This window comes from Neobacillus sp. BF23-41 (genome assembly GCF_041106275.1).
This window is the reverse complement of sequence record NZ_JBGBPR010000010.1, coordinates 115,343-173,013: the sequence shown is the minus strand read 5'-3', so window position 1 is coordinate 173,013 and position 57,671 is coordinate 115,343. Positions and strand designations below refer to the sequence as shown.

46 protein-coding genes and 2 pseudogenes (2 of these 48 running past the window's edge) are annotated in these 57,671 nt (G+C 37.9%); 28 read left to right on the top strand and 20 right to left on the bottom strand.

Translation table 11 applies throughout. The features are described 5' to 3' along the window. Both AB7942_RS16705 and AB7942_RS16700 read left to right on the top strand, forming a co-directional pair. Window positions 1-461, top strand: partial view of an SDR family NAD(P)-dependent oxidoreductase gene (locus AB7942_RS16705; protein WP_369447734.1) — the 3' portion only. It extends 304 nt beyond the left edge of the window; the window shows 461 of its 765 coding nt (coding positions 305-765); its start codon lies beyond the left edge, outside the window; it ends in the stop codon at window positions 459-461. Between the two features lie 42 nt (window positions 462-503). After that, window positions 504-809 carry an ArsR/SmtB family transcription factor gene (locus AB7942_RS16700; RefSeq protein ID WP_369447733.1) on the top strand — a complete coding sequence of 102 codons (306 nt, stop codon included), beginning with the start codon at window positions 504-506 and terminating at the stop codon, window positions 807-809. A gap of 412 nt (window positions 810-1,221) precedes the next feature. On the opposite strand, the gene AB7942_RS16695 is transcribed toward AB7942_RS16700, so the two are convergent. Together AB7942_RS16695 and AB7942_RS16690 are read right to left on the bottom strand one after the other, a co-directional pair. Further along, window positions 1,222-2,373 carry a hypothetical protein gene (locus AB7942_RS16695; protein ID WP_369447732.1) on the bottom strand — a complete coding sequence of 384 codons (1,152 nt, stop codon included), beginning with the start codon at window positions 2,371-2,373 and terminating at the stop codon, window positions 1,222-1,224. A 301-nt stretch (window positions 2,374-2,674) separates the two neighbouring features. Continuing rightward, window positions 2,675-3,021: pseudogene (locus tag AB7942_RS16690) on the bottom strand (IS110 family transposase); the annotation flags it as partial. A gap of 389 nt (window positions 3,022-3,410) precedes the next feature. On the opposite strand from AB7942_RS16690, the gene AB7942_RS16685 reads away from it, so the two are divergent. Next, on the top strand, window positions 3,411-4,307 hold the full coding sequence (locus tag AB7942_RS16685) for an RCC1 domain-containing protein (RefSeq protein WP_369447731.1): 897 nt from the start codon (window positions 3,411-3,413) through the stop codon (window positions 4,305-4,307). Window positions 4,308-4,830: 523 nt separating this feature from the next. Here the strand turns inward: AB7942_RS16685 and AB7942_RS16680 are convergent. Next, window positions 4,831-6,099 (bottom strand): ATP-binding protein, encoded by a 1,269-nt coding sequence (locus AB7942_RS16680; protein WP_369447730.1) that lies wholly within the window; start codon window positions 6,097-6,099, stop codon window positions 4,831-4,833. Window positions 6,100-6,303: 204 nt separating this feature from the next. On the opposite strand from AB7942_RS16680, the gene AB7942_RS16675 reads away from it, so the two are divergent. Further along, complete coding sequence (locus AB7942_RS16675) at window positions 6,304-7,698, top strand: recombinase family protein (protein WP_369447729.1); 1,395 nt, start codon at window positions 6,304-6,306, stop codon at window positions 7,696-7,698. 287 nt (window positions 7,699-7,985) lie between these two features. On the opposite strand, the gene AB7942_RS16670 is transcribed toward AB7942_RS16675, so the two are convergent. After that, on the bottom strand, window positions 7,986-8,645 hold the full coding sequence (locus AB7942_RS16670; RefSeq protein ID WP_369447728.1) for an NAD-dependent epimerase/dehydratase family protein: 660 nt from the start codon (window positions 8,643-8,645) through the stop codon (window positions 7,986-7,988). A 283-nt stretch (window positions 8,646-8,928) separates the two neighbouring features. On the opposite strand from AB7942_RS16670, the gene AB7942_RS16665 reads away from it, so the two are divergent. After that, entirely contained in the window at window positions 8,929-9,639 is a 711-nt protein-coding gene (locus tag AB7942_RS16665; RefSeq protein WP_369447727.1) for a DUF421 domain-containing protein, read from the top strand. Window positions 9,640-9,864: 225 nt separating this feature from the next. On the opposite strand, the gene AB7942_RS16660 is transcribed toward AB7942_RS16665, so the two are convergent. Both AB7942_RS16660 and AB7942_RS16655 read right to left on the bottom strand, forming a co-directional pair. Beyond that, window positions 9,865-11,898, bottom strand: coding sequence for a Na+/H+ antiporter (locus AB7942_RS16660; protein WP_369447726.1), 2,034 nt, complete (start codon window positions 11,896-11,898; stop codon window positions 9,865-9,867). A 120-nt stretch (window positions 11,899-12,018) separates the two neighbouring features. Beyond that, on the bottom strand, window positions 12,019-13,101 hold the full coding sequence (locus tag AB7942_RS16655) for a branched-chain amino acid aminotransferase (RefSeq protein ID WP_369447725.1): 1,083 nt from the start codon (window positions 13,099-13,101) through the stop codon (window positions 12,019-12,021). Between the two features lie 364 nt (window positions 13,102-13,465). Here AB7942_RS16655 and AB7942_RS16650 point away from each other — a divergent pair, with 364 nt between their 5' ends. The 4 genes from AB7942_RS16650 (at window position 13,466) to AB7942_RS16635 (ending at window position 16,385) form a co-directional block, all read left to right on the top strand. Next, the gene (locus AB7942_RS16650) at window positions 13,466-13,945 is read left to right on the top strand and encodes an SRPBCC family protein (RefSeq protein WP_369447724.1); all 480 of its coding nucleotides are present in this window, start codon (window positions 13,466-13,468) and stop codon (window positions 13,943-13,945) included. Window positions 13,946-14,115: 170 nt separating this feature from the next. After that, window positions 14,116-14,502, top strand: coding sequence for a hypothetical protein (locus tag AB7942_RS16645; protein WP_369447723.1), 387 nt, complete (start codon window positions 14,116-14,118; stop codon window positions 14,500-14,502). A gap of 208 nt (window positions 14,503-14,710) precedes the next feature. Then, window positions 14,711-15,070 carry a P-II family nitrogen regulator gene (locus tag AB7942_RS16640; RefSeq protein ID WP_335399683.1) on the top strand — a complete coding sequence of 120 codons (360 nt, stop codon included), beginning with the start codon at window positions 14,711-14,713 and terminating at the stop codon, window positions 15,068-15,070. A 4-nt stretch (window positions 15,071-15,074) separates the two neighbouring features. Next, window positions 15,075-16,385 carry an ammonium transporter gene (locus tag AB7942_RS16635; protein ID WP_369447722.1) on the top strand — a complete coding sequence of 437 codons (1,311 nt, stop codon included), beginning with the start codon at window positions 15,075-15,077 and terminating at the stop codon, window positions 16,383-16,385. A 163-nt stretch (window positions 16,386-16,548) separates the two neighbouring features. Here AB7942_RS16635 and AB7942_RS16630 read toward each other — a convergent pair whose 3' ends face one another. The 4 genes from AB7942_RS16630 to AB7942_RS16615 all read right to left on the bottom strand — a co-directional run bounded on the left by AB7942_RS16630 (window position 16,549) and on the right by AB7942_RS16615 (window position 21,808). Next, window positions 16,549-17,541: a metal-dependent hydrolase gene (locus tag AB7942_RS16630; protein WP_369447721.1), complete on the bottom strand. Its 993-nt coding sequence runs from the start codon at window positions 17,539-17,541 to the stop codon at window positions 16,549-16,551. A 51-nt stretch (window positions 17,542-17,592) separates the two neighbouring features. Further along, window positions 17,593-18,735 (bottom strand): glycosyltransferase family 4 protein, encoded by a 1,143-nt coding sequence (locus tag AB7942_RS16625; RefSeq protein WP_369447720.1) that lies wholly within the window; start codon window positions 18,733-18,735, stop codon window positions 17,593-17,595. 297 nt (window positions 18,736-19,032) lie between these two features. Further along, window positions 19,033-20,643, bottom strand: coding sequence for an ATP-binding protein (locus AB7942_RS16620; protein WP_369447719.1), 1,611 nt, complete (start codon window positions 20,641-20,643; stop codon window positions 19,033-19,035). A 382-nt stretch (window positions 20,644-21,025) separates the two neighbouring features. Continuing rightward, window positions 21,026-21,808: a GNAT family N-acetyltransferase gene (locus tag AB7942_RS16615; protein ID WP_369447718.1), complete on the bottom strand. Its 783-nt coding sequence runs from the start codon at window positions 21,806-21,808 to the stop codon at window positions 21,026-21,028. Window positions 21,809-22,515: 707 nt separating this feature from the next. On the opposite strand from AB7942_RS16615, the gene AB7942_RS16610 reads away from it, so the two are divergent. Beyond that, window positions 22,516-23,388 carry an alpha/beta hydrolase gene (locus AB7942_RS16610; protein ID WP_369447717.1) on the top strand — a complete coding sequence of 291 codons (873 nt, stop codon included), beginning with the start codon at window positions 22,516-22,518 and terminating at the stop codon, window positions 23,386-23,388. A 71-nt stretch (window positions 23,389-23,459) separates the two neighbouring features. On the opposite strand, the gene AB7942_RS16605 is transcribed toward AB7942_RS16610, so the two are convergent. Then, window positions 23,460-25,169 carry a PucR family transcriptional regulator gene (locus tag AB7942_RS16605; RefSeq protein ID WP_098933464.1) on the bottom strand — a complete coding sequence of 570 codons (1,710 nt, stop codon included), beginning with the start codon at window positions 25,167-25,169 and terminating at the stop codon, window positions 23,460-23,462. Window positions 25,170-25,448: 279 nt separating this feature from the next. Between AB7942_RS16605 and AB7942_RS16600 the strand changes: the two genes are divergently transcribed. The 11 genes from AB7942_RS16600 to AB7942_RS16550 all read left to right on the top strand — a co-directional run bounded on the left by AB7942_RS16600 (window position 25,449) and on the right by AB7942_RS16550 (window position 40,436). Then, window positions 25,449-26,333: an oxamate carbamoyltransferase subunit AllH family protein gene (locus tag AB7942_RS16600; protein WP_369447716.1), complete on the top strand. Its 885-nt coding sequence runs from the start codon at window positions 25,449-25,451 to the stop codon at window positions 26,331-26,333. After that, complete coding sequence (gene fdrA, locus AB7942_RS16595) at window positions 26,330-27,874, top strand: acyl-CoA synthetase FdrA (protein WP_369447715.1); 1,545 nt, start codon at window positions 26,330-26,332, stop codon at window positions 27,872-27,874. The genes AB7942_RS16600 and fdrA overlap by 4 nt, the downstream gene beginning before the upstream one ends. A 3-nt stretch (window positions 27,875-27,877) precedes the next feature. Beyond that, window positions 27,878-29,305, top strand: coding sequence for a YlbE family protein (locus tag AB7942_RS16590; protein WP_369447714.1), 1,428 nt, complete (start codon window positions 27,878-27,880; stop codon window positions 29,303-29,305). A 92-nt stretch (window positions 29,306-29,397) separates the two neighbouring features. Then, complete coding sequence (locus AB7942_RS16585) at window positions 29,398-30,561, top strand: ankyrin repeat domain-containing protein (RefSeq protein ID WP_369447713.1); 1,164 nt, start codon at window positions 29,398-29,400, stop codon at window positions 30,559-30,561. 25 nt (window positions 30,562-30,586) lie between these two features. Beyond that, window positions 30,587-31,537 (top strand): carbamate kinase, encoded by a 951-nt coding sequence (arcC, locus tag AB7942_RS16580; protein ID WP_369447766.1) that lies wholly within the window; start codon window positions 30,587-30,589, stop codon window positions 31,535-31,537. 36 nt (window positions 31,538-31,573) lie between these two features. After that, the gene (locus tag AB7942_RS16575) at window positions 31,574-33,025 is read left to right on the top strand and encodes a cytosine permease (RefSeq protein ID WP_369447712.1); all 1,452 of its coding nucleotides are present in this window, start codon (window positions 31,574-31,576) and stop codon (window positions 33,023-33,025) included. An 80-nt stretch (window positions 33,026-33,105) separates the two neighbouring features. Next, window positions 33,106-33,558: a nucleoside deaminase gene (locus AB7942_RS16570; RefSeq protein WP_098933470.1), complete on the top strand. Its 453-nt coding sequence runs from the start codon at window positions 33,106-33,108 to the stop codon at window positions 33,556-33,558. 573 nt (window positions 33,559-34,131) lie between these two features. Further along, window positions 34,132-35,688 (top strand): SulP family inorganic anion transporter, encoded by a 1,557-nt coding sequence (locus AB7942_RS16565; protein ID WP_369447711.1) that lies wholly within the window; start codon window positions 34,132-34,134, stop codon window positions 35,686-35,688. 285 nt (window positions 35,689-35,973) lie between these two features. After that, window positions 35,974-37,443, top strand: coding sequence for an amidohydrolase family protein (locus AB7942_RS16560; protein WP_369447710.1), 1,470 nt, complete (start codon window positions 35,974-35,976; stop codon window positions 37,441-37,443). A 125-nt stretch (window positions 37,444-37,568) separates the two neighbouring features. Next, window positions 37,569-39,134, top strand: a complete 1,566-nt coding sequence (locus AB7942_RS16555; protein WP_369447709.1) for a glutathione ABC transporter substrate-binding protein — start codon at window positions 37,569-37,571, stop codon at window positions 39,132-39,134. Between the two features lie 78 nt (window positions 39,135-39,212). After that, a complete protein-coding gene (locus AB7942_RS16550) occupies window positions 39,213-40,436 on the top strand; it encodes an amidohydrolase (RefSeq protein WP_369447708.1) in 1,224 nt (407 codons plus the stop codon). Between the two features lie 28 nt (window positions 40,437-40,464). Here AB7942_RS16550 and ncs1 read toward each other — a convergent pair whose 3' ends face one another. The 8 genes from ncs1 to AB7942_RS16510 all read right to left on the bottom strand — a co-directional run bounded on the left by ncs1 (window position 40,465) and on the right by AB7942_RS16510 (window position 48,681). Beyond that, a complete protein-coding gene (ncs1, locus tag AB7942_RS16545) occupies window positions 40,465-41,937 on the bottom strand; it encodes an NCS1 family nucleobase:cation symporter (RefSeq protein WP_369447707.1) in 1,473 nt (490 codons plus the stop codon). A 23-nt stretch (window positions 41,938-41,960) separates the two neighbouring features. After that, window positions 41,961-43,268: an SLC5/6 family protein gene (locus tag AB7942_RS16540; protein ID WP_369447706.1), complete on the bottom strand. Its 1,308-nt coding sequence runs from the start codon at window positions 43,266-43,268 to the stop codon at window positions 41,961-41,963. Continuing rightward, window positions 43,265-43,957 (bottom strand): response regulator transcription factor, encoded by a 693-nt coding sequence (locus AB7942_RS16535; protein ID WP_088085325.1) that lies wholly within the window; start codon window positions 43,955-43,957, stop codon window positions 43,265-43,267. The genes AB7942_RS16540 and AB7942_RS16535 overlap by 4 nt, the downstream gene beginning before the upstream one ends. Before the next feature lie 12 nt (window positions 43,958-43,969). Beyond that, the gene (locus AB7942_RS16530; protein WP_369447705.1) at window positions 43,970-44,710 is read right to left on the bottom strand and encodes a sensor histidine kinase; all 741 of its coding nucleotides are present in this window, start codon (window positions 44,708-44,710) and stop codon (window positions 43,970-43,972) included. 97 nt (window positions 44,711-44,807) lie between these two features. Further along, on the bottom strand, window positions 44,808-45,803 hold the full coding sequence (locus AB7942_RS16525) for an ABC transporter ATP-binding protein (protein ID WP_369447704.1): 996 nt from the start codon (window positions 45,801-45,803) through the stop codon (window positions 44,808-44,810). Continuing rightward, window positions 45,803-46,825 carry an ABC transporter ATP-binding protein gene (locus AB7942_RS16520; protein WP_369447703.1) on the bottom strand — a complete coding sequence of 341 codons (1,023 nt, stop codon included), beginning with the start codon at window positions 46,823-46,825 and terminating at the stop codon, window positions 45,803-45,805. The genes AB7942_RS16525 and AB7942_RS16520 overlap by 1 nt, the downstream gene beginning before the upstream one ends. A 13-nt stretch (window positions 46,826-46,838) precedes the next feature. Further along, entirely contained in the window at window positions 46,839-47,759 is a 921-nt protein-coding gene (gene nikB, locus AB7942_RS16515; protein WP_168241831.1) for a nickel ABC transporter permease, read from the bottom strand. A 19-nt stretch (window positions 47,760-47,778) separates the two neighbouring features. Continuing rightward, complete coding sequence (locus AB7942_RS16510; protein ID WP_369447702.1) at window positions 47,779-48,681, bottom strand: ABC transporter permease; 903 nt, start codon at window positions 48,679-48,681, stop codon at window positions 47,779-47,781. Window positions 48,682-48,975: 294 nt separating this feature from the next. Here AB7942_RS16510 and AB7942_RS16505 point away from each other — a divergent pair, with 294 nt between their 5' ends. The 3 genes from AB7942_RS16505 to AB7942_RS16495 all read left to right on the top strand — a co-directional run bounded on the left by AB7942_RS16505 (window position 48,976) and on the right by AB7942_RS16495 (window position 53,129). Further along, window positions 48,976-50,553, top strand: coding sequence for a glutathione ABC transporter substrate-binding protein (locus tag AB7942_RS16505; protein ID WP_369447701.1), 1,578 nt, complete (start codon window positions 48,976-48,978; stop codon window positions 50,551-50,553). A 95-nt stretch (window positions 50,554-50,648) separates the two neighbouring features. After that, a complete protein-coding gene (locus tag AB7942_RS16500) occupies window positions 50,649-51,887 on the top strand; it encodes an amidohydrolase family protein (RefSeq protein ID WP_369447700.1) in 1,239 nt (412 codons plus the stop codon). Window positions 51,888-51,908: 21 nt separating this feature from the next. Next, complete coding sequence (locus tag AB7942_RS16495) at window positions 51,909-53,129, top strand: amidohydrolase (RefSeq protein WP_369447699.1); 1,221 nt, start codon at window positions 51,909-51,911, stop codon at window positions 53,127-53,129. A gap of 185 nt (window positions 53,130-53,314) precedes the next feature. On the opposite strand, the pseudogene AB7942_RS30555 reads toward AB7942_RS16495, so the two are convergent. Next, window positions 53,315-53,413 (bottom strand): annotated as a pseudogene (locus tag AB7942_RS30555) (DUF2935 domain-containing protein); the annotation flags it as partial. 205 nt (window positions 53,414-53,618) lie between these two features. Here AB7942_RS30555 and AB7942_RS16485 point away from each other — a divergent pair. The 4 genes from AB7942_RS16485 to galE all read left to right on the top strand — a co-directional run. Beyond that, a complete protein-coding gene (locus AB7942_RS16485) occupies window positions 53,619-54,812 on the top strand; it encodes a nucleoside transporter C-terminal domain-containing protein (protein ID WP_335399639.1) in 1,194 nt (397 codons plus the stop codon). A 379-nt stretch (window positions 54,813-55,191) separates the two neighbouring features. Next, window positions 55,192-56,004 carry a UTP--glucose-1-phosphate uridylyltransferase gene (locus AB7942_RS16480; protein WP_369447698.1) on the top strand — a complete coding sequence of 271 codons (813 nt, stop codon included), beginning with the start codon at window positions 55,192-55,194 and terminating at the stop codon, window positions 56,002-56,004. Window positions 56,005-56,010: 6 nt separating this feature from the next. Then, window positions 56,011-57,288 (top strand): UDP-glucose dehydrogenase family protein, encoded by a 1,278-nt coding sequence (locus AB7942_RS16475; protein ID WP_369447697.1) that lies wholly within the window; start codon window positions 56,011-56,013, stop codon window positions 57,286-57,288. A 58-nt stretch (window positions 57,289-57,346) separates the two neighbouring features. Beyond that, on the top strand, window positions 57,347-57,671 hold the 5' end (the start) of the coding sequence (gene galE, locus AB7942_RS16470) for a UDP-glucose 4-epimerase GalE (protein WP_369447696.1). Its footprint extends 665 nt past the window's final position; 325 of the gene's 990 nt are visible here — the first part of the coding sequence; its start codon is at window positions 57,347-57,349; its stop codon lies beyond the right edge, outside the window.

The window sequence follows — 57,671 nt, the reverse complement described above, 5'->3', positions numbered from 1 at the left end:
TAAATATGATTCAATTAAACATATCCGCACTGACTGAATTAACTTATTACTGTTTACAAAAAATGAAACAAAGAAATAGCGGTAGAATTTTAAATGTTGCAAGTACTGCTGCATTCCAACCTGGTCCACTAATGGCTGTGTATTATGCAACGAAAGCTTTTGTTCTTTCGTTTTCAGAAGCACTTGTTGAGGAGCTATCTGGCAGCTCCATTACTGTTACAACTCTTTGTCCAGGTGCAACGAAAACTAATTTCGGTTCTGTTGCAAGTGTTGAAGGCACGAAAATGTTCAGCCGTGCGATGGCTTCTGATTTAGTAGCACAAAGCGGTTACAAAGCATTGATGAGTGGGAAGCGCGTAATTATTACTGGAGGATTAAATAAGGCAGGTGCACTTGGAGCTAAATTTATGCCAAGAAGCATTGCCGCTAAAATAGCGAAGTATGTCGCAAGGGACAAGTAATTACTTGTGAGCGTATGAATTGAAAAGGGGGGGATTCTTTTTATGGCACAGCAAGCTATTGATGTATTTAGGGCATGTATACCGTTATTTACCGCACTTAGTGATCCGGCAAGACAGGATATTATCCTTTTGCTGGCAGAACATGAGCGGTTAAGTGTTAATGAAATTGCCGAACAGTCTAAACTGTCGCGCCCGGCAATTTCCCATCATTTAAAAATTATGCGCGACAATCATCTTGTGGAAATTGAACAAAAAGGTACACAGCGCTATTATTCACTTTCTTTAGATCAAAGTTTAAAGCAATTGAAACAGCTGATAGATATTGTTGAGAGTGAGTGTATTCTTTAGCTCATTCTTTTCTTTATTTTATCCATGGTGGAGTCCCTACTAAAATTTTCTTTCTATGATAGGGTGAACCGTGCCATAAGTAAATGAGGTTTTTGGGTTGGAATTTTTGGTGATTGCAATTAGAGAATTTGATTCCACACTCAGCACACGTGGAGTGCTGTTCACTACTAATTTTAAAATAATAAAGATGTGGCCGTGTGTACAAGCAATCTCCTTACTGACGTAAGGAGATTTTATTATAAAATAATGGTTTTCTCGTTAGACTGACCTTAACACTGTTTATCATTTGAAGTGCTGTTGTTACTAGCAGGAGGTAACGAGAATCTATGGAATATTTCCAGTGTACCGTCTTCCCTTATATACCAATCATTTTGAATAGCTGGTTTAACGCTCTGTCGATTTTGCCAACAATTCAAAGACCATAATTGGATAATTTTTTATATTGAATAACGGTACTTAAAAGTGCTGATTCCTTATTTGCATAAAAATCAGGAATTTCAATACGATTCCACCAATATAGAGATTGCATTTCTTTTGGTAAAGAATCATCAATAAGTTTTACCATATTAATACACGCTGTAAGATATTTCTTTACAGTGTTTGCATCATAATCCAACAGGTACTGTAGTTTCGATAGGTTTGAATGTTCCTCTTTATATATTGAGGAATGTACATATCGATTTCGATAATTGAGTATTTCTTTATAAGTTTGAAAATCTTTATTTATTTTCGATTTTATATCTGGAAATATCTTGTAAATAATCTTCTTTATAATTTCCTCGTCTGTTATATTCCCCTCATTTGATAACGCCTTATTCTTTACCTGTTCCTCTGGATATAATTCTTTAATATTAATAAACACTTCTATTAAATATGTTTCCACGAAGGTTACCGCTGTAAAAACCATAGTTCTATATAGTCCAGAATAGGCATGTCGTATGTTACGAATTTCGTGGATTTGATCAAACTCATGCTGGCTTATATGCGGAACTAGCTTAGATTGGTACATTATATAATCGGTTGTTAATGTCAAAAAATTATTCCAGTGAATCTTTAAATCACCTAGAAGGATGAAGACGGGTGTCGTATGAGTTAAGCCACTTTCAAAACTAAATTCAAGCCAATGATGTTTATGAATATAGGGTGTCCCCCTTCTTTCCATGAAAGATCCTATATTCAATATCTCAGAAATCTCAACTACTTGAAATAAAGTTTTACCTACTTTAACTTCATTAAGTTTATTTCTAAAAAAACTAATTACTTTCGTGGTAGTATCATAATCTTCTATATCATTAAAAAAGTTCTGCTCCATGGATTTTTTCACTGCCCTAGAAATTTTCGCCAGACCTTCAGTAGTCATTTGGCATCCTCCCTTTGAGGTCGCCAAAATATATTCAGCCTTACTATACAGATCCTTCTGAAAATATTCATGATCTTGACCATTAATAATATTTATGAATATACCAGTGATTATATATTTGTAGGTTTTCTTATTATCACCAGTTAGTTTTTTTAAAGAAGTTTTATTATTTATTAACTCCAGTAAATAATCTACTTTTTTCATAGCAAATTACCTCCATAATAAAAGAATGAAAAAAAGCACCCCTAACAGGATGCTACTCTTGTTTATAAACTTTGGCCTTTAACGACAAGCTAGCTTATAAAAATATTCTAGTCTCTTATTGGTAATACCTTCTTTTCTATAAGGTTATTCCCCTTAAAACGCTTACTAATATGTGTTATTATAATGACAGGAATGCATGTTCGTATAATTACTATGGTGGGGATAATTAATGGATAAATTGAACTTAAAGCAAAAAAGATTTGCCGATTACTAAGTAGAAACAGGGAACGCGGCAGCCAGTTATATAGCTTGCTTTTAGTAACCTATGGCGAAGAAGTGGGCTATCCATTCGGCATCTTTCACATCCGTTTTACGTCCAGGAACAGCTTTCATATGTTGCGCATTGACGACGAGAAACTCAATTTCCTCAGCTTCGATAAGATTTACGATAGGTTTCCAGAAGACACCTGTACTTTCCATTGCAACATGAGTACATCCATGTGACTTGATCCAATCTACTAATTTTACAAGAAATACTGTTTTCGTAGAAAACGTTTGAATCTCTTTTCCTTCTGGAGTCATAACACAGGCAGTAATGTTGTCCTTATGGACATCCATACCACAAACTCGTTCAATGATAACTTCCATTGAAACCATCCTTTCTATGGCTATAAAAATAGGAGGCTGGTGCAAAAACCAGAAAAAAGGATTAATCTACCATAAGTGCTTCCCGTAAGGGAGCGACAGTCTGTGATGCACCGTGGTCGTTGGAGTCAGACTAACGGATGGGCTCTAATGGCACCAGAGTTTATCGACCTTCCTCACCCAGCCATAGAAACAGTATTGACGGTTTTAATCTGTTTTCATCCTCTGTGGTGCAGAGCAAATTTGCGCTGCATGATGACTAACGGGTGCAATAGTTGAAAATTGGGGTTGCTGCGGCAGCTCCTTTTCTTGTTCCACTAACGGAGCAGGTTAGTATAACAAGCAAAAGTGATACAATAATAAAATAGGTCTTGTTTTCAAGGAGGTAAAACATGGATTACATTTCACCGAAAGAAGAGGCGTTAAAGGTGAAACGGTGGCCTAAAGATACCATAGCGGCGGGTCGTCGTCATACCGTTGGTCTTAAATCTGACGGAACGGTGACGGCTGTGGGTGATAATAAATATGGCCAATGTAATGTAAGCGGTTGGCTCGATATTGTGGGGGTCGCGGCTGGTAATGTTCATATCGCGACGAACACGGGTAATGCTCATACAATCGGTCTTAAATCTGACGGTACTGTGGCGGCTATGGGTTGGAATAAGCATGACCAATGCGATGTAAACGACTGGCGCGATATTGTAGCGGTTGCGGCGGGTTGGCGTCGTACCATTGGGCTTAAATCGGATGGTTCGGTGGAAGCTGTGGGACGAAATAATGAAGGTGAATGCAATGTAAGCGGCTGGCATGATATTGTGGCGGTCGCGGCGGGTGACTGGCATACCATCGGTCTTAAATTGGACGGCACGGTGACGGCTGTGGGTAATAATAGGTATCGCCAATGCAATGTAAGCGACTGGCGCGGCATAGTGGCGGTTGCGGCGGGTTATATTCATTCTGTTGGGCTTAAATCGGATGGCACGGCGGTTGCTGTGGGTCAAAATAAGGTAGGCCAATGCGATGTTAGCAGCTGGCGCGGTATTGTGACGATAGCGGTGGGTAGTAGTCATACCATCGGCCTTAAATCGGACGGTACTGTGGCGGCTGTGGGCTGGAATGAGTATGGTCAATGCAATGTAAGTGATTGGTGCGATATTGTAGCGGTTGCGGCGGGTTGCGCTCATATCATCGGCCTTAAATCGGACGGCACGGTGGTTGCTGTGGGTGATAATGAATATGGCCAATGCGATGTAAGCGGCTGGCGCGGCATCCAACTGCCCGGCAATTAGTTTTCGGTTAAAAAGGATACAGAACATGCAACTAGTAAATCAAAAAAAGGATTAAACATAAAAGGTAAAAATTCCTTCTTCAGCTAACGGGTGCTTTAGTGAAAGAAGCGTAAATAAAAAAGCCGATTTCCAATAAGAAATCGACTTTTTTTAGGTTGAAACTTCCTTAGCGTTGTAAATCCGCATTTTCCTGACTCTACCCCAATCTGAAAAACGAGATTGAACGCTTGTTTCATACTTTGAAAGACAAGGGATTGGAATGCCCTCGCATGTTTGGATATGACACGCTAATAGATGGTTAGAATTTGTATTATAGAAATATGTTCTTTAAATCGATGATAAAGTCTCCAAAAATACTTACTTCTATTAGATCTTTCCCTTTACATATAACTCTTGAAGTTGATAATATCCACTTTCCTTAAAGATAAACACTTCAACTGTCACAGTACGGTTATCTATGATCAAATACCCTTTAACTCCTGTCGGTTCATATACTTTTATTTTTAGCTAACGCTCATGTTTGTCAGTTAATGGCGATGATATTTTTACAATTATGGAGAGGGAACCGAATGGTAAACGTGGTTCCTTTTCCTTTTTGGCTTTGGACGGTGATTTTTCCATGAAGCGAGTCGATAATGCGATAGCTCACCATGAGTCCTATGCCGGTTCCTTTTTCTTTCAGGGAATAAAATGGTTGTCCAAGACGTTTCACTTCGTCTTCATTCATCCCCACTCCCTCATCTTGGATTTGGATCATCACATGCTGTGACTCCTGTTTCACGCAAATGGAAACCGCACCACCTTGAGGCATCGCTTCGATGCCATTTTTGATGATATTGAGGAAGGCTTGTTTCATTTTTGGGGGATGACCCAATATCGCACACTCTTGCTCCGGAAGTCGGACGTCTATGCTTACTTTTCGTTCTAAAGCATAGGAGTAGAGAATCTTGACGACTGTTTGTATTTTTTGGCAAACATCGACGGACTCTTTCGTATCCGCTTCTGGCTTGGCAAGCGAAAGATATTCGGTAATGACGTCATTCGTTCGATCCACTTCTTCTATACAAATTTGAACATACCTTTTATACGTTTCTGAAATTGGCGATTGTAGAAGTAACTGGAGAAATCCTCGATTGGTCTGCATGGGATTTCGAACTTCATGAGCAAAGGAACTGGCCAATTCTCCGAGTATCTTATATTTTTCCGCCTGTTGAGCTTCCATGTGTAACTGGGCATTTTCCCTTAAGGTTTCAATCAAAAAGACGGTTACGATGGTGGCAACACATATCGCTAAAATTTCCTGAAGTGTGTGGTTAAAAAAATCCATCTCTTGAAAATCCACGAGGATGAAGATCAAGGACATCCCCGATGTTATCATCCAAGCCAGTTTCATTCGACCTGCTCGATCCTGTTGGATGAAACGTGGATATGCTAAAAAAAACATGGGTAAGAAGAAAAGGACTTCGTATGCCGTTGAATAAAAACCTGCCCCCCCGAAATACCAACGATACAACAATAAGATGATCGTGAGAACAATACCTGTTGCGTATCCACCTCCATAAAATATACCTATCATAAGAGCTACAAACCGTAGGTCATTTCGCTCGTTTACATCCGAATAGATCGGGAAGGACATGCACAATACTAACGTAATCGTTGCCAAGAAACTGAAAATTAATTTTTGACGTTTCGTTTCGATGAATTGATGACGATTGGTTAAATGCATAGAATAAAAAAAGACAGGGATCAAAATAATCATTACTTGTAAGAGCAAGTTTTTAGTATGTTCCATACATTTTACCTCATTGTTAAATTCATTCTAGTATAAAAGATAACCGAATATAAAAACAGGGGAAAAAAATGGGTTCTGATGCAAAAAACTCAAAACAATCACAATTAATCTCTAAAGCTTGGACATACTGATACTATTACTCAAAAAAGGGATATGATCAGTATGGGGTCCTGATACGATTGCTTTATGCTGTTTATTAATTACATGGGTCTACAAGGTTGGGGTTTATTCGATTTCTATATAGATATCGAAAGTGGAACGACAGCTAATCGTGAAAACTTTCAAGGAATGATTGAGGATGCAGAAAAGAAAAAGTTTGACTGTATTTTAGCAAAAGAACTATCTCGACTTGCCCGAAATGGAGAATTGGCTTATAAGGTGCGGAGAATCCTAAGATCCTCTAAAGTCCATCTAATCACTTTAGATGGTGCCATAAATACACTAGAGGATAATACAGATAAATTTGGACTTTACGCCTGGTTGTATGAGGAGGAAAGCCAACGCATATCTAAGAGGATAAAAGTTGCTTTAGCTCAGAAGGCAAAAGCGGGAGAATTTAAAGGATCTAATCCGCCATATGGGTACAAAATCGTTAATAAGCAATTGGTCTTAGGAGATACAAATACATTAGAGGCGGTCAAAATAATTTTCCACCTTTATTTACAAGGTAAAGGAATAGATTCAATAGCCAGAGAAATGGATAAAAGAAAATATCCCACTCCAGCTGCTGTTGCACTAAAAAAGAATGCGGGTCAGTATTGGCATGGAAATACGGTCAAGGTAGTTCTGCAAAACCCTCATTATGTGGGTGACCTTGTTCAAGGAAGAAGTCAAACACGCAGCGCAATTGATAAAACTAGAGATTTAAACCCAGAAAGCGAGTGGATTGTTGTTCATAATACCCATGAGGCCATAATTACTCGTGAAGATTTCGAGGCAGTTCAAATAATGATGAAAAGTCGGTATACTAAGCGACCAAAGGCAAAGAAACACTTATTCACCAATATTGTTTATTGTGCGGATTGTGGGACTTCATTATGGTTTATGCAAAATCGCAAAGGATATGTTTGTGGTCGATATCGGAAACATGGAATTCATGCTTGTTCAAGCCATTTAATAAAGGAAAAGCACCTAAAGAATTTTATTTTAGAAGATTTACGAGAAATGGCATCTGTAGCTGCGAATAAATCGGATTTCGTTCAAAAGGCCAGCGATAAGATAAAAAGTATTAAGAAGGATTTTCAAAATAAACAACAAAGAATAACTAAAGAAATGGAGTCACTAAAAACAGAAAATAGAAACCTTCTAAGGTTACTGGTACAAGGGACCATTACTCAAGAAGATTACCGACCAGTTGCGGATGAGAACCAGCAGAAAGTTCAAAACCTACAGCAACAGTTAGTGGTTCTAAACAAGCAGTTAAAACGAACAAGTGACTATAATGAGGTAACAGCAAAAATTATGAAATATGTAGATTGGATTCTTGAATTTCAAGAATTAAATGAAGAATTACTACATCGGATTATTGAACGAATCGATGTAAAAGAAAACCAGGACCTTGTAATCCAGTATCGTTTTTCAAATCCCTTTGCTGTTTAATGTAGTCACCGGCATTCCACACACCTGGAGTGTGTGTCGCAGCTCATTTTTAAGAAAGGCAATCCCTTCGGGCATTGACTTTTTATGTTTCTTGTAACGGATTATCGAAGATGTATTGAATATGGACCCCTCCATCATGATTACAAGTAATTTTCTCAACCAATGAATAAAGAATCTGCGGCGTTAATTCTATTGGAGTTAATACATCTTTGGCAAGAAGCTGATGAGACTACTAAAAATGCGGCACTCTTTTCTTACCAATGTTAAAACGAAAACAAACTGTTATTTCAAATGTTATTAATATCACTGCTCTCCATTATTGATTTCGGATATCCAAGTCTGGCAACCTTTATCATGGCACGTCCCAGCTGTTCAGACGTTGTTATAGAATTCGGAAAGAGTTTTTTCAAGAGAGGATAAATTGGCCTCGTTACATCATAAACCAACTGATAGATTTTCGTTTTCGATTTAACTCCATGTAATGGAATGATTCCACCTGGGCGGAACATATATGCCGCTTTGAATGGCAATCGAAGCAAATCATTCTCCGTTTTACCTTTGACTCTCGCCCACATGGTGCGCCCCTTTTCCGTACTATCAGTACCTGCTCCGGTAACATAGATGAAGGTCATATTTGGATACAATTTTGATAATGTCTGAGCGACAGATAAGGTGATATAATAGGTAATATTTCGATAACTCTCTTCTGTCATGCCCACGGACGAGACACCTAGACAGAAAAAACAAGCATCATAGCCAGAAAGAGTATTTTCAATTTCTGTTAAATCTAAGAAATTTGTATGTTTAACTTCACGTAACTTTTTTTGGTTTTGTCCAGTATTACTACGGCCTACCGAAAGCACACTTTGAACATTGGAATCTAGCAAACACTCTCGCAGCACGCCTTGCCCAACCATACCTGTAGCCCCGAAAAGAATGACCTTCATATCTCAATGCCTCCAATTTTCCATTATTATCAATTAGCTGGTTTTTACTATGTTCGTAAGGCTTTTTATTATTTTGATTTTATCAACATTATCGATCGATGTTAAACGAGGAGACCTGGTGCACCTGATTTTAAGAGGATGTTACTAGGAGAATCAGTGATAAAAGTAAAAATAACGAATTAATTGCGGTTCTATAAATAATCATTCACTCTAAAAAAGAATTTTCTAAAGCTAACAAGTAAAAGATAAAAATAATAAAAACAGGTTTGAAAGGGGTGTGAATATGCCTGAGCATTATGAAGTAATTCTTAGGTCAATCACTTCCTTCGGTCTTTTACTAATCGGTGCGCGGATATTAGGCAAACAAACTATCTCTAAAATGACCATATTTGATTTTATTGCTTCCATTACAATGGGAGCAATTGCAGCAAACTTAGCCTTTAATACTTCTATAAAATTTCATCTTACTCTACTTTCATTTAGCATATTTGTTGCTGTGGTATTCTTGACTGCGGTTATTTCACTTAAAAGTAAACGAGGTAGAAAATTTTTTGCAGGAGATCCAACCATCGTTTTACAAAATGGAAAAATATTAGAAAATAACATGAGGATGATGCGCTATACTTTAGATTATTTAAACCAACAATTAAGAGAAAAAGATATATTTAATATTGAAGAGGTTCTATATGCAATTATAGAGACAAATGGAACATTAACCGTATTAAAGAAACCACAATATAGGTACGTTACAAGACAAGATTTAATGATTCCGGAATTGCAAGAACAAAGGCTAGCTATTGAACTAATAATGGATGGAGAAGTGATAGAGCAAAATCTAAAACAAAATAATCTTTCACATAAATGGTTGCAATTAGAATTAGATAAACGTAAATTAAGCAAAAAAGAGGTAGTTTATGCTGTTCTGGCTGCTAATGGTAATATTTATGTTGATACATACAAGGACCATATTATTTCACCCATTGATAAAGAATAGGCACCAAGCCAGTTTACTTGTTATTTCACAAAATATACTTATCCACACAAAGAAGTGACAGGCACCACAAAAGGACATTTGTCCATACGTGGTGCCTGTCACTTTTTTACCTTAGGTGTTGTTTTCCTCACGAAGAAGTCATAATTAGAGAGAGATACCAAAAAAAGGAAATGTGATAGATTGGAGAATAGTGACTGAAACTGTTCGCATTCTTCCCGGTATCGACTAATGAGAATGTAAACTACTTTCTTCCATCCAATAAGCTTCCCTTATATTGATCTGCTTACGAATTTTCCGGGTGACATCAATAGTGATTTCACCCTCTTCGTACAAGTTCTGTATTTCATCACGTTCTGCTTGAAAGGCTTTCACTCGTAATTCTCTTTGTAATTGTGTGTATTGAGTAGAATCTGCGCCTTTTTTGGCTAGTTTTAATTTCATGATTAATTCGCTATATTCTCCGATAATGACTAAATAAATATTGGCATTTTCAGATGTCATTTGATTCTTCAAATACTGAATAGCTGTTTTCGCCATGTTTACTTTTAGTCGGATGATCTTTTTTATTTGTGCTTGGCGATGTGTAAGCCGTTCTTTGTTATTTGGCAGAAAAAGATGAACAACCTGGTACAAACTTCTTTTAACCAAGGTCCAAATAAATAATCTACGGTAGTGGATTCGGTTTGTAACCGCGAGCCTCATCCGATGGATATGTTCTTCAGACATATAAGTCATTTCACGGTCAATTTGTCCCTCTTTTTTCAATTTTTCGATGTAGTTGGCTTCGGCATCAAGGGCCTTCATCCGAATTTCATTTTCTATTAATTTCAGTCGCTCGGAGTTTTCATCACTTACATTAGTAAGTCGATTCCGAATTTGAGTGTATGCTGAAATAACGGAGACAGCTGCTCCACGATTTTCATCATTCATCAATTCCCGAATCGAACGAATCGCGGAGTCAATTGTCCGGAGCATAGCAACCTGTTCCATTTCCTCCTTAAGTTTATCCGTATTTCCTTTATCCGGCTTGGCGAGAATCGGCAAGAAAATGCTCGCTGCTACTAGTGTTACAAGTATCACCCCAGCAGCAATAAAGATGAATAACGAGCGCTGAGGAAAGGGACTTCCATCCGCCAGTACATAGGGAATCGTAAATGCACCGGCTAGTGTAACAGCCCCTCGTACACCAGAAATCGTAATGATGCCAATCGCTCTCATCGAAGGCATTTGGATTTGCTTTTTCAGCCAGCCCCAATGCCAGGCAGCCCCGATCCACAAGAAGCGAAGGACGAAAAGTGAAGTAGAAATGATGAAAATATACTTACTCACTTCCCAATTATTAAACAATGGGTCTTGAAAAATTTCACTAATGACACTTGGTATTTGTAAGCCCAGCAGCACAAATACCAATCCGTTTAGAATATAGATAAGTACGGTCCAGGTACTTTGGGAAACCACTTGCAATTGCATTGCAGGGGATTGGTCACGATCGCGATAGATGGTATGAACAATGCCTGCGGCTACGACAGATAAAATGCCAGATAGATGGAAATGCTCAACAAGGTAAAAAATCACAAAAGGGGTGAGGAGTTGGATGAGCATGTGAATCGTTACATCCTCCATCCCCAGCCGTCGAATAAAAATTTTCAATTGGATAATAAGGACGGCAAGAATGGCACCACCTGCTAAACCTCCAATGGAAATAACTAAAAAGCTCCAGCTTGCCTCAGTTAATGAAAAAACGCCCGTCACAGTGGCGGCTACGGCAAATTTAAACGCTACTAAACCGGAGGCATCATTCATGAGTCCTTCTCCTTCAAGGACATGCATAATTGTTTGCGGTATCTTTACCCTGCTTGAAATGGCACTCACGGCAACGACATCAGTAGGAGAAAGGATGGCCGCTAACGCAAAAGCAGCAGGCAATGGAATCGACGGGATGAGCCAATAGATTAAGTATCCAATTGCGAATACGGTGACAAACACAAGCCCAAGAGCTAGCAATAGTATTGGTTTTCGTAATTTCCATAATGCGTGTCGTGAAACATTTTTTCCATCATGAAAAAGTAGGGGAGCGATAAATAAAACGAAGAACAATTCCGGCTCCATTGGGATATGAATTCCTATTGGAAGTGCTGCAAGTAAAACCCCTAGTGCAATTTGAACCAACGGCACTGGTATGTATGGCATAAAATGATGGATGAAACTAGACAAGCCGATAACAGCGAGTAATAAAAGTGTAAGTAGAAAAAATTCCATTTCATGTCTCCTCTCCTAAGTATTTTGTGTAACAAAGATACTTTTCAACACTTTAAAGAGAGTAATTCCACTTTTTCAAAAAAAATAAGCGAACAGTGAATGGCACTGTCCGCCAAATTTTTAAACTTCCACCTGGGCAACTTTCACTGTCCAGTTAAATGGATCTTCTTTTTTTCCTAGTTGGATTCCGGTCATTTCATCATAGAGGCGCTGAGAGAGTTCACCGATTTGATGGTCATTTATTGTAATCGCTCGGTCATTCCAAGTTAATTCGCCAACAGGGGAAATAACAGCAGCTGTTCCTGCACCAAAAACTTCTTCAAGTTCGCCGCGCGCATGTGCTGCAAAAACCTCTTCAATTGAAATTTTCTCTTCGCGTACAGGAATATTCCAATATTTTAGTAATTCAATAACCGAGTCACGGGTAACACCTGGTAAAATGCTTCCGTTTAATCTTGGTGTTACCACTTCGCCATTGATCTTGAAGAAGATATTCATGCTGCCAACTTCTTCGACATATTTCTTCTCTTTTGCATCAAGCCAGAGGATTTGAGCAAATCCATTTTCATCGGCTTTTTCCTGTGCTTTCAGACTAGCCGCATAATTTCCAGCAGTCTTCACATGGCCCACTCCGCCAATAACCGCCCGAACATACTGTTCTTCCACATAAATCTTCACAGGACTTAATTGGTCACCATAATATGCACCCGATGGAGAGAGAATGACTAGCAATTTATATTGTTTCGCGGGACGAACACCAAGATAAGGTTCGGTTGAGAAAATAAACGGACGAATGTATAGAGAAGTCCCTTCTCCATCAGGAATCCAATCCTTTTCTGTTAAAATCAATTGTTTAATGGCATTTAATAGGAAATCCTCATCAATTTGGGGAATGCACAGTCTTTCGCATGAATCATTCAATCGCCTCATGTTTTTTTCAGGGCGGAAGAGCTGGATCGTTCCATCTGCTGCCTTATAGGCTTTCATCCCCTCAAAGATTGCTTGTCCATAGTGAAAAACCATCGCAGAAGGATCGAGTGTTAATGGCTCGTATGGAGTTATTCTCGGGTCATACCATCCGATTTCATGTTGATAATCCATAACAAACATATAATCGCTAAAAAACTTACCAAAACCAAGTGAAGCAAAATCAGGCTTTTCTTTTAAAACGTCTCTTTGAACAAATCCAATTTCTTGTTTCATGGTTACACCTCTAGTCGATTCTCTACTTTACATTGTTGAAAAGTAGGCTATTTTGAACTTTTGAAAGCAAAGTTTTCCAAATGGGGAAGCCGAATTGAAATTAACTGTATTATCTAACTATACCACTTAAGTAGTACAAACTTCCATCCTCTAAGATTAAGATGAACAAAATCTTGGGTAATGGAACCTATTTTAAATGGGCACGACTAAAGGAAAAATGATTGTGGTAATATTTAACTAAATGTAAACTGGAGGAGAATTAACTACCCCCTACCGAGAGATGGAATTACTTGCTTGGTACGTTGCTCAAAAAAAAGAAGAAAAAAATAGATCCTAAAAGTTGAAGGTTACGGAGGTCAAACATGTGGTTGATGTTTTTACAGAAATAATTATCGAACGCCCAGTTGTGCAGGTCTCAAAATATGCAGCCAATCCTGACAACGCCCCAGAATGGTATGTAAATATTCAATCAGCCGAATGGCAAACCGAAAAACCATTAACCTTGGGTTCAAGAGTGGCCTTTAAAGCACAATTCCTCGGGAGAGAACTTGCCTATATCTATGAAATTACAGAGTTTATTCCAGAAAAAAAGCTGGTTATGAAGACCGCACAGGGACCTTTTCCAATGGAAACGACCTATACTTGGGAAGCGTTAGAAGGCAATCAAACACGAATGACCTTAAGGAACAAAGGAAATCCAAGCGGTTTTTCAAAAGTATTTGCACCGTTTATGGCTCCAATGATGAAGCGAGCAAACATGAAAGATTTAAAAAATATTAAGGATATTCTTGAGTCTTATAATAGTGTGTTAACAGAAGCTAAAAAAGAAAAACGCAAACAATAATTTAATATATAAAAGAGGAGTGAAGCGATCAAGCATCACTCCCTTTATCGTTTTCGCTGGTTTCTTAAGTAGTTTTGGTCTAGACTATTCTTGCTTGCTCCAATATTTATTGAAACTTAATCGGCCTTTTTTTCGTATACATAGAACAAAGCTTAAAAGGAGATGTTGTAATGTTTCTAGCTGAACTTCAGCCAGAGGAGAGGAAGGCGTTTCTTGAACTTGCTGCTCTGATTGCCAAAATTGATGGAAAAGTATCTATATTCGAGAATTCCGTACTTATCAGGTACCAAAAGGAAATGGGACTTGAGGATTATAAAATAAAGGGTCTCGAAATTGGGGGAATCCTTAAAGTATTTAAGAATGAACGCTCAAAAAACATCGTCTTAACCGAACTCCTTCAACTCATCTATTCAGATGGAGTTTTTCATGATCAAGAAAGCGAAACCATCCAATTCATAAAGTCGTACTTCGGCTTTGATTCAAGTGAATATGGAAGTTTCAAGGATTGGATTGTTAAGATAAAGGAATTAACGGTGACTAAGGGGACGTTGAAATAAAAAAACGTACTATTCCTCAGACAAATTAAAAATTATTAGTATAGAAAAAGAAGGATGCCGGTAGTGTAACCGCATCCTTCTTTTTTTTATAAATCTGAATCTTTTTAGAATTTTCCGATTTCCATAAATTAATATTGACGGGGATTACCATGATGTTATATATTTTAACATATTAATGTTAGGAAATATGACACGAGGGGCTGTTTCTTTGAAAAAGATTGAGGCAATCATTCGACCGGAGAGGCTCACAGATACGATTAAGGGTTTGAAAAAAGTTGGAATTACGGGTTTTACTGTTTCACAGGTGGTTGGAAGAGGGAAACAAAAAGATACGCAAGGTGTGTATCGCGGAAAAAATTATCAAGTGACACTCCATCCAAAAGTGAAAATGGAAATTGTTCTTTCGGACTATTTGGTAGAGTCTACGATCCAGACCATCGTTCATGCTGCTCAGACCGGTGAAGATGGGGACGGTAAAATATATATTTATCCAATTCTAGAAGCTTATAATATTCGGACCGGGACAATTGACTATGATATTGATGATCTAGCGAATGGTAAGGGGTGATCTTATGGAGCTAATGTACATAAATACCGTATGGGTTGTCCTTGCTGCAGCTATGGTTTTGTTTATGGAAGGCGGATTTAGTTTACTGGAAGCTGGATTTGTCCGAACGAAAAATGCGGTTAATGTTACAATGAAAATTTTTGTTGACTTAACAATTGGGGCTCTGGCATTTTGGATCATCGGATTTGGGGTAATGTTTGGAAAAGATGCATTTGGGTTCATTGGGACCAGCCTTTTTGGAAGTCCTGATAAAATTGTACTTTCTATTGAATTGCCAAGTGTTGCTTTTGTTCTTTTTCAAATGGGGTTTGCTGTGGCGTGTGTCTCAATTATTTCGGGTGCAGTAGCAGAACGGATGAATTTTAAAGCCTATGTAGTCACTGCTGCGCTCATTTGTATGATTATCTATCCTCTTTCTGGACATTGGATTTGGAACAGCGAGGGATGGCTGGCGAAGTTAGGAATGGAGGATTTTTCGGGTTCAGCGGCTATTCATGCACTCGGTGGGTTTACTGCTTTGGCTATGGCAAAGCTACTGGGACCGAGAAAAGGAAGGTTTAATTCGGATGGCAGCGTTAATGTGTTTGCCCCAAGTAACATTCCGCTAGCTTCAGCAGGAGCATTTATTTTGTGGTTCGGATGGTTTGCATTTAATGCAGGAAGTACATTAGATGCCTCTAGCTCAGCCTTAGCGCCAATTGCTATTAATACAATGTTAGCTGGAGCAAGCGGTGGGTCGGCAGCTCTCTTTTTGACGATGCGAAAGTTCGGAAAAGCCGATCCAAGTATGACAATAAATGGTGTTTTAGCTGGTTTGGTAGCAATAACGGCAGGATGTGCTTATGTTTCTGAATGGAGCGCAATCCTGATTGGAGCTTTAAGTGGCTTGCTCGTTATTTATGCTACTCTGTTAGTCGATTATTTAAAGGTGGATGATCCTGTAGGCGCTGTGGCTGTTCATGGATTCGGCGGAGTGTTTGGTACGATTGCTGTTGGATTGTTTGATCGGTCCCAAGGCTTTTTAACGACTGGTGATTTCTCGCTTCTAAAGGTGCAACTACTGGGTGCGGTGGTGGTCATTGTCTGGGGGTTAATTGCTGGAACTTTTATTGCGAAGGTATGCACAAAGACAGTGGGTTTCCGAGCAACAGAACGGGAAGAGGACGAGGGCTTAGATATGTCTTATCACGGTATTCCTGCTTACAATGAATTAGAGCGTTTTACCGATATCCCAACTAGCCTATTTAATTTTGAAGAGACAACAGGGATCACCGTTGCTTCTCCTACCATTAGGAAAGAGAAGGAAGTAATGTAGTTAGCTTGGAATCCCTTCACGGAGGGATTCCTTATTTTATGCAAACGTTATTGATTCGTTGACCTCCGAATCGTTCAGGTAAGATGCAGCTAAGAAATAAATGCGTCCCCCTATATTAAAAGATGACCGCGGTATTTGAACCGTGGTCATTTTTTAAAAACTTTTATTTGATTGATGACGAGGAATTCGTTAAGCTACGAAGCACTTTTTTGTATTGTTTTAAAGAGCTTACCTTGCCTATATAGCTATTCTTTCTTTTGAAATCAGAGGAAATAAACAGGATGGCAAGGGATGGGAAGAATTTTTTGGTACGAAAACGAAGGTCCTTCCAATAAACAAAGTAGCCGTTTTTTCTAACAGCAACAAAAGGATAAGCGAACGATGTACTGGCAAGAAAGTCTGACACGGACTCGTCATTTGTACTCTCAGAAACCAATACTGGAAAGTCAATATTTTTGGCAAGAGTATGTTCTATGTCGAGTGTATTATCTGAATAAACTCCAAATAAAAAGTCCTCCCTCGTCTCGATAAAAATATCCCATTTAAATAGGGTGATGCGCGGGATTAGTTTTATACGGTCAGCTCTAATAAAATGTTGCTGTAGGTGCCTTTTGGTTAATAATGCTGACAGAGTTCGAACAGCAAGGTATAAAAATATGAATACATAAATGATTAAAAAGATAATCCCTGCCTGGTAGAAAAAGAGTAATCCAAACCCTAGAAAATGGAGGGTTAAAATGTAAGGGTCCAATAATGGGATAGCGTCAAAGGCAATCCATTTTTGGGAAAAAGGCAGCAGGATTTGCGTTCCATGGACATTGAATAAATCAAAAAAGACATGAAGAATTACTGCTAAGAACGTCCATAAAAAGAGAGGAAGAAATTCTGAAACGGGGAAGAGTGGGTAAAGTAAGCCTGAAACCAGTAATCCCCATAAAGGAAGAGCTGGAAGGGAATGTGACAGGCCTCTGTGATTCCTGAAATAGCTACCTTTTCCTTTTAATCTGTAAATGATATCAAAATCAGGAGCATTTGAACCTATTACCACCCCTAACATGACCGCCTGTGATAGGGTCTGATTAGATGATACGACAGGGTCGATTTGAGCAAGAGCACCAATGCCAAACCCTATAACAATATGCGAAAAAGTATCCACTCTATCACTCCTCTACTTTATTAATATATTGGAGAAAAATCGTACAACAAATCAGGCATATTTTTGTATCTTTGGTTCATCGATAACGGCTCGATAATGCCAAAGTAAATTGGAAAAGATTTTATCCCAGCTTTGTGTTAGCGCATAATTTCTCCCTTCTATCCCCAATTGCTTTCTCAGGCCATCATTTTCTAATAACTTCAAGATGGCGTTCGTAAACTCAATTACATTGCCGGCTTCACACAAATAACCTGTTACTCCTGCCTTAATAATATTTTTTACGCCTCCGGAATTGGCGGTAATTGCGGGTGTACCACTTGCAAGTGCTTCAATCACAACATTTCCAAACGTTTCAGTAGGAGAGGGAAAAACGAATAAGTCTGATGCAGAGTAGATTTCCGCTAATTGTTCTCCAGTTAAGTATCCTGTTAATGTCATGTTCGCAGGCGCTTCTATTTGAAGTTCTTCCCTTTCGGGACCGTCTCCGATAACAAACCATTGAACTTCCTCATTGATCTCAGCCGGCAGTGCTTTTGCTACAGCTAAGAGTGTCTTTACATCTTTTTCTGGGGCTAACCTGCCTACATAGGTTAAGAGGTACTTTTTTGAAATCCCCCATTGCTCACGAATAGCTTGTTTTTCGTAATGAGGGTGAAAAAGCTGACAGTCAACTCCACCGGGCCAAACTTCTAAATTAACAAATCCCTGGCATTTGAGTTGAGTTAACGTTTCATTAGAAGGGACAAATAATTTTTTAAAGGGTTTATGAAACCAAGTCATATATTTCCAAAGGATTTTTGAAAAAAATCTAAGATCATAAAATTTCAAATAATGGTCAAAATCAGTGTGATAGGAGCCGACAAGTGGAATAGTTAGTTTTTTTGCAAGATAGACACCACAAAGTCCCATGTTAAATGGTGTAGCGACATGAATGATATCCGGGGAGAATTCTTCTAATTCTGATTTAATACGAGAAAGATTGGGAAAAGCCAAGCGACACTCAGGATATAAGAAAAAAGAGAGACTTTTAATGCGGCGAACGTTTGAAGAAACATATTCGTTTGAAAGAGAATCAGGTGCAAAGACTTTGTAAGAGATGTTTTTATTATCCAAGTAGTGAATGAAATATTTAAGCGTCCGAGCAACTCCATTGATATCCGGGTCATAGGTATCAGTGAAAATGGCGATCCTCATAACCTTTCCTCTCTGACCAATATTGAACTACCGTTTTGGGGATACTTTAGATACTTAAACGTCATTCTCATCTACTCCCTCCAAATTATTAGCTCCCCTTTATTGTATTAAATAAAGGAAACCAATCTTCTTAAGATTCTGTTAATAAAATGTAAAGATTCTGTATAGTAAAAAAAAGCAAGTGATCATTAAGAATTTTTAGAGTTTTTGTAAAACTATTGTATAACCTGATTAGTTCTCCCTTTTATATATCCAAAAAGTTAAGGCCCCCTATTTTAGGGGGCCGCATCTATTTTCTTAGTTGTAAACGGGAATTTCTATAATAAATTCTGTGCCATTTTCATTACTGCTGGCATGCATCGTCCCTCTATGATTTTCCACAATCTTTCGAGATACCGATAATCCTAAACCAGTTCCAGTATCTTTGGTAGAAAAGAATGGGTCAAAAATATGTGTTAGGATAGAAGCGTCGATTCCTTTTCCATTATCACTAAAAATAAATTGAACATGCGTGTTAATTAACCTTGTGAAAATGGTGATTTTTAAAGGAGAATCCTTTTTAGCTTGAAGCGAATTTTGAAATAGATTGATAAAAACCTGCAATAACTCCCCGCGATTACATAGGATCGACAGATATTTAGTGGTTGGAAGAATCTCTACATTTAAATCGACATTGTAAAGTAATGATTCACTTTTTAGAAATTCCCACAGGTAATCAATTAAAAACTTGTGGACTTGGATAACTTCTAACTCTTTATCTGAAGGTTTAGTGATCCTTAAAAAATCAGAAATAATTTTATTTGCACGATCAATTTCTGGTATTAACAAACCAGAAAAGATGTGGGCTATATTATCATCAATATCACTGCCAAGAAATTGTAAATAACCCCTTACGGTTGTTAATGGATTTCTAATTTCATGGGCGATTCCGGCTGCTATTTGACCGGCAAGTGCTTGTTTTTCAGCCTCTTTAATTTTTTCATCAAGTAGATACCTGTCGGTTATATCCCTGAATTGACCAAATGCGCCAACCACCTTTTCCCCTTCATAGATTGGCTGTGCATCAAATAGACAGACAACTAAGTCGCCGTTTTTAATTTTTATTTTGAGTTCCACATTTTCCTTTTTTTCTTCATACTGGATAACCCGTTTGAAATAATCCCCAGTCAAAATAGAATTATAGATGGACTTCCCAATAACAGAACCTCTACTTTTATTGAATATTTGCTGAGCAAAATCATTAAACTCCACTGTAATTCCTTTTTCATCCGTAATGATAATTCCATTTTTTGTTCTGCTTAACATGATTTGATTCAAAATATTAAGTTTCCTATTTTGTTTTCTTAGTAGCAGCTCTCTTTCAATAGAATCTACCAACTGGGATAACATTGTTAATAATAAAGGATTGTGAAACTGGATTGGCATCATGATCGAAACACTGCCAAGTAAATTATCTTCATCCGTGTAATGGAACGGTGCCCCATAACAAGCAATTTCATAAAGGAACTTATGATAATGGTCCTTGCCTATTAATTGTACAGGGCGTCCTTCTTGTAATGCTAAGCTAATAACATTTGTCCCCGTATCTTCTTGTGTAAAAAGACTACCTAATTTAATACCCAATTTTTCAATCGTAGATTTGATTGTTTCGTCACCAGCCATATCTAACAAGTATCCTTTAGAGTCAGAGACACTGATCAATATAGGCGTTTCTATTAAGGAATCCAAGAGTTTATTTGAGAAATAACTGACAACAGACAAAATCTCGCTGTATGCGTTTCTTTTCAAATCTAGTTCTTGTTTTGTCATAAACCTCTTTGGACTAGCTATCTCATTTGGATCCATGCCACTTTCTTTACACACTTTCTTTGATTGAGTTATATAAAATGGTTCTCTTTCACTCATCATTTTGCCACCTCAAGGTTTGTGGAAATAATACATTAGTATGTTAATAATAATTTAGATAATGTTCTTTAGGCTAGAACAATAATCCTATAATAAGTAATAATTAAGAAATTTGACGAGAATGTGACTAGCGAACAAAGAATAAAGCATAAAGCATCACTTTTGGGATATTGTATGATCGTTTCAATAAAAAGGAGGAAAGTACAAAAGTAGACAAAGATTAAAGGGAGGAAATAAGACTTAATGAAGTAATCGAAGTTGTTATCCTAATTTATTCTACCTTAGATACTTATAACGCTTGTCTTCAATGCGAAAAGTGACTAGCACTGTTCGCATTGGTGTCAGGCACTTTCTGCATTCTTTTGAAGAAAATTGAAGTGGACCATCAGCGATGCATGGTCCACATTCCTATATTTTTAAAGCCAAGGCGCTTATAAATTCGTCCAGCTTCAGGGTTATCATAAAAAAGACAGAGAGTTTTCCCTTCGTTTAGGACATCCTGAAAAAGATTTTGCATGATGGAAGTTGCCAGGCCTTTACTGCGATATTCCTTCCTTGTGCAAACCCCAACAATCATCGCTGATATAGAATTTTCCGCTGCGGTTGAAACGCAAGAAGTAATGATACCATTTTCCTCAGTAAAATAGGTTCTAGATGTATTGGATTCCATTGACTGTATTAATACGTCCCTGGCATCACCACTGACATGAAATTCCTCAATGGTTTGGCGGAGTTGTAAAATTTGATCTACATCTTCCAGACTAGCCTTTTTATATACGACATCATCTGGAGACAGGAATTCATCCGTGTTACATTCAGCAAAGTAAGTAACTTGCTTTTTACCAAGATGCAGGTCATCATAAGCTTCGAATTTTGCTACAATATCGGATTTACCGGATAGAAGAATGGGCTGTCTGTAGTGTTTCATAACCGATACAAAACCGCTTGTATCGAATTCTCCCTTTGCATAAGGAATAAAGGATTGATGAAACCTTAGGAGAACGGCTTTAATCGTGTTGTGTTCATCAAATTCTGCCCAAATTTCCTGAGACTCCGAAGTGTATCCAAAGGCCTCTATATCCCCTATGATAAATAGATTAATAGAAGGTTCCTCACTTAAAAAAGCGAATACCTGATCATGATCTTGGTCTGTAAGCTTTCTAATCATATTGAATTCCCCCTTACTCTTCAAAAGGGTAAACAAATAGTTGGAAAATTTCAAGTGTTTATCCAAAATTATACTAAGGGTAGCATCGAGAGTAATTAGAAAAAGGTTCCAATGGAAAACAAAAGGGAAGATATCGATGTTATATAACAAAGGGTACTGTCGAAATAACAGTATCCCTTGTTTATATCTCTCGTTAACTGGAGTAAATCTTTTTAGAGGTTGCATACTTGCCTTAACTAGAGTGCTTCGCTACAAGTTTCTTCTTTTTCCAAGGCTTAAATACTGAGATGCAGAAAATGAAAATCGTTATGGCTACTTGAATAATAATTGCATATTGCCGTATGCTTTGGTTTTGGATAAATTCTGGATTAACTAATGCCCTAGCTTTTTCGGTCTCCAAGATTGCCAGATGTAATTTACTCTAAGTCTTAGGTTCTATTTCTCATTATGGTGCACCTTTATAATTTCCATATTATTACTTTGTAGGAAACTCTAATAACTTTATTGTTTACCAATACCAAAAATATAGGGTGTTAATTAGGCATGTTGTACAATTCAAAATGCGCAAAATATGTCGTAAATTAGAGTAGGGAATATCTCGTTCAAGTTAATAGTTTACCCTTTGGGTTTTGTTAGACTGAAAACAATAACTTTATCTACGAACTAACAATTCCAATTTAATTTCATGAAGGACGTGCAGAGTACAAATGAAGAAAACAGTTATTTATAAGAATAATGATTGTTTTTCCATAAAGGCTGATTTTTATGGAAATAGCAATCATAATGCACCTGTTATAGTTTATATTCATGGTGGTGGGCTTGTTTGGGGAACAAGAGAAGAAATAAGTGAAGAGATGATAAAACTCTATAATGATAATGGATTTGCAGTGTTTTCAATTGACTATAGGCTAGCACCCGAGACAAAATTGCCAGAGATCCTAGAGGATGTTCAAGACGCACTTCAGTGGTTAAAATCAGAAGGGCCACAGGAATTTTCCATTGATCCAAAAAGAATAGCTGTTGTAGGTAGTTCTGCAGGTGGTTTTTTGGCGCTTTGTACGGGTTCATTTACTCATAAGCCACGTGCAATTATCTCTTTTTATGGATATGGAGATATCATTGGTAAATGGGCAACAAATCCAAGCAGTTTCTATTTACAAAAGGACAATGTCCCTAAAGAACTTGCTAGAAGGCTTATCTCCAACCAAGTGATTACAGAGGCATCGATTGATCAGCGGTTTCTCTATTATGTTTATGCTAGACAGCAAGGGGTATGGATCCAAGAGATTACGGGGATAAATCCAATAATGCATAAGGATGCACTCTTAAAGTTTTGCCCAAAGCAAAATATCACTAGCGATTATCCACCAACCTTACTGTTACACGGGACAAAGGATGAGGATGTTCCCTATGAACAATCAGTATTTATGAGAGGTGCATTGATAAAAGAAAAGGTTGAAACCAGGTTAATCACAATTCCAAATGGAGAGCATGTGTTTGATAAGGATTTTGATAATCCAGTTATCCAAAGTGCATTTAAACAAGTGATTGAATTCCTTCAATATCATTTAACGGAATAAGGGCATATCGATTTCTGTTCACATAAAATAGACGGGTCCCGAGGTTTCATAGAGAACGGGACCCATCTGATTTAAGAATTGATTGGAAGTTTTTTATTTAAGAGTCTAAATATCTTTAAAGCTAATTGGATTTGCAGCAATTCCTCCGAGTTTTTTAAATCAGTATTTAAGATTTCCTTGATTTTATCGATACGATAAATAAGCGTATTTCTGTGTAAAAACATCGCTTTTGCTGTTTCACTAATATTAAGGTTATTAATAAAATAGTTCTCTAACGTAATGATATAACTCGTCCCATGCAAATGGTCATGCTCATAGATTTTCCCAAGGCTTTTCATGAAAAATTCTTCTAATTCTATGTCTTTGATATTACTGTCTAAAAAGTGATAGATGGAGTGATCTTCATAGTGAGATACTCCCCCTCGGATATTAAATTTCTCCATGAGTCGAATAGATTCATTTGCTTCAGAAAAGCTTTTATGAAGGGAATGAATGGTTTCGTACTGACGGCCAATTCCAATTAAGAAGGTTGTGTTATTTATTTCCTTTTCAAATGCATTGTAAATTGTATTTCCGTATTGTTTTACCTCATTTACCGATAGAGAAGGTTTATTGTCATTTTGACCAATCATTATAATTATACGATTGTTTCTATGAAAGCATGTGACCTCAGCGTTTGAATAGTTCGAAAGATTATAGACTAAGTCCACACATTTTCTGGTTTTGTTCTCCAGTCGAACCCTCCTTGCAACCATATCATCATAACCGTCATCTTCCTCCGATTCTAAATTAATGACTATACAGTAGTAACTGTAACTTGGATTTAATCCATGCAATTCACTAAAGGTGTGAATTGTATCGACGGATGTTATTTTTCCAGTCAGCAAATCATCAAAGAAATCCTGTTTGATTTTTAATTTTACCTCCTCGATGTCCTTTGCTTTTATACGTTCCAGTGCCATATTAGTTGACGCCTGCTCTAAAATAAGTAAGTCAAACTCCGTTAAATCTTGGACAGTCTGCCATACAACAATATATCCATAAATATTATTTGCAACTGCGACAGGAAGGATGCGGCATTTTATTTCCATTCCTTCTAAGTAATAAATGCGTTGAATACTCTTTTTCATTTCATTTATTTCTTTAGGGACAGAATTAATAAACTCTTTATTGAAAATAGGTCGATTTTTAACCAGAGTAAAGCAGTATGAAAGTGGTACCTTATTATTTAGGTGTTCTGTAAAGTGAAGCAGCTTCCAATCCTGGTCAACGAAAATAATTGGATTATTAATAGATCCCGATAACATGGAAGAAATCCTTTCAATCCCGCCGCCTTCAAGTGTAATTCGAAAAAATAAATTATGCATGTCTAAGGTCTTTCTATTTAATAAATCATAACGGCCAGATGCTTTCTCATTAATAATAGAAATGACCTTTGATAGGGTATATTCAAAGGGTAACTCAATCAGTGGGAAACCCAATTCATTTGCATGATCAATCATTTTCTGTGGGAGTTTTTCAAAGTATCGTTTCATTTTGACAACTAGTCCTGCACAATTAATAGCTGAAAGTTCGTTAAGTATTCTAATTTGCAAATCCTCGTTATCTTTAAAAATATAACCCGTTGATAATAGGAGTTCATTAGGTGAAAGCCAGTCAAATGCCTCGGGATTTTCGATGATATTGACTATTGAGATTTCATTATCAATTCCTTTTTCCCCAGCAACAATCTTTAAGCCATCAATCGCTTGTATTTCAAATAAATCCTTAACGGTCAGCAAGATTATCACTCCTTTGTCAAAAAATCTACACATTTAATTGTATAACATGCACAAATGATATCTATTTTTTTTGGTTTGCTTAAACGATGATGCTTTTATGCAATTTATCTAAAATAAACATGTAAGGTCATATCTTGTCAAACTAAAATAAGAGTTAAACGAATTTTTCCTTTCACAGAAATGAAAAGAAGTTGGTGCTTTATTTATACTGTACCTTACAAATTTATCCTTTGGAAGGGGCTGCATGTACAGACGTTCCAGATCAATGATGTATCACAATTGAGGAATGCAATTTCTGGTGATCTTGAGTTTATTGAAAGAATTAATAATTCTGTCCTAACTGGTTTTGTTCATAGCACATTTAAAAATACAATTAATATTCATTGTAATGAAAATGGCGAATTATTTACGATTGCCAGCAGCCAAATTGATAATGGACCTAATACGCTAGTGATTAATTCTGCCAGCCTTGAGGAATTAAATATCGATGTCAATGATGTGGTGTATGTAAAAAGTAAAATGCTGCACATTTCAAATAAACTTGCCATATCTACGAATCAAGCTGAGAAATGGGCAGGTATTTTACCGGAGTACCCTGCAAACACCGAAAACATCTCTCGAAATTTAAAAAGAATGATAGAATACATCGATATCCACGGAAAAGCTGGGGGAATGAAAAAGAAAGTAGCTGCCCCAAGTCTTTTTGACATAGAAATGTCTAGAATGCTCGAAGAACGAACCAAGTTATTATTAAACGAATTATTAAGTAATCGAATGACCAGTGCCTTGCATCATGCTGTTTCGTTAATAGGTCTTGGTCCAGGACTAACTCCCTCTGGAGATGACTACCTAGTTGGATTATTTACGATCATTAATTTGAGGAATAGCCCTTTCTATTCACATCAATCATTTTGTGGAGAAGTGCTGCAGAAAGCAAAAACCTTAACGAATGAAATAAGCTATATGGCATTAAAAAAGGCATCCATTGGTCAAGTAAGAGAGTCAATCATTCACTTAGTTCATTCCATACTTAATGGAGAAGAAGACGACTTATATCTCTCTTTAAATAAAGTACTAAATATCGGCTCTTCATCAGGAACAGATATAGCCTTAGGTCTTGTCTCTGGGTTGAAAGCCAATCTTAAAGTAGGAGGTCAATTATGACTGTAAAAGCTATTGTAAAAGAGAACACCTATTTCGATTCTGTATCTTTGATGTCACTATCAACAAAAGCGAACCAAATAGAGGGCGTTGAACAGGCCATTATCGCAATGGGTACAGAAATGAATAAAGAGGTAATGAAAAATGTTGGATTAATAACACCAGAAGTGGAAGAGGCAAACTCAAGTGATTTAATCATTGTTGTTAATGCTGCTAATCTTGAGATGTGTGAAAGCGCGTTCATTAGTATTGATGAATTATTGACAAAAAAGGATACCTCCACTGAGAAAGGTGAAGTCAAGTATTCAACGATTGCTTCAGCTGCCCAAGGTATTCCTGAAGCTAACCTAGCGGTGATTGCCGTAAACGGAGCGTATGCACCTAGAGAAGCGAGAAAAGCTCTTGAAAACAATCTCCATGTCATGCTATTTAGCGACAATGTAAGCATAGAAGATGAAATCGAATTAAAGAAATTAGCCCATGAAAAAGGCTTATTAATGATGGGGCCGGATTGCGGGACAGCGATTATTGGCAATGTTGCTTTATGCTTTGCCAATGCTGTAAGAAAAGGCAGCATTGGTATTGTTGGTGCATCTGGAACCGGGAGTCAAGAGGTAAGTGTCCGCATTCATGAATTCGGCGGCGGAATCACACAGATGATTGGAACTGGCGGCAGAGATCTAAAAGAGGAAATTGGCGGAATCATGATGCTTGATGGAATCAAGGCTCTGGAAGACGATGAGGCAACTAAAGTGATAGTCCTTATTTCTAAGCCACCTGCTGCAAGTGTTGAAGAGAAAGTATTAGCGCAAATCAAACAATGCAAGAAACCTGTAGTTGTTTGGTTTGTTGGCGGAGATGAAGGGAAGGTCAGACAAGCTGGCGGCCATTTGGCGAAAATGTCTAAAGAGGCTGCACTTAAAGCGGTATTATTGGCTGGTGCCGATGAAAGCAAAATTAATAAACGGGCATTAAACATTCCACTAATTGAAGAGGTTCGCACCAAATTAACACCAGAACAAAAATATATTCGCGGACTATTCAGCGGCGGTACCCTTTGTGATGAGGCTATGCATGCCGCAATGGAGAAGTTCGATAATGTCTATAGCAATATCCAAAGAGACCCTAACTATCGCTTAAAAGATAAAAATATAAGCCAAGAACACACATTTATTGATTTTGGTGATGATGAGTTCACACAAGGGAAGCCACATCCAATGATTGATCCGTCCACAAGAATTTCGAGATTTATCCAAGAGGCTAAAGATCCATCCGTTGGTGTAATCGTCATGGACTTTGTTTTAGGATATGGTGCACACGAAGATCCAGTTGGGGCAATGCTTCCTGCAATAATAGAAGCAAAGCAAAATGCCGAACAAGAAGGAAGACATCTTGAAGTTATCGGATACGTTCTTGGAACTGAACTGGATCCTCAAAACCTTGATGAACAGGTAGAAAAGCTGTTAGCTGCAGGTGCAACACATGCCAGCAGCAGTCAGAATGCAGGTCTTTTGGCAAGAGAATTTGTCGTGAAGGGAGAATAAGCAATGAGCAAAATAAATGAGCTTTTTAATCAAAAACTTAATGTTATTAATGTGGGAATCGAGTCCTTTAAGGGTGATTTAGTAAAGCAAAATACAGAAGTAACTCATCTAGAGTGGACTCCGCCAGGCAGAGGGAACACGGAACTTATTGCAGCACTAGACATGCTTGAGGATCCAACAATTCTTGAAAAGATTGAAGTGGCAAATAAGGTAGCTGTCGAAAGAATTATTAAATCACAACCAGTATTAATTGGTTTTGAAAAAGCAATTGATTGTGTGCCAGGTATGACGAAAACAACGATTCTTCATGCAGGACCTCCAATAACTTGGGATAAAATGAATGGTCCGATGAGGGGGGCTGTGACTGGGGCAATCTTATTTGAAGGCCTTGCAAGGGATTTAGAAGAAGCTGCTGAGCTTGCTGCATCTGGCGAAATTACCTTCTCCCCGTGTCATGAGCACAACTGTGTCGGCTCTATGGCTGGTGTAACATCTGCTTCGATGTACATGCACATTGTAGAGAATAAAACCTATGGCAATATTGCCTACACAAACTTAAGTGAGCAGCTGTCAAAAATCCTTCGAATGGGTGCTAATGACCAAAGTGTTATTGACCGTTTAGTTTGGATGCGTGATGTTTTCGGTCCAATCCTAAGCGCAGCGATGAAGTTAAATCCGAATGGAATTGACTTGCGTTTAATGCTGGCACAAGCCCTTCATATGGGTGATGAGTGTCATAACCGTAACGTTGCCGGAACAACGCTTTTAATCCAAGCGTTAACACCTTTTATTATTCAAACAGATTTTACACTTGAACAAAAGCGAGAAGTTTTTGAGTTTGTTGCAAGCAGTGATTATTTCTCTGGTCCAACTTGGATGGCCCTTGCAAAATGTGCTCTTGACGCAGCACATGGCATTGAAAATAGTACGATTGTGACAACAATGGCACGTAATGGTACTGAATTCGGTATCCGTGTAAGTGGAATTCCAGGAAATACATGGTTTACAGGTCCTGCGCAAAAAGTAATTGGTCCAATGTTTGCCGGGTATAAACCTGAAGATTCTGGATTGGATATTGGGGATAGCGCAATCACAGAAACATATGGAATTGGTGGATTTGCAATGGCTACAGCTCCTGCAATTGTTGCCCTTGTAGGCGGAACAATAGATGATGCAATAGGCTACTCTAAAAAGATGAAAGAAATTACAACAGCAGAAAATCCAAACGTAACGATTCCATTGCTAAATTTCATGGGTATTCCGACTGGAATCGATGTTCGGAAGGTTGTTCAAACTGGAATCCTGCCAATCATTAATACGGCAATAGCCCATAAGGAAGCTGGAATTGGAATGATTGGAGCAGGAATCACTAATCCTCCAGTTGAAGCTTTTGAAAAGGCACTGCTTACTTTAAGTCAAAACATTCAATAATTAATTCTGGTCCTAATTTGTTTAGGACCAGAACTGAAACTTTAGTATTTTAATAACTTCCTGTTTAAATACAGCTTAAGGAGAGAATGAACTTGGAAAGTAATACCATGGACAGAGAACTTATTCATGCAAGTGAGCAGGGGGATTATGTTGCTGTAGAAAAGCTCTTACATGAAGGAGCCAGCATTGATTATAAGGATGCGGCCGGCCGGACAGCCTTAATGGCGGCTGTACAAAAAAACCAAATTGTTGTAGTGAAATTGTTACTAGAGGCTGGAAGCGAAGTCAATACGAGAGATATTACCCAATTAACTCCATTTATATGTTCTGGTGCGAACGGATTTCATGAAATTTTAAGTATGATGCTTAAGTTTGGTGCAGACCTAAACAGTGTTAATCGATTTGGGGGTACGGCATTGTTACCTTCTAGTGAAAAAGGCTATTTAAAGACGGTCCAAATCTGCTTAGATGCTGGGGTTCCGGTAAATCATGTGAACAATTTAGGCTGGTCCGCCCTTCTAGAGTCTGTGATATTAGGTAATGGCGGCAGGCTTTATTCTGATATTATTCAAGAGCTCGTGGAAGCAGGAGCAGATGTAAATCTTCCAGATAGGGACGGGAAGTCAGCGCTGGAGCATGCTCAAGAAATGGGGCACCAAAAGATTGTAAACATCTTGAATAAAGAATATAGCGTAAAAAGTGAATCTATCAAAAAGGCAAAAAAACTTGCCAGAGTTGATAAGTATGAAGAGGCCATCTCAGAAATAGAAAAATGTCTAGAAGATGATAATCATAACCTTGATTTGATTTACTACAAAGGCTATTTCTTACAAGAACAAAAGAGATACGAGGAGGCGCTAGAGGAGTACTACAAAGCATTATCACAAGACCCTATGGATCTAGACTTCTATTTCTATACAGCCAACTGTTTAAGAGCAATGAGGAAACCAGATGAGGCTCTATCAGAATACGATAAAGCCTGTGAATTAAACCCTGTTGAGACTTTTTATCGTTATCATAAATCAAATTACTTAAGAGAACTAGGCAGACACGAAGAAGCAGTTGTTGAAATGGATAAATTGCTGGCACTAAAGCCAAATCGCTACGATTTTTCATTTCATAAGGCAAATAGCCTTAGGTCGCTTGGTAAACATCAAGAAGCAATTGAAGCAATAGAGAATGCGATTGCAAATGATCCAGCTAACCCGTTATATCATTTGCATAAGGAGCAATCTTTTGAATTGCTAAGGAAATAAGCAAATTAAACCAAGGGGAAAAATGATGAAAAAATTAGTGATTGTTGCAATTGGAGGAAACTCATTAGTCCGAGAAAATGGTCTTGACTCTGTCAATGACCAATATGAAGCAGTATGCGAAACCGCAGTTAATATTGCAGATATGGTAGCAGAAGGTTTCAATGTTGTAGTCACACACGGCAATGGACCACAGGTAGGCTTTGGCCTAAGAAGATCGGAAATTGCCAACGAAGTAGCCGGTATGCCGGTGATACCGCTGGTCAATTGTGGAGCAGATACGCAAGGTGGGATTGGCTATCAAATTCAACAGGCCTTAACCAATGAATTTGACAGAAGGGGTATTAACAAAAAGGTCGCTACGGTTATTACACAGGTAGAAGTGAGTATTGATGACCCCAATTTCAAAAATCCGACAAAACCTGTAGGGGCATTTTTTACAATAGAGCAGGCTGAAGAAATGAAAAAAGAACATCCAGACTGGAGTTTCATAGAAGATTCAGGCCGCGGCTATCGAAGAGTGGTCCCTTCACCAAAACCAATTAACATTGTTGAAAAAGATGCGATTAAAACATTAATCGATGCTGGGTTTGTGGTCATCGCTGTTGGAGGCGGCGGGATTCCTGTAGTAAGGAACAATAACAATGCGTTTGAGGGAATCGACGCAGTCATTGATAAGGATTTTGCAACGAGTCTACTCGCAGAACAGGTTCAAGCGGAAACATTGATCATTACCACGGGTGTTTCAAGAGTTTGTATTAACTTTGGCAAGCCAAATCAAAAGGCACTTGAAAAGATTACGGTTGAAGAAACCAAACAATATGTACTTGAAAACCACTTTCCTCCAGGAAGCATGCTTCCTAAAATTGAGGCTAGCTTAAGCTTTTTAGAAAAAAATGGTTCGAGGGTCATTATCACAAACCCAGAAAGCTTAAAAGAAGCAATCAATGAAGGCGCAGGAACTCATATTGTAAGGTAATGGACAAATTTTATAGCTAAGCAAGGAGATGTAAATATGGAAGAAGCTAAAATTGAAAAAGCCTATGATAAATATAAATCATATGGTTATTCAGATGATTTACTTCCAAAGAAGCCTAGCCAAAGAGATTGGGGCATATCAAACTATACGACACTATGGATGGGCGCCGTCCATAATATCATGTCTTATATGACAGTAGCAGGATTTTTTATTCTGGGATTAAATACAAAGCAAGTACTATTAGCCGTCATGCTTTCAGCAGTTATTGTATCAACATTTTATGTTTTAAACGGTTATTCAGCATCAAAGTATGGCCTCCCATTTGCTATGCTGCTTCGAGATACCTTCGGAGTAAAAGGAGCCATCATCCCTGCGTTATGTCGTGGTCTAATAGCAGGTTTGGTATTCTTTGGTACTACCACTGTCGTTGGGGCGGAATCTTTGAATGTTATTTTTGCGAGATTCATTCCGAATTATATGTCCTTAGGTGGAGATTTTAATATTTTTGGCTTAACTGTTCCTACGATGATTTCCTATGCCATTCTTTGGACGATTACCGTTCTTTTGTTCCTAGGTGGAATGAATGTTTTGGGTAAATTTGGAAGCTGGTCTTCGCCGGTTGTTTACGTATTTATCATTGGTGCAGCAGTTTGGGCAATCAACATGGCGGGTGGTTTTGGACCAATCTTATCTTATGTACCGAAAGATCCGTCCTCTAGCCCACTTGTTTTTATAGCCTGCGTAAGTGCGTTAGTATCTAACTGGGCTGGTCCAGTGGTTAACATGGCTGATTTTACTCATCGAGCTAAATCGCCAAGAGACGTTATTATTGGGTTACCACTAGGATTTATTTTCTCGTATATTCTCTTTGCCATCACTTGTGTTGCGTTAATTGCTGGTACTGAAATTGCATTTGGTGAGCCTATTTTCAATATCGTTCATGCGCTTGATAAAATTGAAAATACATTTTCTGTAGTAGTATTAATATTAGCCCTAAACGTTGGTGCAACGGCGTTTGTTGTGTTTGCAAACCTATTGCCTTCAGGATTACAAATGACATCTCTATTTCCAAAAAGATTTACTGTAAAGTCAGCAGGTATTTTGACAGCGATTGTTGGAACCTTAATTTTACCATGGAAGCTTGTATCTAGCACAACAACATTGTTCTTCTTCTATAGCTTTATTGGATCCATCTTTGGACCAATTGCAGGGATTATGCTTTCCAGCTTCTATATTCATCGTAAGAGAAAGCTAAACCTTGATAATATTTATGTACCACAAGGCAGTTATGGGGAGTATAAGAACGGCTATAATCCAATTGCAATGGGTGTTTTAGCAGTGAGCTTTATTCTTCCAATGTCAGGTGCATTTCTTAAGAATGTACCACTTTTAGCTAAAATGAATGATTTTGCATTCTTTAGTGGTTTGATTGTATCGTTTATTCTATACACTATTTTTGGAAAGTATAGTAAACCGAATAACCAATAGTTTTTTTGTAGAAGCATAGTCAAAATTTTAAGGATATTTATTAAAATTTATGTTCAATAAATAATAGGAGGAATTTGATTATGGATTATATGAAAATGGCTGCAGAGGCAACAATTAAAGGAATGAACAATAAAGTTGGAGGTCCATTTGGCGCAACAATTGTCCGTGGTGATGAAGTGATTGCTGCAGTAAGTAACACGATGATGAGAGATACAGATCCATCTGCACATGCAGAAATGGTTGCTATTCGAGAAGCTTGTAAGAAACTTGGAACCATGGATTTATCTGATTGTGTAATATACGCAACTTGTGAACCATGTCCAATGTGTGTCTCAGCCATCATTTGGACAGGCGTTAAAGAAGTTCATTATTGTAACACAAGAGATGATGCTCATGATTATGGTTTTTCTGATATGCACCTACGCAAATATTTAACAGGAGAAGATACAAGTGTGCTTAACATGATCAAAGTAGAAAAAAGAGAAGATTGTGATCATCTATTTGAGCATTTTCACAAACAAAATGAGAAGTAGGATTTCTGTCCTGCTCGTAAATAAAAGGAAAGCAGTCAACCCTCTTTATGGTTGATTGCTTTTTCTTATTTAGATAAGTGAATGTGCAGAAATTCAATTAACTTTTTAAGTGCGTCCATTTGTTCTATTTCACGTCCTTCATTAAGGTAAAAACAAGATATTATTTTAGTGGAAAAATAGTGTAATTTAGTTTAGCAAAATAATGTCTGGAAGTCATTGCGCATACAACAAAATAACCAAAAAATTTCTTCGTTATCCATGACATATTTTGTACAAAATCCATTGTATAACATGCCTAATTGATATCCTTCCTTTTTGGTTTGAGTGGACAATGACGTAATTAGCATTTCCTAATAAAATTTTCATTGTAAGGGCTTTCGCGATAGTTGAAATTTTTACAGTATGTTTATTATATGTTTCCCCCTACGAAGGGAACTTTCTCTCGTAAGAGGCAAAAGGAGGACCGATACTTTCATACAAGGTATAAGAAAGATTTACATTGGGTTATTCGAATTTTGGATAATCTCTCAGGACCACTACGTACTATTACAAAAAAATAAGAGGTGAAACGAAATGGATCAAAGTCTAAAATTATGGTATAAGGGTGACTGGGCTGCATACTTTGGTTTACTTGCTAACAATTTAACAAATCTTTTAACAATGATATCATTATTACTTTTTGTAGTTGGTTTTCCTGAAGAAATTGTATACGGAAGAATCGTTCCAGGTTTTGGTCTTGGCATCTTCTTAGCAAGCTGTTGTTACTTTGTCTTTGGATATTTTTTAGCTAAAAAGACAGGTAGAAATGACATAACTGCTTTGCCGTCAGGCCCTAGTGCGCCTTCCATCTTTACGGTTACTTTTTTAGTAATCCTTCCAGTATTTATGGAAACGCAGAATGCGGAATTTGCCTTCTCACTTGCACTTGTTTGGTGTTTATTTGAAGCAATGATTCTAATTATAGGCGCGTTTTTAGGCGATACACTTCGAAGAATTATTCCAAGAACGGTACTTTTATCGTGTTTATCTGGTCTTGGTTTATTATTGCTTGCCATGAACCCGATGTTACAATCTTTTGAAACTCCGTTGGTAGCTTTTGTTGTACTTATTATCATTTTTATTAACTGGTTTGGTAAATCTCCAATATTCGCAAAAATCCCTACTGGTTTTCTTTTATTAGCTGCTGGTACAATTTTGGCCTGGGTCTTTGGATTACAAAGTCCTGAAGCGATTACCGCTTCATTGCACGGTTTAGGATTTAATCCTCCTACCTTGCATATTGATAGCTGGATTTCTGGCATTCCACATGCGCTTCCTTATTTAGCATCTGCTGTTCCACTTGGACTAGCAAACTATATTTTTGATTTAGAAAATATTGAAAGTGCTCACGCGGTAGGGGACCCATATAAAACTCGTCAAGTAATGTTAGCAAACGGTATTTCCTCTTCGATTGGAGCTTGTTTTGGTAATCCATATCCAGTAACTGTATATATTGGACATGCAGGCTGGAAGTCAATGGGAGCAGGACTTGGTTACTCTATCGCCACTGGTTTATCAATGTTAATTATTTCTCTCTTTGGATTAGGCTCATTCTTATTAGCTGTCATTCCTGTCGCTGCAATCGTACCAATATTGGTATATGTTGGTATCGTAACAGCAAACCAAGTTGTTCGTGAAACACCTAAACTCGAAGTCCCAGTAATATTTGTTTGTTTGTTCCCATGGATCGGAAACTGGGCATTATCCCTTGCAAATAATGTTTTAACTTCCGCAGGAACTACAGGAGCTAAAGTTACCGCTGAGGCCATGTCTCACCATGGTGTGTATTATAACGGTATGATTCACTTAGGTAACGGTGCTCCAATAAGTAGTTTGTTGTGGGGATGTTTAGCGATATTTGCCATTAAAGATCAACCAATCCGTGCTGCCATTGCAGCTGGAATTGCGGCTCTATTGTCTCTATTTGGAATTATCCATTCAGGGGCAGTCGGATTCGCTCAGCCTGCATTAATGCCGTTCTTCTATTCTTATCTCATGGTAGGAGGATTATTTATCATAAAATATATGATGGATTATAAGGCTAAAGCAAAAGAGGACAAAAACACCACAACTATTGAAGAATCAGCCTAATTTTGTTGATTAGAAATGGCTAAATTTACACGATACCACAAAAGTTTCGTCTACGTATGCGGTGGACGAAATTTTTTTGTCAGTGAAAATAAATTAAAATGGAGATTGCAAGACGAAGTTTATAAAAAAAGTTGTAGCTTACTATCTTTATTTAATCACTAAGAAGTAGAAATATTATAAAAAAGGGTAATGATTTCGAATATATAAAATAGTAATTTTTTTTATAATGATACTTATGGGAGTCTAAATAAGCTTACTTCTGAATAATGAAAGGAGTTAATTGAATTGAAAACCAAATTAAAGGGAAGGTACGTTATTGGGTACGATGGAGAAGACCACGTCTTAATTGAAAACGCGGAAGTTGTTTTTGAAAATGATAAGATAATCTTTGTCGGCAAAAATTACCTTGGCACAGTGAATAAGGTAATCGATATGGGGAACTCCGTTATTAGTCCGGGGTTTATCGATTTAAATGCATTAGGTGATATTGACCACGATATCTTACATTTAGAGGCAAGGACAAACAGACAGAATAACCTGCTTTGGTCTGAACAATATATAAAAAACGGACATCATGAAATAATGACAGCTAAAGAAGAAAATTTCAAATCCCTTTATGCCTACTCACAACTGATTCTCCATGGTGTTACTACTGCGATGCCAATTACTTCGGTACTTTATAAAGAATGGGCAGAAACGTATGAGGAGCTTGCTGCTGCAGCAAACCATGCTGGAAGTTTGGGATTAAGAATCTATCTTGGGCCAAGCTACCAATCTGGAATCAGGGTGGTAAAACCTGATGGTACTATCCATCTGTACTGGGATGAAGAAGCAGGAAAAGCTGGATTAAATAATGCTGTAAGGTTTGTAGAAGAATTTGACGGAGCTTATGATGGATTAGTTAGGGGGATGCTGGCACCCGAACGAATTGAGTGTCAAACGTCAGAAATTTTGACACAAACAAAATACTATAGTGATAAATTAGGAGTGCCAATTAAACTTCATGCAGCACAAGGAACCTATGAATATCATACCATTGTTGAAAAGCACGGTGTAACTCCTATTCGCTATTTATATGACCTTGGTTTTTTAGGGTCAAAAACAGGAATTCCGCATGCTCACTTTATTGCTGGATATAGTGAAGCACATTCAGGTAAGGGTGATGATATAGCACTTCTGAAAGAAACAAATACAACGGTCATTCATTGTCCTTTAATCATTGGCAGGCATGCTTCGGCATTAGAATCATTTGCTAAATATAAACGAGCAGGTATTAATTTAGCGCTAGGAACAGATACCTTTCCTCCAGATATGTTTCAAAACATTCGAACAGGCAGCATGTTTTCCCGATTCATTGAAAAGGAAGTAGAGGGTTCAACATATGCCGATTTCTTCAGGGCGGCCACACTTGGGGCAGCTACGTTCCTAGGGAGAAATGACCTCGGCCGTTTAGCAGTTGGGGCAAAAGCAGATATTATTGCAATTGACTTAAATGGATATCATTTGGGGGTTTTCGACGATCCAATCCGAACGATGATTGTCAGCGGAACAGGAAGAGACGTGAAACTATCCATTATCAACGGAAGAATTGTAATGAAGGACCAAAAAATACCTAATTTTGATTTAGAAGAAATGAAAATCAAGGGACAACAATATTTTAACAAAATGAGAAAAGGATATTTCGAAAGAGACTATCAGCAATTGACAGAAAGAGAATTATTTCCTCCGTCCTTCAAAATAGTGGATTCTATTTGAAATTAAAAAAGTAGTAAAGATATTGAAAAATAAAGTAAAAATATTCGAAATAAAATTATCTGAATATTTTTTATAATTAGACAAACGGTTATAAAGATAATAAAAATATTCAGGAGGTAGATTCCATGGTAAAAAATTGGGGGTTAGGTAGATTTTTTCTGATAATGTTGATGGTGTTTGTCATTACCGGCTGTTCGACAAGTAAAGATGTCAGCACAAAAAGCAATGGTAAAAACACAGAGTCTAAGGATGGGGGTACATTAGTGATTGCCCGATTGTCAGATGTTGAAAACTTAGACCAACAGTTTATGTCAACCATCAATGCCGCAAGTGTGACCCATCGCAAAATCTATGAAGGGTTAGTTGGTCGTGATCATAATGCTGAAATCCAGCCATTGCTGGCGGAAAAGTGGGAACAACTGGATGATACGACATGGGAGTTTAAATTACGAAAAGGTGTTAAATTTCATGATGGGTCAGCTTTTAATGCCAATGCTGTAAAAGCTACCTTTGATCGACTTTTAGATCCAAAGGTGGCATCTCCTAGAGCTATTGTTTTTAAAATGGTAAAAGAAGTAAAGGTAATTGATGACTACACCGTTCATTTTATTTTAACAGAGCCGTTTGCTCCATTACTCTCTATTTTGGCTAGTCATGAAGGCGGGATTATTAGTCCAAAAACGATCGAGAAATACGGGAAAAGCATTATTAAAGAACCAAATGGGACAGGTCCATTTGTTTTCAAATCATGGACACCTGGACAAGAAATTGTATTAACAAACAACAATAGTTATTGGGGAGATAAGGCGAAGGTCGATAAAGTCGTATTTAAGGTTGTACCTGAGGAAACAACTAGAATCTCCATGCTAGAAACAGGTGAAGCTCAAATAGCTGAACCCCTTTCTGTACCAATGATGGATACCGTAAAGGCTTCCCAAGCAATCGATGTTTACCGTAGTGAAGGATATGGAACAGAGTATATTGGCTTTAATGTTCAAAAGAAACCATTTAATGATGAAAAGGTTCGAAAGGCCATCGCTCATGCGGTTGAAATGGATTCCATTATGAAAGGTGTCTATAATAATGTGGGAAAAAGGGCTAATTCCTTATTAGGCTCAAAGGTTTTCGGTTACCATCCTAATATGGAATCGTATAAATATAACCTAAATGAAGCAAAGAGATTACTAGCTGAAGCAGGTTATCCAAATGGTTTTGAAGTTACACTTAAAACGATGGATAGCAAAGAAAGAGTGAACATGGCTGAAGTACTGCAATCACAGTTAAAAGGTATTGGTGTCAAAATAAAAATACAGGTGTTGGAGTACGGTACGTTTGTTGACCAAGTAAATAAGGGTGACTCTGAGATGTTTATCCTTAGCTGGAGAAATGCTACCGGTGATGCTGATTATAATCAGTATAACCTTTTCCATACAAGCTCGCAGGGTGGAGCGGGGAATACCTTCTTTTATAGTAATAAAGAGGTCGATAGTTTAATAGAAGATGCACGCAGTGAAAAAGACCAAGAAAAACGAAAAGAACTATATGCGCAGTCACAAGAAATAGAAATGAAAGAGGCAGTTTATATTCCTGTTCGAGTTATTGAAAATTTAGCGGCTGTTGGAAAAGACGTAAAAGGTTTTTCTATTAGTCCATCAGGCTATTTAGAAATAAATGATGTGTCAATCCAATAAGATACAGCTTACAAGAGGGATATCCATTTTGGGTAACCTCTTTTATCGTGGTAGTTAACAATGAAAGGATGAATAGAAATGAATAACAAGTATTGGTTAAAGAATGCACATATAGAAACAGGGTACAATGAAGAAAATGGAAGAGTTGTAGGAACTATGACTGAGATGTGTCATTTATTAATAGAGGATGGGAAAATTTCAAAAATAATAAAACCTTCTGAGCCATTTGAATTTGGGTTACCTGTAATAGATGCAAAAGGAATGCTTTTGCTTCCTTCTTTCATCGAAAAGCATGTTCACCTCGATAAAACCTATATGGGTGATAAATGGCGGGCTTGTATCCCTGCTTCAGGCGTAATTGAACGCTGTGATATTGAAAAGAATATCCTAGCTTCTATCTCATCTAGCACACAAAAACGTGCTGAAGCCTTGCTTGAAGTATTACTATCATACGGATCCACCCATGTCAGAACGCACGTTGATATATATCCTGAGGTGAAATTGCAGAATTTAGAAGGTGTTCAGCACGCTCTAGAATCTTATTCCAATAAAATAAGCTCTGAAATTGTTGCGTTTGCCCAGCATGGCTTGCTCCGTCCAGGAACAGTAGAGCTTGTAAGGGAAGCCTTGAGAAATGGAGCAGGGATTGTCGGAGCTGTCGATCCAGCAACGGTCGACAATAATATTGAAGCATCATTGGTACAGTTAATGGATTTAGCAGTTGAAGGTGATGCCGATATTGATTTGCATTTACATGATCCTGGTCACTTAGGTACTTTTACAATGAAACGTCTTGCCTATTTAACAAAGCAAGCAGGCTGGGAAGGAAGAGTAGCAATCAGTCATGCCTTTGGGCTTGGAGATGTATCAAGGGAAGAGGCCATAGAAATGGCAGAGTTATTAAGGGAGGCAGGTATTTCGATTGTTACGAGCCTCCCAATTGGTAGAAACATACCTCCAGTAAGCCTGCTATCAGAATGTGGTGTTAATGTGGCCGTAGGAAACGATAATATTTTTGATTCGTGGTGGCCGACTGGAAATGGAGACGTTCTTGAAAGGGTTGGCCGACTAATTGAACGGTGTCGATGGACAGATGAAGTTTCTCTCTCTCAAGCATTAAAATATATTACTGGTGGTTTGACACCTTTAGACAAAGATGGCAGAAAGCAATGGCCAAAAGAAGGGGATGCAGCCAATATGATTTTAGTAGAAGCAAGTTGTTCTGCCGAATTAGTTGCCAGACGTTCAAACCGTAAGGCAGTCTTTTATCAAGGTAACTTGGTTTCAGGTTCCATTAGCTAGATATTAATAGAAAAGGGGGATGAAAATATCATCCCCCTTTTGATATACTTGCCAAATCCTTATCTGTTCTACCGATGTGTAACAGTTTGCTCAAATAAATAAATAGTAAATACAGGACGACTGAAACGATTATCCCAGTAAACCACGAAATATTATAAATCGGCTCAAGGATATCAATAAATCTACCAATCATGCTAATACACCCAGCGAATAGAGTGGTAAGCAGCGCAGGCCAGTTTACTCCGTTTGAGAAACGGCCCTTACTATTTGGAAAATATAATTCTTGTAAATTGATTTCTCTTTTCTTGATAATAAAATAATCCGCAAGCATCACACCAATTACAGGGCTTAACATTCCACCAATCATATTTAAAAAAGTAAAAATGCTTGTAGGGCTCTCCATCAGCTTCCAGGGCATAATCAGTAATCCAATAATGGTACCAATGAAGGCACCAGATTTAAAGTTTAATCTTTTCGGGGAAAAGGAGGCCAGTTGATACCCTGCAGGGATAATGTTACCCACAATGTTTACAGATAATGTCGTTAAACAAATGGTAAGTAGAGAAAGGATAATGGCAAATTTGCTATCAAATCGATTAATCACTTCAAGTACATTCCAGATTGGAACTCCGAAAGCAATTTCAGACCCAACGATGATGGTAATACTTGCAACAGCAAACAATAAATAGGTAATTAGAAGTCCAACAATTTGTCCGCATGACTGGCCTTTATTGGTGCGAGAATACCTTGTAACATCAGAAACGCTTAGTATTTGTGCCACCCATGTTGCTAATATCACTGAAATACAGCTTAGGATAATCAAAATACTATTTCCTTCTACACCTTTCTCGCTAAAGTTTAAGATTGGGATGATTCCACCTGCTAAATTAATTGCCCAAATGGACATTCCGCCAAAAACGACAAATACCAATGGAGAGAGTAGCTTAGTTAACTTTCCTAAGGCATCTACCCCTGCAAAAATAAAAAAGACATTAATCATCCAAAAGAGGAGAAGGGATATAAGGTTAGCTAAAGATAATCCTAAAAAACTCCAATCTGCTCCTAACGTTGGATAGGGCTCCCAAAATTCTGCAATTAAGATAGTTACGGCAAGGCTTCCAGCATACGTTTGCAGACCGAACCACATAATGGCTGCGATTATCCCCCTTAATACCCCTGGAATAATTGCTCCTTTGCGACCAAAACTGGTACGGAGCAGGATTGAGAAAGGGATTCCATATTTCCCCCCTGCATGACCATTCAATGCCATCATTCCGGCGAGTATTATCGATGAAATCATAATGATAAAAAATACCTGCCATATGGATAATCCTAACGCAAAGAAACCGCCAATGGTAACATAGGATGGAACATTATGAACCGAACCTATCCAAATGGAGAAGTAATGGCTAAACTTCCATGTTCTAGCTTCCAGTTTTGTTGGTAATAAGTCTGTGTTATCCGAGAACGAATCATCAAGGATGACTTGCTTTTCTCCCAATGTTGCTTCCCTCCAATCTTCTATTAATGCGTTATCCTAGTGGATACTGTTTGGAAAATAAAAACCAATAGACAAACAACACCAGAAATTATGAAGCTTATCCAGATGATCGTTAAGTTATTATTCATCGGAATAAATATATAGCCCCCCAAGGCACCAATCAAAGAGGAAAAGGGGATGATTGCTGGAATCGATTTGTTACTTAGAATTATAAATAACATCGGTATAATGATGGCAGCGTAAATATTCCCAGAGAAAAACAATAATTGTAGCGGAGTAGGTTTAAAAATACTCACGATTATTAGTAAACATATACAAATACTTCCTGAAAATATATAAGTGAATTTCCATCTATCATGGTCAGATAAAGGACGAAATAATTCAATAATATTTTTTACAACCAAGGTTGTCGTCGCATGTAATTCTGCACTAATTGCTGACGAAATCGCACTAAAGCAAAATAAAACAAATAAAACAATTAGCATGGTTGATTGTATTTTATCAACAAGTTCAAACAGTAACGAATAAATATCTTTATAGCTTCTGCCAAACATAATAATCATTAGCAGGGAGGTTAGAGCTAGTGGGATTGTGGCCCATATTACTCCTGCTAGAGTAAAGGTCATTTGAACTTTTTCCTTTTTGATGATAAATAATCTCTGCCATGTTGCTCGATCAATTATGACCTGTCCAAAGCCAATCAAAATCGCTGTGAAAATAAACAAAATCGAATCTGTATTTTTATAGAATAAAATATAAGGATGAAAAAGCTTAATCCCTTCATAAACAGGATGGACACCTTCCTGAATATAAAAATAAACAGGAATGACTAAAACAGCGCCGAAGATCAATGAGACATTAACACCTGATAACTGGTGCAGCCGCTGCATTCCACCAACACCGCCTACAAAAAAACAAAAGCCTAAAAACAATAGCATTCCTATAAAAACAGGCATAGGGAACAGGATATGAATGAGAATTCCCGCTCCCATTGCTTGGATAAATAAGGAATGCAGGCTGGTAATGAAAAGAATTGTAATGACATACCAGTAGCCGCTTGGTGATAATTTTTTTCTCAGTACATCTCCAATCGTTTGCTCATCGGGAAATTTTTCTCTAATGACTTTGGCTAAAAATCCAAACAATATGAGCGCTAAAGCCCCCATTAAAGAATAGCCAATTCCACCAGTTAATCCGTATTTAATTAATGTTTCTGGAGAAGAGAGGATCGTATTGCCAGTTATCCACCTCGCTAATAGACTAACAACCCCAAAGCCTACCCCCAATTTTATCGCACCGCTTATATATAATTGATAAGAACTTCTATTCAACGGTATGTCTCCTTTAATCGATAGTCACTCGGTGATTGTCCAGTCAATTTCCGAAAGATTTGACTAAAGTAATGCTGGCTATTGAATCCACATCTTTCTGAAATCGTGCTAATGCTTAAATCAGGATTATTAATTAACATTTTTTGAGCTTCCTTTAAACGATAATCATTTAAATATTCAGAGAAGCCCATCCCTACTTCTTCGTGAAATTTTCTGCTTAAATATGCAGGGTTAATGTGAATCTTTGAAGCTAAATAATTTAATGTTAATTTTTCACTATATTCCTGATGTATAATTTGTAAAGCGTTTACGATTTGCTCCGTATATCGTCCCAATCGCTCATACCTGCTTAATACGTTCAAAAGCTCTTCTTCAATGACAGGCTTCGTAATATAATCAACAACCCCAATTCTTATCGAGATTTGAGCATATTCAAAATTCTGAAAAGCAGTAACCATGATAATATCCATTGAATAAGAGCGTGTGAGTTCCATCGCTAATTCCAAACCTGATTTACCTGGGAGTTGTATATCAAGAAATGCTAGAAAGATTTCATGTTGTTTGATGATTTGAATGGCTTGTGAAGCATCTAAAGCCTTAAAAAACTTCCAGTTTGGAAACTTTTTTTGAATTAAATATTCGAGCAGTTCTAATTCAAGTGGTTCATCATCTACTAAAAGAATATTCATTTGGATGCACCCCTATCCTAGTACAAATGGGAAAACAGCTAAAACACTGGTACCATCTTCTGTAGGTATTAAGTTTACTGAAGTCCGCTCTCCTTGAAAGAGAAGATCAAGCCTTTTTGCAATATTATCTAAACCAAGTCCATCTTTATGAGATTGGACCACCTGCCCTTCTAAGGCATTGTTCCAGACAGTTACATAAACTTCCTTCTCGTTCTTTTCAATAATAATTTTTAAAAAAGCCTCACCAATATGTTTGTCAAATGAATGCTTAAAGGCGTTCTCGACAAGAGTTTGAATTAAAAAAGGGATGATAACAGCCTGTCCTACTGTTGAATCCATGGATATTTCGTAATGAAGTCTGTCTCGGAACCTTATTTTTTGTATTTCCAAATAATAATTTATATAGGATAATTCCTCATTAATTGTTATTAAAGGTGTATTTGTCTTATATTTAAACTTAAGCAATCTTGAAAGGGTTTCAATCGAGTGAATTAATTCTGTTTTTCTCTCTAATCTTGCAAGGCTTAAAATGGAATTTAATGTATTAAAGAGGAAATGTGGTTGGATTTCCTGATTTAATTGATTATAAAGGGCTGTTTGCAGTTCTTTCTCGAGAGCAATTTCCCGTGTTTGCTTTTCTAAAAGATCAATTCGTTTTTCAAATATAAATAAAAACAGCAAAGTAAATGCACCTAGTAAAGGGGCTAAGACACATAGCATAATGTAGATGGAGAAAGCTTCAATATTAAGCATTAAACGAGATTCTCCTTTAGAGGTAGAAAAAGGGAGTCTATAAATTCTCCCTTTATTAATATGATATTTTATAAAGTTTTTTATTTCTAATATAACTTTATTGCGAAAGTTGCTCTGCAAAATGGCAGCTGACAAAATGATTCTCAGCTACTTCTCTTAAGGCAGGTTCCTCTAATTTACACTTCTCCGTCGCAAACGGACAGCGTGTATGGAAACGGCATCCGCTTGGAGGGTCAATAGGGGAAGGGACATCTCCTTTTAAAATGACACGTTCCCTTTTTAGGACTGGATTAGGCACCGGAATTGATGATAACAATGCCTTTGTATATGGATGAAGCGGTGAATCGAATAGCTCCTTTTTGTCAGCAATCTCAACGATCTTTCCTAAATACATAACCATTACTCGGTCAGAGATATGCCTTACTACACTCAAATCGTGCGAGATGAATAAAAAGGTAAGCTGAAACTGATTTTGTAGTTTTTTTAATAGATTTAGGATTTGGGCTTGGATGGAAACATCCAAAGCAGATACTGCTTCGTCACAAATAATTAATTTAGGATCGACTGCAAGTGCACGGGCAATCCCAATTCGCTGACGCTGCCCTCCACTAAATTCATGGGGATAGCGATCAAGTGCTTCTTGGGGTAGTCCGACATACCCCAGTAATTCTAACATTCTTTCCATCCTTTTCGGTTTTTCAACGACATTTTGAATGGCCATTGCTTCATTTAGAATATGCTTTACCGTTTGACGGGGGTTAAGTGAGGCAAAAGGATCTTGGAAAATTACTTGCAAGTCTCCTCTAAGCTTTCTCATCTCTTTATTATTAAGGCTTAAAATGTCTTTACCAGAGTAATATACATTTCCGTCTGTTGGTTCATCGAGCCGTAAAATCGCTCGTCCTGTAGTTGATTTACCGCAGCCAGATTCCCCAACAATACTTAATGTTTCTCCTTCGTATAGGTGAAAAGAAATGTCGTCAACTGCTTTTACAAATGCCTTTGGTTTAAAAATGGATTCTGATTTAACAGGGAAATATTGTTTCAAATGGTCCACTTTTAATAATACTTTTTTCTCTGTAGCAGTCACCATTATTTAACAGCCCCCTCTTTTTCCACATGTCTCGTCCATTCGTCCGTGTACATCCAACAACGTACTTTAACACCATCATTTTGTTCAATTAAATCAGGCTTCTGCAAGTGACACAAAGGTTTCTGATAGGGGCACCTTGAAGCAAAACGGCAGCCTGTCGGCAAATTATACGGACTTGGTACACTCCCTTCGATCGTTTGCAATTCTTCTTGGTCCTCATGGATCTTCGGTAAAGAATTTAACAATCCTTGTGTATAGGGGTGCCTTGGATTTGTAAAAATCTTTTCAGTTGGCGCATGTTCAATTATATTGCCAGCATACATAACTGCAACTTTATCACATGTTTCAGAAACAACTCCTAAATCATGTGTAATCATAATAACGCCCATACCTATCTTTTTTTGTAAATCTTTAATCAGCTCTAATATTTGTGCTTGAATGGTTACATCTAAGGCTGTTGTTGGTTCATCGGCAATTAACACTTCTGGAGTACAGGCAAGTGCCATCGCAATCATTACACGCTGGCGCATACCGCCACTTAATTGGAATGGTTCTTGTTTTGCCCTTTTTTCAGGAGAGGGTATTCCCACAAGCTTAAGCATTTCAACGGCCTTAATCCACGCTTCCTTTTTTCTCATACCTTGATGCAATCTTAATGCTTCAGCAATTTGTTCTCCAACAGGAATTACCGGATTTAATGATGTCATCGGTTCTTGGAAAATCATCGAGATTTCGTTTCCACGGATTTTCCTCATTGCATCCTCTGAGAGTGTTACTAAATCTTTCCCTTTATAAAGCACCTGCCCGCCGGCAATTTTCCCTGGAGGGGAGGGGATTAGTCGTAATATGGAAAGAGATGTCATACTTTTTCCACAGCCTGATTCTCCGACAATACCTAAAGTCTCTCCCTTTCGAAGGGTAAAATCAATACCGTCAACGGCTTTACTTACACCATGTTTTGTAAAGAAATGTGTTTTTAATCCTTTTACTTCTAAAATTGGATTGTTTTTCTCGCTCACCATTATTCACCACCCGTTAATTTAGTTCAATTCGTTTATTAAAGAACCGATAGAATACGTCCACAAATAAGTTCACGATAACAAAGATTAGCGAGGCAGCTAAAACTCCCCCTTGAACCACTGGTAAATCCCGCATTCGAATAGCATCAACTATCATTCTGCCAAGTCCGTTAATCGCAAAGATGGATTCAACTAATACAGTTCCGCCAAGCAGAGCACCAAACTGTAAACCAACAACCGTTATTACTGGAATTAAGGCATTCCGTAATGCGTGCTTATAAATAATGACATGTTCGCGCAGTCCTTTTGCTCGCGCTGTACGGATATAATCTTGCCTGATGACTTCAAGCATACTGGAACGAGTCATCCGGGCAACAATTGCTGCACCTCCTGCTCCTAATGTTAGAGCAGGAAGGATGACGTGAAGGATACTATCCCATCCTGCAACCGGAAGAATTTGCAGTTTTACGGAGAAGAAATACATCATCATTAAACCAAACCAAAAGCTCGGTAAGGAAATTCCAAGTAAGGCAACTAACATAACACTTGTGTCTGTAAGTGAATAAGGTTTAACCGCTGAAATAATTCCCGCTGCCATACCTAAAACGATTGTGATAATGATACTAAAAAATGCTAACTCCATTGTGATCGGTAGTCTAACCATTATTTCATCAAGTACTGGCTGGCTATTCTTAAGTGAATTACCAAAGTCTCCTTGAAAAACATTCAAAAGGTAGTCAAAATATTGAACCAGTAATGGCCGGTTTAACCCCAATTGCTCGCGAATGGCATTAACTGTTTCTTTTGATGCTCCTTCACCTGCAAGCAAAACAGCAGGATCACCGGGAACTAGTTGCATGATAAAAAATACGACAAAAGTTACCCCAATTACTACTGGGATCGTTTGTATTAAACGGCGTAAAATAAACATCAACATCTGCTAACCTCCTTAAATTTTACTTTTTCATTCTTGGATCAAAAGCATCGCGTAATCCATCACCAAAGATATTAAAACCTAAAACGAGGATAGAAATTGCTAGACCTGGAAAAATCGCAATGTATGGCGCAGAGAATAAGAAATCCCTTCCATTACTTAGCATCGTTCCCCATTCCGGAGAAGGAGGCTGTGCGCCAAGACCAAGAAACGATAAGCCTGCAGCTGATAAAATCGCCGTCGCAAGACGTAATGTCCCTTGGACAATAATTGGAGAAAGAATATTCGGTAAAATATGTTTGGAAATAATTGTAAAATCATTTGCGCCAAGCGACCGAATGGCGTCGATATACTCGAGACGGTTCACTTCTAATGTAGAACCGCGGACAATTCGTGCAAATAACGGAACGGAAAATGCTCCAACCGCAATCGTAACATTAATCAGACCTGGTCCTAGAGCACTTATGATGGCTAATGCTAGTAAGATTCCAGGAAAGGCGAGCATGACGTCCATTAATCGCATAATGAACGAATCAACCCATTTTCCATAATAGCCGGCAACTAGTCCAAAAATGATTCCGAAGAATGAGCCAAAGGCTACAGCAGCAAAACCGACACCCATCGAAAGTCTTGAGCCATACAGAATACGACTTAATATATCTCTCCCTTTATCATCGGTTCCCATCCAGTGATCACTCGATGGAGGCAGTAATTTATTTTCTAATATAATTTCATATGGATTGTATGGGGCTAAGAGCGGTGCAAATAATCCGATAAAAATGTAAAAGAGGATAATAATTGCACCGACCATCGCTGCTTTATTAACCATTAAAATAGAAAGGAAGTCTTTTAATTTAGATTGTTTCGGTAGATTAATTGTTTGTTTGATTACAATTGGTTTTTCAGTGTTTACTTCAACTGGCATGTAAAACCCTCCTTATTTTAATTTTTTTGAAAGATAAGGTGTAATTTATCGTTGCTGTGGACCCCCTTCTAAACTTTCAGACTTTTTATTGGGTTAATTACAAATTATCAAAATTAGGTGAAAAGTAAATATTTTTTAAATAATATGTCAATATAGTTAAAATTTAAGTAAATATTCTGTAAATATTATTGTCGATTGTCTTTTATAATGCAGATATGTACTAGCGGAGGGATGGTGGATACACGAATGAAAGGTCAGAATTTACAAAATAACAAAATAAGGGAGCATAAAAAAATGGAGAAAAAAGGACGCAGTATTAATAGGGGACTACTATTTGTTCTAATCGGCTTAATGATGATTTTTGCTCAAGCTTGTTCTACAAAATCAACTTCTTCAACTGATAAGGCAAGCAAAAAGGAAGCATCCAAACAAGGCGGTACATTAACAGTTGTAAGACTTTCAGATGCTACAAAGCTTGATCCGCATTTTATCACAGATATTCCTTCTGCGAATATCATTTATCAGAAAGTTTATCAGACACTAATTGCACCAGATAAGAACTTCAAAATTCAACCACTGTTAGCGAAAGAATGGAAAGTCGTAAATGACACAACTTGGGAATTTAAATTACAAGAGGGCGTTAAATTCCATGATGGAGCACCATTCAATGCTGAAGCTGTTAAAACAACATTTGATCGTATGTTAGATCCAAAAACAGAATCACCGCAACGCGAGAAGTTCTCAATGATTAAGGAAGTAAAAGTTGTGGATGATTATACAGTTCAATTATTACTTGAATATCCTTATGCTCCACTGCTATCTATTTTAGCCAGCCAAGAAGGTAGTATTATTAGTCCCAAAGCACTTACAGAAAACCCGGATACATTATCACAGCACCCAGTTGGTACAGGTCCATTTGTGTTTGAATCATGGAAGACTGGACAAGAAATTTCATTAAAGAGAAATGAAAACTACTGGGGGAAGAAACCAAATATTGATAGAGTAGTATTCAAAGTCGTTCCTGAAGATGCAACCCGCCTAGCTATGATTGAAACAGGTGAGGCGCATATTAATGACCAAGTGCCTGTAACCGAGATTGAGCGCATTGAAGCTTCTGACAAAATGGGACTCTATCGTACAGAAGGACTAGCTGTTGAATATCTTGGATTTAACACAAAGAAAAAACCATTTGATGATGTAAGAGTTCGTAAGGCAATCAGCCACGGCATTGAAAGAGAAGCAATTATTAAAGGCGTTTATAATAACGTTGGAACCCTTGCCAATGTAGCAATGAGCCCTAAGGTGCTTGGATACAGTGATAAGGTTAAAGCATATGACTATGATTTGAACGAAGCAAAGAAATTGTTAAAAGAAGCTGGCTATGAAAAGGGATTAAATGTCACTTTACTAACAAGTGACCGAAAAGAACGTATTAACATGGCTGAAGTGATGCAATCGCAATTAAAAGGGATTGGAGTAAATGTGAAAATCCAGGTAATGGAATATGGTGCTTATATCGACATGATTGAAAAAGGTGAGCACGATATGGCTATTGGTGGATGGGGAAATGCAACCGGCGACGGAGATTACAACCAGTATAACTTATTCCATTCAGCATCACAGGGAGCTGCAGGGAACCATTTCTACTATAGTAATCCAGATGTAGACAAAATGATTGAATCAGCACGAAAAGAAACAGATGAGCAAAAACGATTAAAGCTATATGAAGATGTAATGCAGAAAGAGATTGACGATGCGGTTTATGTTCCAATCCGAAATTATGAACATTTGGCTGCCTATAGTAAAAATGTAAGTGGTTTTTGGTTAAATGCTGCCAACTATCTAATGATTGATGATGTAGTAATTAAATAAGTGACTTTATGAAGAAATGAATAGTGTTCAAGGAGGAAAAGTACTTTTGTGAAAAAAGTACTTTTCCTAGTTCAATAACTTAGGAGGGAATAGGAATGACAATTTTTTGGTTAACGAATGTCCGCTTAGAAAAAGGTTTCATTTATGAAAATGATCGAATTGTCGCAACCAAGACAGAAATTTGCCACTTGAAAATTGAAGGCGATAAAATTACTGAAATTACAAATGAAATTCCTAATACAAAGGTTAAGCAGCATGATGCTCATGGTCAGCTATTGCTGCCATCCTTAAGGGATATGCATATTCATATCGATAAAACCTATTATGGTGGACCATGGAAAGCATGTACGCCCATCACAAAAGGCATTTTTACCAGATTAGAAGAAGAAAAAGAACTGCTGCCAAAGCTCCTGCCGACAGCCCAAGAGCGTGCAGAGAAAATGATTGAACTATTTATTAAAAACGGCCATACCCATATTCGCACCCATTGTAATGTTGACCCAGTGATTGGACTTAAAAATCTTGAGGTAACCGTCAATGCATTGAAAAAATATGAGGATGTTCTTACCTATGAGATTGTTGCCTTTCCACAGCACGGTTTATTAAAAAGTGACTCAGTTCAGCTCATTCGTGATGCGATGAAGAATGGCGCGACATTAGTTGGAGGCGTCGACCCTGCGACTGTGGATCGGAACATTGAAAAATCTTTAAACACTATTTTTGATATTGCTGTTGAAAACAATAAGGGCGTAGATATTCATTTACATGATCCGAATACATTAGGAGCATTTACATTTGAACGCATGGCTTATTATACGAAGGAATCTGGACTTAAAGGTAGAGCCACGATTAGCCATGGGATTGCATTAGGTGACCTGGATGGTGAGGAACTTAATGAAATCACTGCTATTCTAAAAGAACAAGAGATGGATGTTACCACCACTGTTCCTATAAATCGGGCGACAATTCCGATACCAACTCTTGATAAATTAGGGATTCAAGTATCTGTTGGACATGACAGTATTACAGACCACTGGTCTCCATTTGGAACTGGAAACTCGATCCAAAAGCTAGGGGTTCTTGCTGAAAGATTCCGCATGAGTGATGAATATTCATTATCAACTGCCCTAAAATACGGAACTGGCGGTGTAACACCACTGAATGAAAAAGGTGAGCGTGTCTGGCCAAAGGTTGGCGATGATGCAACGATGATGCTAGTAAAGGCAACTTGTTCAGCAGAAGCAGTCGCAAGAAGAGCACCGGTAGAAGCATTGTTTTTCAAAGGGAAAAAGGTTGAAAGTAAACTAGAAGACACAGACCTAGTGCGTGTTTAAACTTATAAAGGAGGAGAAAGAATGACTACCTCATATTGGTTGACGAATGTTCGGTTAGAGACAGGCTATGTACAAGATGAAAAAGGAGTCTATGAAACAAAGACAGAGCTTTTCCATTTGAAAATTCAGGGTGGGAAAATTGCTGAAAAGCAAAAGCTGCGTTATAACATTCCATCGGGCGAGTATACTGTGGACGGAAAATGTTGTTTGGCGTTACCTACCTTTAAAGAAATGCACAACCATTTGGATAAAACCTATCTTTCACTTGATTGGAAGGCTCCTATACCTGCAAAAAATTTGAAGGACCGATTACGTATGGAGGCAATGGAACTTGAGGAATTGGCGCCAACAACAAAACAGCGTGCAAGTACCATGATTGACTTACTGCTTTCACATGGGTCCACACACATCCGCACCCATGTAAATATTGACCCTTATATTGGTTTGAAAAATTTAGAAGGCGTAAAAACAGCATTGGAGGATTACACTGATAAGCTAACCTATGAGATTGTTGCCTTCCCGCAGCATGGATTATTAACTGAAAATGTCATTCCACTTATGAAAGAGGCAATGAGATCAGGTGCCCAATTAGTTGGTGGGTTAGACCCAGCTGGAATTGACCGCAATATCGAAAAATCACTCTATGAAGTGATGAATCTAGCAACAGAATTTGATGCAGATGTAGATATCCATTTGCATGACAGCGGCCATGTTGGTTTTTATACGGTAGATAAATTGACAGAAATGGTAGAAGCAGCGAAATGGCACAATCGCGTGGCTGTAAGCCATGCATTCAGTCTAGGAGAAGTACCAGTTCCACAACAGGAAGAAATCGCTGATAAATTGAGCAAGTTAGGAATTTCGGTTATGTCTACGATTCCAATTACAAAAACTCTGCCTCCAATTGATTTATTAGATCGAAGGGGAGTAAACGTGTATTTAGGGTGTGATGGTTTCTATGACTCTTGGGGGCCATATGGAACAGGGGATGTTTTAGAAAAGGTAACCCGATATAGTGAGCTGTACCGGAAAAGTGACGAACGTGCATTAGCTCAGACACTAAAGTATGCTACTGGGGGACCTACCCCATTAACGAAAGACGGTGAAGTAACCTGGCCTCTGGTAGGCGATGAAGCAAATTTTGTTCTTGTAAATGCATCGTGTTCTGCTGAAGCAGTTGCTAGAACACCAAAGCGCGAAGCAGTTATTTTTAAAGGAAAAGTTGTATTTGGACAACTGTAAACATTGTTTTTAAGAACTTAATAGTTTAGGAAGAGAAGTCTTTCACATTTGGATTATCCGTAACTCAAAAAACATCTATAAAATTAACAGTGCAATTCGCAAATGAATTAGCACTGTTTTTTACAGATAAAAAGATTTAATTTATATTGATGAACTAAATGGGTTATTAAAATCGCTTACTGATTTTTACATTGCTCAATTAAATCACGCGCCGTTTTCTTGAAGTCCCGAAGAGATGAGACCGACACACGATTTTGATCTAGGAATTGATCTAAAAGAGGAATTTCATTTAATGATCGGTCAACAAACAATCCAGATGTAACACCCGTATCAGGGTGTAATAAGGCTTCATCACTATTCATTCCCACCCTCCCCCAGAATATACTACGTTCGTTCTATTCTCCGGCTTTACTCTTCAACAAACAAAGTTGACGACTTTTTCTATACAAATAAACATTTTGGGAATAATAAACCAAAGGAGTTGATAACTTGTATTTTTTGTTTAATGTACTTGGAGTATTAGTAATGCTCGTTCTTATTTATTTTTGCTCGCCTAATAAAAGAAAGGTTAAATGGAAATCGATTTTGACGTTGTTGGTTGTTGAATTAGCCATCACCTGGTTTATGTTATCGACGAAAATCGGGTCATGGATTATTAATAAAATAGCATCGTTTTTTAACTGGTTAATTGCTTGTGCGAACGAAGGGACTTCATTTGTATTCCCATCCGTGATGGCGAACGAGCATGTGGATTTCTTTTTTAGTGCGTTAATGCCAATTATTTTCATTATTACATTCTTTGATATTTTAACGTACTTCGGAATCTTAACATGGATTATTGATAAAGTGGGCTGGCTCATTTCAAAAGTATCTGGATTGCCAAAGCTAGAGAGTTTCTTTTCGATCCAGATGATGTTTCTTGGAAATACAGAAGCCCTGGCTGTTATCCGTCAGCAGTTGACCGTATTAAAGGAACATCGCCTGCTAACGTTTGGAATCATGAGTATGAGCAGCATCAGCGGTTCGATTATTGGGGCTTACTTAACAATGGTTCCAGCGACATATGTATTTGTGGCGATTCCGTTGAATTGCTTGAACGCGCTTTTGATTGCCAACATGCTGAACCCTGTTGAGGTGAGTAAAGAGGAAGATATCGTTTATGTTCCTTCGAAAGAGGAGCGAAAGGATTTCTTTTCCACTATCTCAAACAGTATGCTTGTTGGTGTCAAAATGGTCATTGTCATCATGGCAATGGTAATTGGTTATGTTGCCCTAACCGCCGGTATAAATGGGATTTTAGGATTCGTTGTGAAAGGGTTGACCATCCAAAAAATCTTCTCAATTATCTTTAGCCCATTCGCGTTCTTGCTTGGTTTAGCTGGGGATGATGCCATGTATGTGGCGCAACTGATGGGAATAAAGCTAGCGACCAATGAGTTTGTTGCGATGTTGGACCTAAAAGGCAAGATCAGTGGACTTGCTCCGCATACAGTCGCTGTTGCCGTCACGTTCTTAACTTCCTTTGCAAACTTTAGTACAGTCGGGATGATTTATGGAACGTTTAATTCGATCCTTAGTGAGGAAAAATCAAGTATCATTGGAAAAAATGTCTGGAAGCTGTTGGTCAGTGGAGTGGGAGTATCTTTATTAAGTGCGATGATTGTTGGATTATTTGTTTGGTAAAAGAGCGGAAAGTATGGTAGTGGATATTAATGGTAATAAACTGGAACTAGTTGTTGGCGATATTATATTGCAAAGGAAAGATGCTATTGTATGCAGCAAATGGTTCCCTTTTAGGCGGAGGTGGAGTCGATTGAGCAATCCACCGAGCTGCAGGTAATTAATTATTACGTGAATGCAAGGAATTCGGAATGAAGTGATAAACGGTAATTATTTGAAAAGTAGAATCCATTAGTAATCCGGTTCCCATTCATGGGGTCGGATTTTTTTTCTTCTGCCACACTTGGAAACCTTCCCATTTTACCGCCCTTTCTAGGTGGACAACCTTCCTCCCCTTCCCTTTTGGAATAAATTAATACTAGTTCACTAGGAGGGAAGAGACATGGTAAGGAAAGCAATCATTCCTGCAGCGGGGTATGGAACAAGAACCTTGCCGATCACGAAGGTTTTGCCGAAGGAGATGCTGCCGATATGTGGAAGGCCGGCGCTTGATTTTATAGTGGAGGAAGCGATTAATTCAGGGATCGAGCAAATTCTAATTGTGGTATCAAGATCAAAAAATATGATCCTTGATTATTACGATCGGTCGGTAGAATTAGAGACGTATTTAGAAGAAAGAAATAAGACGCATTTATTAAAGGAAATCAGTCTTCCAAATGTGCATTTTCAATATGTTAGGCAGACCTATGCGCGTGGATTAGGGGAGGCCATCCTTCTTGGCAAGCAATTTGTAGGAAATGAACCTTTTGCCGTCATGCTTCCTGATGAAATTATTCTTCCCAACGAAAAGGAACCGTTAAGACAATTAATTGATATGTTCACCGAAGTTAAGGGAAATATCGTCGGGGTTAAAAAAATGGATCCGTCCCAGTTAAAGAATTATGGAGTGATTCAACCAGAACTATTCAAAAACACACAATATAAAATTAAAGATATTGTCGAAAAGCCGCAAGAATCACCTCCATCGGATTTAGCTGTGATTGGCAGGTATATTTTTAATCCAATCATATTCTCCTATCTTGAAAACGTGAAACCGGGTGTAGGTGGTGAGATTCAATTAACTGATGCGATTAAAGCAATGGCGAAAGAATATACAAGCTTTGGGTTGGAGGTAGAAGGCAAGTGCTTTGACATAGCCAAAATGTCCGAGTATGTCGACCTCATTAATTATATTTGGGATTCAAAGGAGGGGTAAGAACCAATGAAAATCTTAATAATTGGAACAGGATATGTGGGAACCACTACAGGACTAATATTTTGCGAACTGGGTCACAAGGTAACCGGCCTTGACCTTGATGAGCAAAAAATCCAAGCTTTGCAGACTGGTAAACTCCATTTCTATGAACCAGGCCTTGAGGCCCTGCTAAAAAAGCATATCGATTCTCATAATATTACTTTTACAAAAGATACAGAAACGGCAATAAAAGAGAATGATCTGATATTCATTTGCGTCGGTACCCCGCAGGGACCTAACGGCAGTGCGGATCTGATCTTTGTGAAAAATGTCGCTGCATCGATCGGTCAGAACATCAACCACTACAAGGTCATCGTTACAAAAAGCACCGTTCCGGTTGGGACCGCAACGCTAATCACGAAGGTAATAGAGGAAAATCAAACAGCCCCGATTCCATTCGATGTTGTCTCTAATCCCGAGTTTCTACGCGAGGGTTCCGCTCTTCAGGATGCACTGAATCCTGATCGAATCGTCATCGGCACAACGAGTGAAACAGCCAGAACAATCATGAGAGAATTATATAAAGACTTCGACTGCCCAATCGTCGAAACGCACCCAAAAGCCTCTGAAATGATTAAGTATGCAGCCAATTCTTTCCTCGCTTTGAAAATTTCCTATATCAATGAGTTAGCAAGAGTTTGTGACAACCTCGCCATAAATGTGAAGGATGTCTCGAACGGAATCGGGCTCGACCACCGGATTAATCCGCATTTCTTAAAAGCAGGATTGGGTTACGGCGGCTCCTGTTTTCCAAAGGATGTCAATGCGTTAATCCAAACAGCTAAGGAACAGGGAAATCCTATATCCATTCTTGAAGCAGTAGTCAAAGTCAACGCGGATCAGCCTGTTTATTTTATTGAAAAAGTAAAACAGGCCCTCGGCAGCGATTTGAAGAATAAGACCATTGCCGTGCTCGGGTTATCCTTTAAAGCGAATACTGATGATACAAGGGAGTCACCTAGTTTCATTTTGATTAATAGATTATTAGAAGAACAAGCAACGATTAAAACACATGATCCGATTGTGAAAATGGGAGCACCCCACCAATTTCCGACGATTGAAGAAACCGTTGCTGGTGCAGATGCGCTCGTCATCTGCACGGATTGGGATGATTATAAGCAACTGGATTGGGAGAGCCTAAAGCCGCTAATGAAGCAACTCTATATTTTTGATGGGAGAAATATGATTGATAAGGAGAAAGTGGAGAAACTAGGGTTCTATTACTTTGGAGTTGCTAATCATTAAAAAAGAGCATTTCTGCATGCTCTTTTTACTCTGACCTAAAAGAAGGAAGGTATCAACTATGATTTTGGTTACAGGTGGAGCCGGTTATATCGGCAGCCATGTCGTCAGGGATCTTGCGGATAGGGGCTATTCCGTTTTAGTTATAGATAATCTAACAACCGGGCATATCGAGGCAGTAGATAAACGGGCCATTTTTATTCAGGGGGATGTGGGAGATCCAAAACTACTCGAACGTATTTTTAAAACGTATTCCATCCAGGCGGTTATGCACTTTGCGGCAAGCTGTCTTGTTGGTGAATCTGTTGTTAATCCCCTTAAATACTATCAAAATAATGTTGTGGAAACCGTTCGCTTACTTCAAAAAATGAATGAATACCATATTA

Excerpts from the sequence above, each read along its gene's own strand:
- AB7942_RS16700 (WP_369447733.1), top strand. The coding sequence starts at position 504 with ATGGCACAGCAAGCTATTGATGTATTTAGGGCATGTATACCGTTATTT.
- AB7942_RS16695 (WP_369447732.1), bottom strand. The coding sequence starts at position 2,373 with ATGAAAAAAGTAGATTATTTACTGGAGTTAATAAATAATAAAACTTCT.
- AB7942_RS16685 (WP_369447731.1), top strand. The coding sequence starts at position 3,411 with ATGGATTACATTTCACCGAAAGAAGAGGCGTTAAAGGTGAAACGGTGG.
- AB7942_RS16680 (WP_369447730.1), bottom strand. The coding sequence starts at position 6,099 with ATGGAACATACTAAAAACTTGCTCTTACAAGTAATGATTATTTTGATC.
- AB7942_RS16675 (WP_369447729.1), top strand. The coding sequence starts at position 6,304 with ATGGGTCTACAAGGTTGGGGTTTATTCGATTTCTATATAGATATCGAA.
- AB7942_RS16670 (WP_369447728.1), bottom strand. The coding sequence starts at position 8,645 with ATGAAGGTCATTCTTTTCGGGGCTACAGGTATGGTTGGGCAAGGCGTG.
- AB7942_RS16665 (WP_369447727.1), top strand. The coding sequence starts at position 8,929 with ATGCCTGAGCATTATGAAGTAATTCTTAGGTCAATCACTTCCTTCGGT.
- AB7942_RS16660 (WP_369447726.1), bottom strand. The coding sequence starts at position 11,898 with ATGGAATTTTTTCTACTTACACTTTTATTACTCGCTGTTATCGGCTTG.
- AB7942_RS16655 (WP_369447725.1), bottom strand. The coding sequence starts at position 13,101 with ATGAAACAAGAAATTGGATTTGTTCAAAGAGACGTTTTAAAAGAAAAG.
- AB7942_RS16645 (WP_369447723.1), top strand. The coding sequence starts at position 14,116 with ATGTTTCTAGCTGAACTTCAGCCAGAGGAGAGGAAGGCGTTTCTTGAA.
- AB7942_RS16635 (WP_369447722.1), top strand. The coding sequence starts at position 15,075 with ATGGAGCTAATGTACATAAATACCGTATGGGTTGTCCTTGCTGCAGCT.
- AB7942_RS16625 (WP_369447720.1), bottom strand. The coding sequence starts at position 18,735 with ATGAGGATCGCCATTTTCACTGATACCTATGACCCGGATATCAATGGA.
- AB7942_RS16620 (WP_369447719.1), bottom strand. The coding sequence starts at position 20,643 with ATGATGAGTGAAAGAGAACCATTTTATATAACTCAATCAAAGAAAGTG.
- AB7942_RS16615 (WP_369447718.1), bottom strand. The coding sequence starts at position 21,808 with ATGATTAGAAAGCTTACAGACCAAGATCATGATCAGGTATTCGCTTTT.
- AB7942_RS16610 (WP_369447717.1), top strand. The coding sequence starts at position 22,516 with ATGAAGAAAACAGTTATTTATAAGAATAATGATTGTTTTTCCATAAAG.
- fdrA (WP_369447715.1), top strand. The coding sequence starts at position 26,330 with ATGACTGTAAAAGCTATTGTAAAAGAGAACACCTATTTCGATTCTGTA.
- AB7942_RS16590 (WP_369447714.1), top strand. The coding sequence starts at position 27,878 with ATGAGCAAAATAAATGAGCTTTTTAATCAAAAACTTAATGTTATTAAT.
- arcC (WP_369447766.1), top strand. The coding sequence starts at position 30,587 with ATGAAAAAATTAGTGATTGTTGCAATTGGAGGAAACTCATTAGTCCGA.
- AB7942_RS16575 (WP_369447712.1), top strand. The coding sequence starts at position 31,574 with ATGGAAGAAGCTAAAATTGAAAAAGCCTATGATAAATATAAATCATAT.
- AB7942_RS16570 (WP_098933470.1), top strand. The coding sequence starts at position 33,106 with ATGGATTATATGAAAATGGCTGCAGAGGCAACAATTAAAGGAATGAAC.
- AB7942_RS16565 (WP_369447711.1), top strand. The coding sequence starts at position 34,132 with ATGGATCAAAGTCTAAAATTATGGTATAAGGGTGACTGGGCTGCATAC.
- AB7942_RS16555 (WP_369447709.1), top strand. The coding sequence starts at position 37,569 with ATGGTAAAAAATTGGGGGTTAGGTAGATTTTTTCTGATAATGTTGATG.
- AB7942_RS16550 (WP_369447708.1), top strand. The coding sequence starts at position 39,213 with ATGAATAACAAGTATTGGTTAAAGAATGCACATATAGAAACAGGGTAC.
- AB7942_RS16535 (WP_088085325.1), bottom strand. The coding sequence starts at position 43,957 with ATGAATATTCTTTTAGTAGATGATGAACCACTTGAATTAGAACTGCTC.
- AB7942_RS16530 (WP_369447705.1), bottom strand. The coding sequence starts at position 44,710 with ATGCTTAATATTGAAGCTTTCTCCATCTACATTATGCTATGTGTCTTA.
- AB7942_RS16525 (WP_369447704.1), bottom strand. The coding sequence starts at position 45,803 with ATGGTGACTGCTACAGAGAAAAAAGTATTATTAAAAGTGGACCATTTG.
- AB7942_RS16520 (WP_369447703.1), bottom strand. The coding sequence starts at position 46,825 with ATGGTGAGCGAGAAAAACAATCCAATTTTAGAAGTAAAAGGATTAAAA.
- nikB (WP_168241831.1), bottom strand. The coding sequence starts at position 47,759 with ATGTTGATGTTTATTTTACGCCGTTTAATACAAACGATCCCAGTAGTA.
- AB7942_RS16510 (WP_369447702.1), bottom strand. The coding sequence starts at position 48,681 with ATGCCAGTTGAAGTAAACACTGAAAAACCAATTGTAATCAAACAAACA.
- AB7942_RS16505 (WP_369447701.1), top strand. The coding sequence starts at position 48,976 with ATGGAGAAAAAAGGACGCAGTATTAATAGGGGACTACTATTTGTTCTA.
- AB7942_RS16500 (WP_369447700.1), top strand. The coding sequence starts at position 50,649 with ATGACAATTTTTTGGTTAACGAATGTCCGCTTAGAAAAAGGTTTCATT.
- AB7942_RS16495 (WP_369447699.1), top strand. The coding sequence starts at position 51,909 with ATGACTACCTCATATTGGTTGACGAATGTTCGGTTAGAGACAGGCTAT.
- AB7942_RS16480 (WP_369447698.1), top strand. The coding sequence starts at position 55,192 with ATGGTAAGGAAAGCAATCATTCCTGCAGCGGGGTATGGAACAAGAACC.
- AB7942_RS16475 (WP_369447697.1), top strand. The coding sequence starts at position 56,011 with ATGAAAATCTTAATAATTGGAACAGGATATGTGGGAACCACTACAGGA.